The following is a 57,671-nucleotide window of genomic DNA, read 5'->3' on the forward strand; positions in this document are numbered from 1 at the left end:
GTCGATGCAGACATTAATTGACGGTAGAAAGGAGTGGCACGATAAAATCACCACATTGAATAGCTGAATTTGACCTGACAGCCGCATACGTCAAATCGGGCAACTGTCAGGTCAGATCGCGTTTACTACAACTTATGTCAGTAGTATCATGCCAATTCAAATTTTACCCTCTGTTTATCCTAATGTTGGGAGTGCTAACATTTGACCCATGTGGGCCCATAGAAAATAATAAAGCACTGTCTCATGAGAAAATGGATGCGACCAAACTCTATAATGCATTATGGTGCTCGGTGGGGTGATATTGCTGCAGACACTCCCAAAGTGCTCTTTGCAACATGCATTTTTGCTGATCGACGTCCTTAGCCGATGTTCTAAAGATTAATACGAACGATGCTGTTGCAGCTGCTTAGATTGTTTTTTCCATTTTTTCTAAATAGAGTCATCACTTTTTGTTTCTAAGTTATAATTTCTCTTAGTATATTTGTGCACGCCAAATTGTCACCAATATTGGTCGACTTTGTATTCCTCCTCCGACTTAAGCCCCCCGGTAAAGTATCAAATTAATATGCTCGCAGCAAAGCCCACGATTGCCATTCGTTTTAGTAAGCGTCTTGTGTCTATGCGGCGATGGATAAAGACAGCCCTCATGTTGGCGGCGGATTTGGTTGCAATGCCACTCTGCTTTCTAACTGCTATGTTATTGCGGCTGGGCGACCTTGAAGCTGCCATTGGCTACGGCATCGGCGCATATATTGTAGTGGGGATGCTGACGGTAGGCGTATTTACTTTGTCCGGGTTGTACCGTGCAGTTATACGCTTTATCGATCAGACGCTACTACGCGCTACTGGCATCAGTCTGGCGCTGGCTGTGGTGAGTGCCTATGCTGTTACGTTTTTCTGGCGATCACAGACATTGCCGGGCAGCGCGCTGGCCATCTATTGGTTCGTGGCTTTTTCCTATGTGGTTGGATCGCGTCTAGCGATACGAAACTTTTTACGCAAACACATTCCAGGACGCTTGTCGCATCAGAATGTGGTTGCGATTTATGGTGCAGGCAAAACTGGCGCTAAGCTGGCACAGGCTATCCGATTCAGTGATAAATATCGTGCCGTATGTTTTTTCGATGAAAAAAAGTCACTGAATAATCACAATGTAGCCGGACTAAAGGTATTTCACGCCAGCCGTATGCAAGCATTGGTGCAGGAGTTGAATATCGGTCTGATCGTAATAGCGATCCCGAGTGCATCGGCAGAACATCGCCGGCGCATCATGCACGATGCCCGTGAGGCAGGCATCAAGGTCAAGACGTTGCGCAGCGTCGTCGAGCTTGCCGATGAAACCATTTCCTCCCGATCGATTCGCGAAATAAAACTTGAAGATCTTCTCGGTCGTGAGCCGGTACCGCCGCAGGTGGACCTGTTTGCCCGCTGCGTGCACGGCAAGAGCGTGCTGGTCACCGGTGCAGGAGGTTCTATTGGCAGCGAATTGTGTCGCCAGATCATGGCCCAAAAACCAGCGGCGCTTCATCTGCTGGACCATTCCGAATATGCTTTGTATGCCATCGAGCAGGAATTGCGCGCTCGATTTCCCGAGGTGGTAATCCACCCATGGCTGGGGTCAGTCTGTGATGCAAAGCTCGTTGAGCGCGTCATGCAAGGCGGAAAGATCAATACGGTATACCATGCGGCGGCTTACAAGCACGTGCCGCTAGTCGAAGCCAACATGGCTGAAGGCATCCGCAATAATGTTACAGGCGCGCAGGTCGTTGCCGTTGCTGCAGACAAGTTCCGAGTTCAGACTTGCGTGCTGGTTTCTACCGACAAGGCGGTAAGGCCGACCAACATCATGGGTGCCAGCAAGCGTATTGCTGAACTGATATTTCAGGCTGCGTCGCAGAAGCCTGGGACCTCCACCACTTTCTGCATGGTTCGCTTCGGGAATGTGCTAGGCTCCTCCGGCTCCGTGGTGCCACTATTCAGAAAGCAGATCGAGGAAGGTGGCCCGATCACCATTACTCATCCTGAAATCGTGCGTTATTTCATGCTGATCCCAGAAGCCGCACAACTGGTAATCCAAGCTGGGGCGATGGCAAAGGGCGGCGAAGTGTTTGTGCTCGACATGGGTGAGCCAATCAAAATTGTCGATCTGGCACGGACTATGATCGACATGGCAGGGCTGGAAGAGAAAAATGAGGACCACCCGTATGGTGATATTGAGATTCGCTATGTCGGTTTACGTCCGGGTGAGAAGCTGTATGAAGAACTGTTGATTGGTAACGAAGCGGAGAGCAGCGAGCATCCACGAATTATGCGAACAACGGAATACTCGTTTGCACCGGAGATTCTGAGTACGTTGATCGATAATCTGGCTGGCGCATGTGTAATCGGCGACGATGAGGCGATCAAGCTGGCAATGCGGGAGATTGTCTGCGAATACGGGCCACAACTTGGTAATCTGCCCCGCAAATTAAGCGGACATAAAGGTGAAATTTTCTCCAATTTGTCAGTTATTTCTCATTAGCCAGACCTGCTATCGCTACCAAGCAAATCTGTTAGCCGGTAGTGATAGACTTATAAGCATGCGCGTCTAAACATGGCGATCGGCGGCATTGTCCTAATACATAAGTTGGCCTTGGCTGCTTGGCCTCTACCATTAGATCCCATAAAAATGGTGGGTAATCTCCTCCATTTTTCCATGGAGCGGTAGTTCTCCAAACCGAATTAAGTTGATAGCAATGCCACACTCAATTAGAAAAAAAAATATTACAAATGATGACCAAGTACTATCAAGGTTTTCATTCAGATTGATTATCGTAACTTTGACAGTATGGTTAATTGTTGGCTCAGTTGTAATTTATCTGCGAGATATTTCAATTTGGTTGGGAGTATGGGATAGATTTTCAATTAATGAAATAAACTACTCAAAGTATATTGATAATAGAGAATCAGCAGAAATATTTGAGGGCCAGTTAATACGTACTCGCCAAGGGTATCGGAACGGAGCGTTGATTGTTGGGCCGACAACTTTATATAGCCGAGAATTGATTCCTGTAGATAGTTCTTCAGCTTACATGATGAATTTCGATGTTTCTGCCGTAAGTAATGGCGCGAATGGTAAGACTGGATCGTATATTTTTGCAGGGATTGTACCTTTTGACAAAAACAAGAATCAAATATCAAATCCACGAACACATTTGTATGGTGTTGCTTGGAGCGTGCCGGTCAAGATGGCAGATGGTATCCGTAATTTTCGTGGCATTTTTTCTCCAAATGGAGATGGTTTAACGTTGCTCCCTGCTGATACCGCTTACATAAAATTAGCAATCGATGTTAATTACGGCGATCCAACTGCGGCAGTCATCGTTTCCAATATTAAATTTGAACGGTCAATCCGTGGTCCGGTGGGAGAAAAAAAATGACATTGATGAAGGGGGGACTCGCAATCGGGCTATTTTGTTTTTTGATCGGACTTATTTGGCCAACACCCAATAAATCTGATTTTTCGAGCCAAATTGTATTAACAGTAGCCAAGTCATTGTGGCTTAGCTGGTTAGTTGTGGTTATTTCTTATTTGCTAAATATTGGTGACATTTCATTAGCATTAATGGCAGTAGTTGTTTGCACGGTTGTTTGGCGATATAAGAATCGCAAAGACAATATCATGACCTTTGCATGCCCCGGGATTTTGACTGTTCTTATTGTGACCGGCGCATCTGCCTTATTAATTGTTGATTCCCAGGCTGCTAAATCCTTTTTAGAAGGAAACTTGGTTCTTTCTGGGTGGGATATCAACATGTCCTGGAATCGCTGGGCTATGCAATTATATGAAAATCAGTATAGTCCATATAATGCCGCCTATCCTGTTTTTATTCCCGGAATTTGGTCACTTATTTACAAAGCTCAGTCCGATCCCTTGACATGGGTGCTGCCTAAGGTATTTCTTCTTATTTTTCCAATAATCGTCCTTATTCAAAATATTCAGCTAGCCGGAAATCGCAAGCCACTTGCGGCCATCATTATCTTTTTAGTTTTCTCTCAAATTTTCTTAAACAATAAGCTTTTACTAAGCGGTCTTATGGACTCAATAGTAATGATGCTGATTTTAATTAGCGGCATTGCACTTTATTTGACGGCGATATCAAAAGATTCAGACCTCGATACAAATATATATGCTTTTTCTGCCGCTCTATTTGCTGGCATTGGCGCGATTACAAAACAACCGGGCATGCTCGCTGCCGTCATAGTAGGGATAAGTCTTCTTATTATTGGAATTAAAAAAAAGAAAAATTATAAATGGTACGGTCTAATATATGTATTGCTTTTTTTGCCATTATCAACGTTTATGGCAATATACTTAACGACTCCTGAAACGCCGACGCCACTAGGGAATATATCTCACCTTGCTTTCCTTACCAGTAATGCATCTGGAGGAAGTTTTTATGAACATGCTTGGAAACATATTGTAACGATGTTCGGCAGATTTCCTTTGTTAGTGATCCTGACGGGAGCTCTTTTAAACTTTGTTTCGCCTAAACGTACCGTAAGCCAAATTGGATTACTGTACTTGAGCGGATCTACTATCGCATTTTTTGCTTATTCAAATTGCTGTGCCTATGACGAGCGAAATGGCTGGTTTATGATCTCGCTGTTAGGTATTTCTTGTATTTGCGGAGTATCTATCCTTGAGCATGGTCTAAAGCAAGAAATTTCTGCGATAAGAAAAAAAATTACAGCGCCAATTTTTTGGAAACGCATCAAATCGAATTTATTATTACGGCGGGAATTAGCATTCCGTTATTCTCATTTTGAATTGGCGGCAATTGGAGTGATAGTAGTGGTTGCTGTCATTGCGCAAATTTCAGTTGGAGAGTCCCAATTCTTAAAATTCGCAAAGGAGGGGCGTCGTTCAATTGTATGGCCATCGGTTAATCATTTAATCTATTCCCACCTAAATAAATTAGGGAATCAATTTATTATTACCAATTATCCATTTGTGGCGTATTTGCCAGATCTCGAGGGCAGGTATAGGTCGTGCTCAGAATTTCAATGTGTAAGCTCCTTGATTGCTCAGCACCCCGGAAGCGTAGTTTTGCTCGGGCGAGACTCTTTTGACTATCCTGAGCTAAGGAAGTCACTGAAGCCGGACGATATATTGGGGACAGAAGAAAAGCATGGTTTCTCAATTACTCGAGGTCTATCTACGAAAGATTTACAGACATCCGAAAAATAGAGCTAAATGGAAAAGTGGCCTCGCCAATTTTGGGGTATTTGAGTAAATTTGTGCTTCGCTAGCTTATATATTTTATGCTGCAAGTGTTAGTTACTTAAACTGTTACCCCTTGTGCGCCAGCCACGTTCGCCAACATACTTGGTCTAGCACGCAAAAACTAAAAGATAAAATTCTGCCTTATTCCTTCATTAGATTGCCTACCTGCATTTCAACATGATATTGATCCCCGCATTTGAACCTGATCGTACATTGATTAGCTTGATTGATAATATCAAAAAGTTAATGACACAATTAGGTGAAGAATTTTCTATTCTTGTAGTAGATGATGGATCAAAAACCGAGAAGTCAAAACAAGTGTTCCAGGAATTAATTGCACGCGGTGTTGAAGTTCAAGTGCACGACATAAACAAAGGTAAAGGTGCTGCGTTAAAATCGGGATTGGCAGAAGCAAAACGCCGTGGATTAGATTTTGTCGTAACTGCGGATGCAGATGGCCAGCATGCCCCGGAAGACATCATCAGAGTGCTTAAGGCCGGGAATCTAAAAGGTGATACGGTTATCCTTGGAAAACGGGAATTTGACTCTAATACTCCCTTCAGATCTCGGTTTGGCAATATTCTAACGGCATATATTTTCCACCTACTTCATGGGCAATTGATAAAGGATACGCAAACAGGCCTTAGATATATCCCTAAAAGTTGCTTTGACGATCTTCTTAAAATCAATAAAGACCGATATGACTTTGAATTATCGGCGCTGATCTTATTTGCTAAGTCGCAAAAATTGCAGGAATTAGAAATTAAAACAATTTACGAACCCGGAAACCCGTCTTCCCATTTCAGAAAAATCCGCGATTCCGCCAAAATTTATGCTGTCTTGTTCCGTGGGGGAATAGTTTCTTTGACGCTTGCACTGATAGATTTTCTGACATTTCATATAGTAGAGCAATTAACAAGTTCTACAATCACATCAGTAATTACTGCAAGAATTATTGGGACATTCGGTTATTTTTTTATGGCTCGAGGTTTTGTGTACAACGCAACGGAACGATTGTTTATACCCCTATTAAAATATGTGACATTAGTAATAATAAATATTGCGTTACTTGTTCCTTTGATTGATACGGCGAAGGCGTTGCTAAATTGGCCAAAAACAGCAGCCTATATATTATTTACCTTTATTTTGTTTATATTTAATTTTTACATTCAAAAATTACTTGTGTTTAATGAAGGTGGAGTAATGTCGCCTAAGATTAACGGAAATGAAAAATAATATTTTTTCTTTGCGAAGGGGGGATGCTGCTTTAAAGAGAAAACAGGCAGAGAGTGACTTATACTCGCACCTTCAGAATGAGTTAACCATTATCTTGCTCGTGCGTTCTCCGCTACCAGACAATTATTTTTTAATAATTTTGTAGGCAGTTATGACTGCGGCGAATGCTGTAAAAACGGTAAAAATTCACTTAGTATATTTTCAAATAGCCATTGATTTAAATGCAAAATACAGAAACTAAAGAAACATCGTTCATAAACAATGATCGAGGAGAACGGAGTGGCTTATCTGAAATTATTCAATTTGCAAAAGAAGGGAAATACTGGATCATTTCTTCGACAGTTACATGTTTTATACTTGGAGTGGCAATTGCTTTTCTAACTCCTCCGACATATGAAGCAGTAGCAAGTATACAAATGGCCTCCATCACGAGCAAAGACGTTGACACACCGGTCGTGGTTGCCGAAAAACTTAAACTCCCAAGTTATTACTCCGAACAAACTTTTAAAGTTTGTCAAATTGCAGAGCATCCAACTGCAGGGCGTTATTTGTCAAAAGAGCTCCGACCAACAGCAATAAAAAATGCATCAATTATCAACCTTAGGTTCAGGGGACAATCGCCCAGCAAGGCTCAGCGTTGCTTAGAGTCTGTGCTTGCTGATATTAGAAAAGATCAAGCTACTTTAGCAAAGCCCGCATTAGAAATAAAGCAAGCAGAGCTTCGCGCATTAGAGCTAAAACTCGAGGCATCAGAAGCTTTAAAAGCCCAACTACCAGTAAAAAATATTGATTTTGTGTTCGACAACTCTAAGATTTCCGGCTCTGCTTTATTGTTAGCAACATTAATTACAGCGGAAAATGACATAAGGAATTTACGAAGTCAAATATCTGATTTGAAAATTGCTTTATCTGAGCCGCAAACAAAACAGGCTTCTCTCGTGGCGCCTATTTACGCGCCCAATATAGAGGCAGAGCCTCAAAAGCTATTAATCCTTCTAGCTTCAGTATTTGCGGGACTTGTGCTTGGCATATTAATATTTGCAACAAAAAAATCCATTATCGCAAACGGTGCTAGATTAAATCGTACGCACTCAACGGATTAGCCATCACTAAAAATAACCGCAAGTTATTGATGTCTTTAGTCTTGGCCGAACAATTCATATTAATTAGGGATTGATTGATGCAGGAGGCAATACGTTTCAAGATAATTCTCGAAGTGGCCATGTGATTGCCCCATTTTGCGCCTAACAGCTCTAATGGTGCGCTCGATATTTTTATGGGCTCGAAAGCAGTGAAATTGAGCTGCCTACACCACGAGTACTAACTTCGTCGAACCGTGCCAAGTATTAAAATTCGCGCAATTCGCGAAAGGTGCTCTATAGTTTCTATGTTGCGAATGCCAACTGTTCTGTCTCACGACTCCTCTATTTTCAAGCCGGTGGGTATAACTGCGACTGTCGCATTGTACCTATTTGGAATCGTTTTTTTATACTCAGCTCATGTTGCTGGCGTATCGAACCTTTGGTATTTCGTTAGCCTTTACTTTTTGCATTTATTTCTGTTGCCGCCGACACGGACAATTTCCCCTGCGAGCGTGCTATACGGCTATTACGGGCTTTGGTTCATCGTAGCACCAATATTTGCCAAAAGGTATGAGGATTATGTTTTTACTCTTCCAGAATATACCTTGGCAATCGTATTGGCATATTCGGTATTTGGTTCGGGACTAATTGCCCTTTACATAGGTGAATTTGCGGGGGCACGTCAGTATCTGCCTAAGATGCAGAAAGTCGAAATTGACGAAAAACCACAACGTCGGCTACAAATTTCAATTTTAGTTTTATACGCCATTGCCAGCGTTGCGGTCATGATGATCGTCATAAGCTCTGGTGGATTGGCAAAGTGGATTGCTGATCCTGGCGATGCGTTTCTTAACAGAGGTGGCTCCGGTATCTATGTGATCATCAGCCATTTTTCCGCATTTGCGCTCGCAGCAATATCTGGTTACTACACATACGTACGTGGATCAAAACTGCCGATTGTGAGTTATTTGATATGGTTAGCAATAACATCTCCAGTCCATGGAAGTAAGTTGCATATTGCTACACTGGGGATAGTTTTGTTCATGCCGTGGCTCTCAAAGCTTCGGCCATTAAGTTTTAAGTCGATAATTTTTTATTTTTTCTTGGCATTCGTCTTTTTTCTTGGAATGTACTTCCGTGGCTTGACTTGGGAGGACATGGCATTCAGCCTGCCTTATGTGCTGAATTATTTTTCAGCATTGGAAAATTTGGCTTTCTCTATACGTGATTTTGATCCTGGTTTTATTACTACTTTCTTTCTTCCGTTTGTTAAATTCCTCACCCCCTTCGGGCTGGCGGAGCCAAACATGTATTTCGATATGAATCACATGTTAACGGATCATTATTATCCAGAGGCGTGGGAGATACGTGCTACAGAACAGTGGCCCGTAGAAACGGATCTTTACTTAAATTTTTACTTCATTTGCGGGTTGCCTCTCGTAGCTGGATATTTTTACATTGTCGGATTTTTGCATGGTCGAGCGCATTCCGTAAAAACATTAGGCTGGATATTTGTTAGCACTCTTATGTCAGTTTGGATGATTTCTCATCTGCGGGGTAGTTTGTATAACCATACGGATTTTTACCAATATCCATATCTAATTCTAATGTTTTTGTTATTTAAAAATTTTTATCTCGAAGATCCTGCTGGACAATCAAATAGTAAAAAAGATTGAATTCCCAATTGGTATAGGCTGTTTAATCAAAGATTATCCGCCCAACCACGGAACTTGAGAATATATTCAATTTAGTGGCTTCTATTACATCATTCCGCAACTCCCAATTTCTGATCTACGGATTGGCGGCAGGCATCAGCCGCGCAGGGGGATTGCTCGCCATTCCGGTAGCTGCCCATGCATTATCGCTCAATGAAATAGGCATCTATGCTATGGGTATCGCGCTGGTTCAAGTCCTCGCACAATTTTTATCGCTAGGTGGTGGTGCGGCGGTAGCAAGGGAGGGCGCTGCAAATACACTGTTGGCACGGTCGTTGGCCCTACAATTTTCATTAGCAGCCTTAATGCTCGCAGCATTGATTTCCGTAGCTATTATTGTTTTACCTGTTAATAATTATTGGATTCTCTTTATATTTCTGGCTGCACATGAGGCGATACAACAGCTTTTTCAATTGGTTTTACGTGCCGAAAATCGCCCTCTTGTTTTCTTGATTTTTGCGGTCGTTAAAACTTTTTTATGGGTAGGTTTCGCTAGCTTGGTTTTGTACTTTAGACCAAATAGTGCTTGGGATCTTGACACTTGGCTGGTCGTGCAATTGGGTGTGTATTCAATAGTTACTTTGGCCTTCGTATGCCATCGGCCTTTAAAAAAGGTCGGTAAACTTCCTGTCGCGCCAGAAGTGCGCTGGGCTTATCAACATTTACCGTACTGTTTACCACTGATTGTGCATGGTCTAGCACAATGGGCATTGAATAGCTCCGACCGATTTGTTGTTGGCTGGATGACCGGCAATGAGAAACTGGCAATTTATAGCTTGGCTTATACCGTCGCGTCCGTGATGTCAGTGTTATTGAGCGGCCTCGGGCTGTACTTGCCACATGAAATTATGAAGAATATGACTGAATGGTCTTCTGCGCTGACACGCTATAAATTCATTAAAAAATTCGTCTTGAGTTATGTGGTGATTGTCATATTTTTGTATGCTGCTTTTTTGTTGGACTATAAATACATTGGAGCCCTCAAATACTATCACTATTCAATGCCGTTAATTATTGGCATCGTTGTGGCCGCATTATTGTATTTGTCGGTTTATCAAATATATGTGTGTTTCTTGTTTGCGACCAAGGCAACCATGAAGCTCAGCAAGATTACATTGCTCGTTTCACTCTTTTATTTTCTGATTTTGGTCCCGCTTGTTTATTTGCTTGAAAGTGTCGGAGCGGCTCTTGCTACACTATTGGCTTATATTTATTACATGTACGCTGTACGCAATGCAGCTGTTAAGATTTGCAGCCTTGATAGCAAATTGCTGTCTTCCGAAACACGCGCAACGTTCTATGGCGCCGTTTTTTGCATATTGGTGGGATTGGCATTGTCCAGCTTATTGATGACGCGATCTTAAATCTTAAGTGACCATGCTCATGTCCGTCTTGAATCAACCATTACAAAAGCGTTGGATTGTCGACTATCTGCAAGCCACAGATAATGAAATACTTTTCGACGAATATGATTATCGCTCCTTGAACCTGACGCCGGATACATGCGGGTTTCTGCCAAGACCCACTAAATGGATCGGCCGCCTCCATTCTCGATTCTGGTTTTCCAAGCTCGCTTGGCGGATAGGACTTTTAATCTGGAGTTCTGGTGGCGCAGCAGTGTACCATTCAATACAATTTCTTCGTTACTTCATACAAGCTAGTAAGCAGCACGGTGAAATGCCGTTATCATCATGTCGGCATTTCGCGCTGGCTTTTTCATCCCGTGCAGCCGAAGTGATCAATAGCCATAGTGTTCCCGGTTTTTCCGCATGCTGGATAACGTTCCCTTGGGCACCGGTCAACCAGTTGCCAGCGGATGCAAATCATATTGATGTTTTTTCATTATTGTCGGCCCGCGATTTAATTCTGGCGCTCCGGCACGCAATGGTAAGCACGCAGGCAATGTCATATCGAGCAGACACAAAGAAGTGGCTACTGCATAGCTATACGGCATTTCGGTGGTTCGCCTCTAGAGCTGCACTCGAAAAGCTCGAAGGTGATTTCTACATAGCGGAGCATTATGATCGTTGGGCGGTCCTCGCTGACGGTGTAATTCATAACAGGCTACGCCCACGTGGCACAGGGGGCAGTATGTCACATCTGTCATTAATACAGCATGGAAGAGTTGAGGGCTTAAGTGACCCGAACCAGGCACCACAATTCCACATGACATTGAAGAGACGTCTTAAGGCGGTTTCCTTCCTCTATGTATATGATCAAACATCCGAAAATATTTTTAGAGAATCGATTCTGTCGACGCATTGTATTCGGCGCGGTATCCGCGTAAATCACTTCCGGCCGCAAATTGTTCTTCAAGAAGAAAGTTTGCCGACCAACAGTGCCAGTGTACTGTTTGTCGGTCATCCGGCATGTGAATCCTTACATGTGTTTCTATTACAGGAATTGAAGAGAAAATATTCGATCAATGCTTTTTACAAACCTCACCCGCTTATGCCGATGAGCACGGAACTCGTTGGTCAGGACTGGAAAGTTATTACAGAAAAGAGCCATTTTCCGCGGGTGCAATTTCTTGTTTCATATCCTTCGACGTTGGTAGTTGAGTATGCTTCATCGGGGATACCAGCAGTCGTACATCCAATAGATTTGTCCGTGCAGAATTACGACGCATTCAAAGCGGAAATCATTGCTCATATAGAACGTCATGGCTGAAAAATTTTTGATCGTCAGTTTAGGCAGTATTGGTCGCCGCCATTTGGCCAATTTACGACTGCTGCGCCCCAATGCGGAAATCGCCGTCTTGCGTCTACATTCCAACATATCATCTGAGGCCGTTCCGGATGGCGTCAATATTCAGTTTGCCTCAATCGATGAGGCCTTGGCGTTTCAACCTAACGCGGCTGTGCTTGCCGGCCCTGCATCCACTCGCTTGCCACTCATGCGCACATTTGCCGAAGCTGGCATTCCCATGTTTCTGGAAAAGCCGATATCCAACACGCTGACGGGATTGCAAGAGGTGTTGCAGTACTGCTCATTACGTAAGCTGCCGCTTATGACCGGATACAATTTACGCTTCTTACCTTCACTTAAAAAGGTTAAGTGTCTGCTGGACGATGGCTGCATCGGGCGGGTTCTGGCTGCACGTGCGGAAGTCGGGCAGTACTTGCCAGACTGGAGACCGACAAGTCGCTATCAGGATACAGTCTCGGCACGCAAATCGCTCGGGGGCGGAGCCCTTCTTGAGTTAAGCCATGAAATCGATTATCTTTACTGGTTTTTTGGACTTCCGGCTGCAGTCAGCGCCAGCGGCGGGCGTTACAGTTCTCTGGACATAGATGTGGAAGACTTGGTCAGCCTGAACCTCGAGTATGCGGATGAGTCGCGGCGTTTGGTCAGCGTTCACCTCGATTTTCTGCAACGTGCACCGACGCGTACTTGCAAGTTCATCGGCACTGAGGGAACGTTGGTCTGGAACGGCCTAAGCGATACGATCGATTTATATTCAGCTGCAACACGTTCCTGGTCGAGCATCGGCACAGCAGTCGGGCAATCTGACCGCAATCGTATGTATATCGACGAGTTGGCACATTTTCTCGCTTGCTTGGAAGAGAGTGACTCAATCCTGATTGATGGTGCACAAGCGTATGATGTTCTTGCCATTATCGAGGCAGCAAAAAGATCAATTCAAGAACAAACCAGGGTAAAGGTACACGGCTATGCACTCTGCTAACTTCAGGGCGATCGGATTCATTTTTGCCAGAGGTGGCTCAAAGGGGGTGCCCGGTAAAAATGTCAAATCTCTTGCCGGAAAGCCCCTAATTGCCCATTCAATTCAACTTGCAAATGAATGTCCGAGCTTGGAGTCGGTAATAGTCTCCACCGACGATATGCAAATTGCTAACGTCGCCCGCGATTTCGGCGCGAAAGTGCCATTCATGCGCCCGGCGGAACTGGCAACGGATACTGCACCGGAGTGGTATGCCTGGCAGCATGCAGTCAAATGGATGCATCGCGAACATGGCAGATTCGATGCCTTTGTGAGCCTTCCAGCGACATCCCCGTTTCGCGATGTAAGCGATGTCGAAGCGTGCATCGAATTGCTTCGCAATGATCCACACACCGATGCCGTGATTACTGTCAAATCTGCGGAGCGAAGTCCCTACTTCAACATGGTAACGCTGAATGAGCTCGGTTTCGCCGACTTGGTATGCAAACCCCACGGAAGTATCAGCCGCCGGCAGGACGCGCCGGTTGTGTACGACATTACTACAGTTGCCTACGCTGTGCGGCCAGAATTCATTTTGCGCGCTAACCGGCTATTTGATGGCAATATCCGCACCGTCACGGTTCCGGCGGAACGCGCATTAGATATCGACACACCTTACGACTTTCTTCTTGCAGAGGCGATCGCTGAAATCCGGAACAGGAACACCTGAACCATAATCTATTAGAACATACGACATGCGAACGCTTTCTCAACTCATGAGCTTAGAAGGACGACTGGCCGTCATCACTGGTGGTGCTGGTCATCTTGGTCGTGCCATGGCAGATGCTTTAGCCGAACTGGGATGCAGTGTCTGCCTGCTGGATCGAAACCGCAGCGCACTACGGGATGCGCAAGAGCAGTTGCAAGCTCGCTGGCAAACTCCTGTCGCGACACTCGAAATTGACCTTGAAGCAGAAAGCGAACGAGCCGCCGTTGCGGCTTGGATAACCGAAAAATTCGGCCGTGCTGATATTCTGATTAACAATGCCGGCTTTGTTGGCGATAGCCAGTTGCGGGGCTGGGTTGTTCCCTTTGAAGAGCAGGCAATTGATACTTGGCGGCGTGCGCTCGAAGTCAATCTAACGGCGGCATTCCACCTTTCCCAAGTATTGACTCCGCTGTTGAGAACAAGCGGCCATGGCTCAATTATTAATGTCGGTTCCATTTATGGCGTCGTTGGTCCAGATTTGCGCCTGTATGAAGGTACGCCGATGGGAAACCCAGCCGCATACGCCGCTAGCAAGGGCGGTTTGCTGCAGGCGACGAAATGGCTTGCCAGTGTGCTTGGGCCTGACGTACGCGTCAATGCCATCAGTCCAGGAGGGATAGCACGTAATCAGCCAGAGGCTTTTGCGCGTCGCTATGAGCAAAAAACCCCGCTGCGCCGCATGGGATTAGAAGAGGATTTCAAAGGTGCAGTCGCATATTTCGCAAGCGATCTTTCCGCTTGGGTCACAGGAGAAAACTTGATGGTGGATGGCGGATAGACAGTCTGGTAAGCGAAGCACGCATGCGCGACCGATGCTTTATCATCGCAGAAGCAGGGGTCAATCATAATGGCGATGAGAGGCTGGCCTTGGACTTGGTGGAAACTGCCGCCAGCTGCGGCGCAGACGCAGTGAAATTTCAGACCTTTTCCGCTGACAAACTGGTGCGGCCAGGTGCGGAGAAAGCCGAGTATCAAAAACAAGCTACCGGCAATGGGGACCAATATGCAATGCTCAAGGCACTGGAAATGTCGCCCGAATTGCATCAGCGACTGTTTGAACGATGCAAAGAGCTTGATATTGAGTTCATGTCAACCCCATTCGATGAAGATGCTGTGGAGTTTTTGCTGCATCTCGGCATGGAAAGAATCAAGATCCCGTCAGGTGAGATAACTAATGAGCCTTTTCTTACGTTTCTAGCCTCCAAGGGCAAGCCATTAATCCTTTCCAGTGGCATGGCCACCTTAGATGAAATACTGAGGGCGGTCGACGTGATTCAATGTGCTCGCAACGATTTTGGACTGGATACCCCACTTAATCAAGTATTGACCATCTTGCATTGCACTTCGAACTATCCGGCAAAGTGTAAAGATGTTAATTTGCGTGCTTTGCAGACGATCGCCGAAGCAACAGGTTTGCCGGTTGGCTATTCTGATCATACCCTAGGTATAGCGGTGTCCACAGCGGCTGTAGCTATGGGCGCCCGCATCATCGAAAAACACTTCACCATTGATCGCAAATTACCGGGGCCCGACCATCAGGCCTCCTTGGACCCTAAAGAACTGGCTCAGCTAGTCAGACAAATTCGTGATGTGGAGCAGGCACTGGGTTCTGCTATTAAACAGCCGACCGAATCTGAGTTGCCTGTTCGTGACTTAGTGCGTCGCAGCGTGACGTTAGTGCGCCCCCTAGTTGCAGGTGGCGTCGTATCCCGTGAGGATATGGCGTTGTTGCGACCAGGCACCGGCATCCCTCCAGCGGAGCTAGATGCCACTATTGGCAAAACCGTGACCAGAGATATTCCAGCCGGTACAACGCTACAGTGGAGCGATTTGGCATGACCCGCAAGATATGTTACATCAGCGGCACGCGAGCAGACTTTGGGCTTATGCAGTCAACGTTAGAGGCCATTCACCGAGCAGAGGGATTGGCGCTATCGGTCATCGTGACAGGTATGCATTTGGCTGCCGAGTATGGGAATACAGTGCAAGATATCGAAGCTGCAGGATTGCCGATTAAGGCGCGCATTCCTGTCGAAATCGGCACACCCAGCGGCGCAGGTATGGCACGCAATATCGCGGTCAGTCTAACCGGATTCGTTGAAGCGTTGCAGGATATCCAGCCCGATATAGTATTACTGCTGGGTGACAGAGGCGAAATGCTTGCGGGTGCATTGGCAGCAGTGCATTTGAATATCCCTGTCGCCCATATTCACGGCGGAGAACGCTCGGGTACCATAGATGAACCGATACGTCATGCCATTTCCAAACTGGCTCATTTTCATTTCACGGCGACGCGAGATGCTCACGACCGCCTAATACGGATGGGCGAAATGTCTGAGCGTATCTGGGTCACCGGCGCACCTGGCTTGGATGGCCTGAAAGATCTTGTATGTGCCAGTCGCACAGAATTATTGCAAGAAGTCGGTTTAGATCCCGAAAAATCTTTGGCGCTGCTCGTTTACCATCCCGTTGTTCAAGAGGCAGAATTTGCTGGTGCGAGCATGCTGGGTATTTTACAAGCTTTACAAAGCAAAAATGTCCAAATTATGGCGTTGCTACCGAATTCAGATGCAGGTAGCCAAAGTATCCGTGCAATCTTGGAGCAGTATGCCAAAACGCCTGGTATCCGGGTAGTTACACACTTTCCAAGAAGTCGATTTGTTTCCTGGATGGCTGCAGCAGATATTATGGTTGGCAATTCTAGCGCTGGTATCATTGAAGCTGCAACTTTTGGTACTCCAGTAATCAATATTGGCTCTAGACAGAACTTGCGTGAAAGAAATAAAAATGTTGTTGATGTCGCAGCTTTACCCAACGCCATAGAATTAGCTATTGAACAAACATTGGCACGAGAGCGAGATGGTTCTGGCAATATTTATGGCGATGGCAAAGCTGCGCAACGCATTGTTCAACTTTTGCAAACTATCTCTTTGAATTCGCAAATACTTGCAAAATGTAATGCGTATTAGATCGATTTTTTTAGTGGGAGCTGGCGGGCATGGCAAAGTCGTATTAGACGCATTAATACGAAGCGATGTGGCCATTGATAAAATTTGTATTTTAGACAGTAATACTGCTCTTCTCGGAAAAGAACTGTGCGGGCTAAAAATCAATATTCCAATAATACAAAACGGCTTAGAGCAGGGGGAATTTCATATTGCAATCGGGAATGGGAAGATCAGGCAGAATTTGTATTTGCAGCTTTTGGGGATTGGCAGCATGCCATTATCCGTAATTCATCCCGATGCGGTTGTATCTCGATTTTCCACCATTGGCTTAGGTAGCTTTATCGCTGCACGCGCAATCATTGCGCCAGCGGCGGAGATTGGCGAAGGGAGCATTATCAATCATGGTGCTGTTGTGGATCATGATTGTACAGTTGGATCGTTTTCACATGTCGCCCCAAATGTCACACTTGGCGGAGCGGTCAAGGTTGGTGCCAGGGTGTTAATTGGCGCCGGGGCCAATATACTGCCAAACATCAAAATTGGTGATGATGCGGTGATTGGGGCTGGTGCCGTTGTATTAAATGATATCGCTGCGGGCGAAACATATGTCGGCGTTCCCGCCACATCAATTAGCAGGAGTAATTGTGATTAATGTCTCAAAAATTTCGGTAAAGCGCAGTACGTCATTGCGGGACGCATTGGAAACTCTGAACCGCGCAGGTACCGGAATTCTCCTGTTGAACACTGATGATGGTCGATTTGAAAGAACAGTTACCGATGGGGATTTGCGTCGTCTGATTCTGGAAGGATGCCAGCTTGATGAATCTATTGCATTGCTCAAAGCTATAGATTCGGTAGTGATTCAGACGCCGTACACGCGCCGGGAAGCATTGGCGTTGATGAACAAGCATTCGATCAACCATTTGCCCGTACTGGATGACCGCTTACACGTAAGTCAAGTTCTGGAACGCCGTGAAATCGATGGACAAATTTTGTTATCGACGCCTCATATGGGCGACGCGGAACGGGAATTTGTAGAAGAGGCTTTCCGTACAAATTGGATTGCACCGCTAGGCCCCAATGTTGATGCCTTTGAACGCGAACTGGCGGAAAAGGTTGGTTGTAAATATGCCGCAGCACTGAGCTCCGGTACGGCTGCAATCCATCTTGCCTTACGAATGTTGGATGTGGGGCCGGGCGATCTAGTATTTTGTTCTACACTGACCTTTGCTGCGAGCGCCAATCCGATTATGTATCAAGGTGCGCAACCAGTTTTCATTGATTCCAACGCTGATAGCTGGAATATGTCTCCAGCAGCGTTGAAACATGCTTTGCAATGGGCCAAGAAAGAAGGTCGCTTACCTAAGGCTGTGATAGTAGTAAGTTTGTACGGACAGAGCGCGGACATGGATCCATTGTTAGCGCTGTGCGACGAATATGGCGTGCCACTGATCGAAGACGCCGCTGAATCATTAGGCGCAAAGTACAAAGGACGCGCCAGTGGCACGTTCGGAAGCATGGGTATCTATTCATTCAATGGCAACAAGATAATTACCACGTCTGGTGGCGGCATGCTGGTTTCGGACGATGCGAGTTTTATCGAAAAGGCACGTTTCTTGGCAACGCAGGCACGCGATCCTGCACCACACTACCAGCACAGCCAAATTGGCTATAACTATCGGATGAGTAATATCTTAGCTGGAGTGGGACGTGGCCAGCTGCAGGTGCTTGAAGAACGCGTGCATGCAAGGCGCACCGTATTTTCACGTTATCGCGAATTGCTCTCCGATATTGCAGCACTGGAGTGGATGCCTGAACCGGAATGGAGTTATGCAACCCATTGGTTAACCGCCTGCACTATTAATCCGCAATTTACGAAAACTACCAGCGAGGAACTGATCCAGCGGCTATCGGCTGAAATGATCGAAGCTCGCCCGTTGTGGAAACCGATGCACCTACAACCGGTATTCGCTTCAGCCCCCTATTTTTCAGATGGAGAAATGTCGGTATCAGATGATTTGTTCAATCGCGGCGTATGTCTACCCTCCGGATCGAACATGACCGACGAAAGCCTGGAAAGAGTAGTTGCCACAATCCGGAAGATTTTATAGGGATACTATAAAAATATACAAGTCGGCCAACCCGGAATTAAACAATATAAATTGCCACATAGATAAATAATGAGTCATTCAGACTACCGAATTTGTACCAACTGCATCATGGACACTTCCGATCCGAACATTACGTTCGATGATCGCGGTTGGTGTGACTACTGCAACAACTTCCATAGTACGATCCGGCCGAACTGGCATACCGACGAACGCGGTGAACGCGAACTAATGCAGATCGCCGAGCAGATTAAGAAGGCCGGCGAAGGAAGGGATTTCGATTGCATCATCGGCTTGAGCGGTGGGTTGGACAGTTCCTATCTAACTTACGTCGCCAAGGAAAAGATGGGCTTGCGCCCCCTGCTATTCCATGTGGACGCCGGCTGGAACACCGATCAGGCGGTGGGGAATATCGAAAAGTTGGTGGACGGCCTTGGCCTGCATTTGTACACAGAGGTGATCAACTGGGAAGAAATGAAGGACCTGCAGGTCGCCTTCCTAAAATCCCAGATTCCGGACCAGGATCTGCCGCAGGACGGCGCTTTCTTTTCGACGCTGTATAAATTCGCCCGCCAGCACAAGCTCAAATACATTCTTACCGGTAGCAACTTCTCGACCGAATGTTGCCGCGAACCGGAAGAATGGGGTGGCTATCCTGGCATCGACACCACCCTATTCCGTGACATTCACGCCAAGTTCGGTAAGCGGACACTGGAGACATTCCCGCTGGTCGATATCATGGTGTACAAGATTTACTACCGCTACTTCCATGGCATGGAAGTCGTCAAGCCGCTCAATCTCGTGCCATACAATAAAAAGGCTGCGGAAGGTCTGCTGTATGAAAAATTTGGTTGGGAAAAATTCCAGCACAAACATCATGAGTCGCGCTTTACTCGGTTTTACGAAGACTACTGGATGCCACGTAAATTCGGCTATGAAAAGCGCCGGGCGCATTTCTCCAGCCTGATTATGACTGGTCAAATGACGCGTGACGCTGCTCTGGAGCGTATCTCTAAGCCAGAACTAGACGAGCATTTTCTGGAGCAGGAATTCGAGTATGTCGCCAACAAACTGGATTTGTCGGTCGACGAGCTGCGCCAGATCTTCAAAGGCGAAAACAAGACATACCATGCTTACAAAAATAAGCGTTATCTGATCGGGCTTGGCTCGAACGTCATGCGTACCTTGGGGCTGGAAAAAAGACTGTTCAGATGATCGCGATTATTGATTATGGGCTGGGTAATATCCTAGCCTTTGCGAACGTTTACAAACGCCTTAACATCCCGGTTACAGTCGCGAAAAGCGCGGCAGACCTGAATGGGGCAAGCAAACTGATCCTGCCGGGCGTCGGCGCTTTCGACCATGCGATGAAGCTGCTGCAGGAGGCTGGTATGCGTGAGCCGCTTGACGAGATGGTGCTGCAGCAAAAGGTGCCGGTACTGGGCATTTGCGTCGGCATGCAAATTCTTACTCAGGGAAGTGATGAAGGTATCCTGCCGGGGCTTGGCTGGATCCCCGGACGGGTGCGCGCCTTTCGCAACACGCTGGGCGCTGAGGAAATGCCGTTGCCGCACATGGGCTGGAATGAGGTGCAGCCAGCGAACGGGCATCCGCTATTCAAAGGCATGGAAAACGACGCGCGTTTTTATTTCCTGCACTCCTTTTACTTCGAATGCGCCCAGCCGCAACATGCCGTCGCACGCGCTTTCTACGGCGTCGACTTCAGTTGCGCAGTCCAGTCGGAAAATGTCTTTGGCGTCCAGTTCCATCCAGAGAAAAGCCACCATTTCGGCGTCAACTTGCTGAAGAATTTTGCGGAACTGTGAGATGTTAAGACCTCGAATCACTCCCTGCCTGCTGGTCCACAATAACGGCCTGGTGAAGACTGTCGGCTTCAAGTCGCCCAAATACGTAGGCGACCCGCTCAACGCGGTCAAAATCTTCAACGAGAAAGAAGCCGATGAATTAATCGTGCTCGACATCGATGCTGCGGTCAACAAGTCCGAACCGAATTACAAGTTAATCGCCAATCTGGCAATGGAATGCCGCATGCCGCTGTGCTATGGGGGCGGCATCAGCACGCCGCAACAGGCGCGAAAGATTATCGGCCTGGGCGTCGAAAAAGTTGCCATTAGTAGCGCCGCCATCGAGAACCCGGACATCATCCCCGGCATCGCGGATGAAATCGGCCGCCAGAGCGTGGTTGTTGTACTTGACTACAAGAAGCGCATGCTGGCGCGCGAGCCGGAAGTCTGGATCCACAACGGCACCAAAAACACTAAACGCAGCGTAACCGAAGTGGCAACCCAGGTTGAAGCGTTAGGCGCCGGCGAAATCGTCATCAACTCGATCGAGCATGATGGCCAGATGAAGGGCTACGATCTGGCCATGGCACAGCGCCTGCGCCAGGCAGTGAAACTGCCCATTACCATCCTTGGCGGCGCTGGATCTCTGGAAGACATTGGCAAATTGATCGGCGCCTGCGGCGTCGTCGGTGCCGCAGCAGGCAGCCTGTTCGTCTTCAAGGGGCCGTACAAGGCCGTGTTGATTAATTATCCGAGTCTGGAACAAAGGGACGGCATCATCCGCGCGGCACTGCCATCCAGACAGGCGACTAACGACCGGCATCCATACAGGGAGTCTTAATGTTTTCCAACCAAATTCTGCTCATTACCGGCGGCACCGGCTCGTTCGGCAATGCCGTGCTCAACCGTTTTCTGCAGTCGGACCTGAAAGAAATCCGCATATTCAGCCGCGATGAAAAAAAGCAGGATGACATGCGCAAGCGCTATGCCAGCGATAAGCTGAAGTTCTATATCGGCGATGTGCGCGACTACAATGCAGTGCTGAATGCCACGCGCGGCGTGGACTATATTTACCATGCCGCCGCGCTTAAACAGGTTCCTTCCTGCGAATTCCACCCGATGGAAGCGGTCAAGACCAATGTGATCGGCACGGAAAATCTCCTGGAAGCCGCCATCACCAATGGCGTCAAGCGCGTGGTGTGCCTGAGCACCGACAAGGCTGTCTATCCAATCAATGCTATGGGCATTTCCAAGGCAATGATGGAAAAAGTAATGGTGGCCAAGTCTCGCAATGCCGGATCGGATACCGTCATTTGCGGCACCCGCTACGGCAATGTAATGGCGTCGCGTGGCTCGGTGATCCCGCTGTTCGTGGACCAAATCCAGACTGGTAAGGCGATCACTATCACCGATCCGGCCATGACACGCTTTATGATGACGCTGGAAGATGCTGTTGAACTGGTATTGTACGCATTCAAACATGGTGAAAACGGCGACATCTTCGTGCAAAAAGCACCGGCGGCCACCATTGAAGTTCTAGTCAAAGCCTTGCTCGGCTTGCTAGACAAAACGCACCATGAGATCAACGTCATCGGAACACGCCATGGTGAAAAGCTGTTTGAAGCTCTCCTGAGCCGGGAAGAAATGGCATGTGCCGAGGATCGCGGCGGCTATTATCGCGTGCCTCCCGATTTGCGCGACCTGAACTACGGCAAGTTTGTAGAGCAGGGTGAGCGTTCGATTTCCATCAGCGAGGATTACAATTCGCACAATACCGAGCGTCTCGACGTCGAGGGCATGCAGCGACTCTTACTCAAACTTGACTTCATTCGTGACCTGATTGCGGGCAAGCCCGCGCATGCAATTGACTGAGCGGCTCTACCATGAAGATACTGATTACCGGTGCCAATGGCTTTGTCGGCAAAAACCTGGTGGCCCGCCTGAGCGAACGCAAGGGCGTAGAAGTGCTGGCCTTTACCCGCGAGTCCGCTCAGGAACAATTGCGCCAGCAAGTTGGTGAAGCGGATTTCATCTTTCACTTGGCAGGAATTAATCGCCCCTCCGACCCAGCTGAATTCATTACTGGTAATGCCGGACTGACGCAGGCATTGTGCGACCTGGTGGCGCAGACTGGACGCCAGATTCCTATTGTGTATGCCTCGTCGATTCAGGCTGAGCGCGACAATCCCTACGGCACCAGCAAGCGTGCTGCTGAGGAAGCGCTGTCGGCGCTGGCGCAGTCTCGGGGGGGCCGCATCTACATTTTCCGCCTGCCCAATGTGTTCGGTAAATGGTGCCGCCCGAATTACAACTCGGCAGTGGCGACTTTTTGCTACAATGTCTGCCGCGATTTGCCAATCCAGATCAACGACCCGGCAGCGCCGCTTACGCTGGTGTACATCGATGATGTAATCGACCATTTTTTCCACTTGTTGGATGGTGAGGGCACAGATCAGTTGTTCCCTCTAGTCGAGCCTGAGTACACCACGACCGTGGGTGAAGTGGCGGAACTGATTCAGTCTTTCAAAGACAGCCGGCAAACGCTAATTACCGAGCGCGTTGGCACCGGACTGGTGCGTGCGCTGTACGCAACCTATGTCAGCTATCTGCCACCGGCAACGTTTTCCTACACCGTGCCGCAGTATGGCGACCCGCGCGGCGTATTCGTGGAAATGATTAAGACGCCCGACTGCGGGCAATTTTCCTACTTTACCGCGCATCCCGGCATTACCCGTGGTGGCCATTATCACCATACCAAGACCGAAAAATTCCTGGTGATCAAAGGCGAAGCGCGCTTTGGCTTTCGCCACATCGTTACCGATGAGTACTATGCCATCGAAACTTCCGGCAATAAGCCGGAAATCGTCGAAACCGTCCCCGGATGGACCCACGATATCACCAACATCGGTCAGGAAGAAATGATCGTGATGCTGTGGGCTAACGAGATTTTTGACCGCGAACATCCAGATACTTACGCACGTCCAGTACAGCATGAAAAAACTTAAAGTCATGACCGTGGTCGGTACCCGGCCAGAAATTATTCGCCTGTCGCGCGTGATGGCTGCGCTGGACCAGCATTGCGACCATGTATTGGCCCATACCGGCCAGAATTACGACTACGAACTCAACGAAATTTTTTTCCAGGATCTGGAAGTGCGCAAGCCCGACCATTTCCTCAATGCCGCCGGCACCAATGCCGCCGAAACCATCGGCAATGTCATTATTGCAGTTGATCGCGTCCTGGCGGAAGTGCAGCCAGATGCCTTGCTGGTGCTGGGAGATACCAATAGCTGCCTGGCGGCGATCCCGGCAAAGCGTCGCAAAATTCCGATCTTCCACATGGAAGCCGGCAATCGCTGCTTCGACCAGCGCGTGCCCGAAGAAACCAACCGAAAAATTGTCGATCACACCGCCGACATCAACCTGACCTACAGCGACATCGCCCGCGAATACCTGCTGCGCGAAGGCTTGCTGCCGGACCGCGTGATCAAGACGGGTAGCCCGATGTTCGAGGTACTGACGCATTATCGCCCCAGCATTGAAGCTTCCGATGTGCTAGAACGGCTAGAGCTGGAACAAGGGAAGTACTTTGTTGTCAGCGCGCACCGCGAGGAAAACGTCGATTCCGATCGACTGCTGATGGCGCTGGAAGAGACGCTGAACCGCGTTGCCGCCATCTTCGACTGCCCGGTGATCATGTCCACGCACCCGCGCACGCAAAAGCGCTTCGACGCCAAGGGCATCCAGTTTCATCCCAATGTGCGCTTGTTGAAGCCGATGGGATTCAGGGATTACGTGAAACTGCAGATGTGCTCGCGTGCCGTGCTATCGGATAGCGGCACCATCAGCGAGGAATCGTCGATGTTGAATTTCCGCGCCGTAAACATTCGTGAAGCGCATGAGCGTCCAGAGGCGATGGAGGAAGCTTCGGTGATGATGACCGGACTGAATCCGGATCGTGTGATGCAGGCATTGGTCATTCTTGAACAGCAGCCGATTGGTGCAGAACGTTTGCTGCGCCAAGTCGGTGATTACAGCATGCCGAACGTGGCGGAAAAGGTCGTGCGCATCATCCTAAGCTATACGGATTACGTCAATCGGGTGGTTTGGCAGCGTTATCAGTAAGGCTAATGAATTGAAGCTGCTCGTCGTTAGCCAATACTTTTGGCCGGAAAACTTTCGCATCAACGATCTGGTCGCTGAACTGGTTCAGCGCGGTCACGAAGTGACGATTCTCACCGGTTATCCGAACTACCCGGATGGCGTGGTGTTCGAGGATTTCAGGAGAAATCCCGGCAAGTATGCACAATACGCCGGTGCCGATATCATACGCGTACCGCTAGCGCCACGGGGAAAGGGGGCGATTCGCCTCGCCTTGAATTATTTAAGCTTTGTGGTTTCAGCTTCGCTGCTCGGCTTGGCTAAGCTACGTGGCCGCAAGTTTGACCACATTTTCGTCTATGAGCCATCGCCCATCACGGTAGGGTTGCCAGCGATTGTCATGAAATGGGTGAAAAAGGCGCCGATCACGTTCTGGGTGCTCGATCTCTGGCCGGAAACTCTGCGTGCGGTCGGCATGGTTAAATCCGAACGCGTCCTGCGCTTAATCGGCCACATGGTGTCGTTCATTTACCGGCGCTGCGACGTCATTCTGGCACAGTCGCAGTCGTTTATCGGCAATATTCGCCAATATTGCCATCCCCATCAACGCGTAGAATATTTTCCGAGTTGGGCAGAAGACATGTTTGGCAAGGAAGTAGTAGAGCCTGCGCCAGAATTGGCGCCATATGCTGATTGCTTCAAAATCGTTTTTGCCGGCAATATCGGTGAAGCCCAAGATTTTCCAGCGATCTTAGATGCAGCTGAGCATCTAAAGGCACGTCAAGATATTCAATGGATTCTAGTGGGAGACGGTCGGATGGGGGCGTGGGTCGCAGATGAAATCAAGCGGCGCGGCTTGACTCAGACAGTCAGCATGTTGGGACGTTTTCCTTTGGAGCGCATGCCTTCATTTTACGCAAGCGCAGATGCATTGCTGGTGACATTGAAAAAGAATGAAATCTTTTCGATGACCATTCCGGGCAAAGTGCAATCTTATCTGGCTGCTGGCAAGCCCATACTTGGGATGCTGGATGGCGAAGGCGCCGCTGCGATTTTCGAGGCAAAGGCAGGCAAGGTCTGCCCCGCAGGCAATGGTGCAGAGCTTGCCAAAATTGTACAGGAAATGGCAGACTCGGCACCTTCCACGTTGCGCAGCATGGGCGAGGCAGGTAACGTCTATTATCGTGAGCAATTTGAACGAAATACCTTGATGACCCGTATTGAGCAGATCTTACTGACTTCCAATACTGGAACCAGTACATGAGCAAATTTTCGATATTGATCACTGGAGCGAATGGTTTTGTCGGTCAAGCACTTGTGCACCGCCTCCAGCAAGAACCTGCAATCCGGATACGTAAGGCGCTACGTTCCACGCCAGCCAGTACCGACGATACCGTCGGCATTGGCGACATCGGTCCTAACACCGACTGGACCAAGGCGTTGGTCGGCATCGACGCAGTAATCCATTGTGCCGCGCGCGTACATGTTATGCACGATGCAGGCTCGGCAGAATCGCTTGAGCGCTTTCGGCAAGTGAATGTAGAGGGTACACGTCGGCTCGCGCTACAAGCGGCCGCCGCCGGAGTGCGACGGCTAGTACTAGTTAGTTCAGTGAAGGTCAATGGTGAAAGCACAAGCGGCCGCCTGCCGTACCGGCATGATGAGCCGCCGGCGCCACAGGATGCTTATGGCATTTCGAAGCACGAAGCAGAACAGGCATTATGGGAAGTTGCACGCACGACTGGCATCGAAGCGGTTGTGGTGCGTCCGCCGCTGGTTTATGGGCCAGGTGTCAAGGCCAATTTCCAAAGCCTGATGCAGGCCGTGGCATGCGGTGTGCCATTGCCGTTCGGCCTGAGTAACAACTGTCGCAGCATGGTGTACCTAGGTAACTTGGTTGACCTATTGCAGCGTTGTGCGACCGACCCGCGTGCGCCCGGTAATATTTTTCTTGCAGGTGATGGCAGCGATATGAGTACAGGAGAACTAGTGCGGCAACTGGCACACGCCGTGCAGCGACGGCCGCGACTGCTGCCGGTGCCGCCTTCGCTGATGCGAATAGTTGCGCGCATCCTGGGTAAAAGTGCTGTTGCTGAGCGAGTACTGGGGTCTCTGCAAGTTGACATTCGGCACACTTGTACCACGCTGGATTGGCAGCCGCCTTTCAGTGTGGCGCAGGGGCTGCAAGAGACTGTGGCGCCTTTGTTGGGATCTCCACGCGTCTAAAATAATGTGTATTTATAATCCTCTGCACGATTTGGTCTTCTATGAAGCGATTTTTTGATATTGCCCTTGCCGTATTTGCCTCGCTCATTTTGTTGTTACCTATTGTAGTTGTCGCGCTTCTGGTTAAAATTACCTCGCGTGGTCCGGCAATTTATTGGTCCGATCGAGTAGGCCGCAACAACCGGATTTTCAAGATGCCGAAATTCCGCACTATGCGTATCGATACGCCGGCAGTAGCCACGCATTTGCTGCAAAATCCTGAGCGTTTTTTAACGCCCGTTGGTTCCTTTCTACGCAAATCTAGCTTGGACGAGCTACCACAACTCTGGAGTATCTTGGCTGGCGACATGAGCTTTGTCGGGCCGCGGCCAGCGTTGTTTAACCAGGACGACTTAATCCGCCTGCGTACTGAACAGGGCGTGCACACGCTACCTCCCGGCCTGACAGGCTGGGCGCAGGTCAATGGGCGAGATGAACTGCCTATCCCTGACAAGGTGAAACTGGACGCTGAATATCTGAAGCAACGGTCATTCTGGCTCGACGTTAAAATCATACTCATGACTTTTTTAAAGGTATTACGCAGAGATGGCATCGTGCATTGACACGCTTCGTGACGTTTGCACATTGCACTTAGCATACCCAGACTAAACTCCCATAACTCGGACAAAAATGATAACTATACTGAATCGAATGAGGAGTGCTTTGCCCTACCTGTTGATCACGATCGTTGTCCTGTTGGCCCACGGATTGTTAGTGTTTAACAATGGCGTCTTCTGGGATGATTGGTTGGTAAAAGGTTTTCTAGATGATGGAAACTGGTATCTTCTAAGGGACATGACGAGCGAAATGGGCTTGCCTATACTTGCCTATTTTTTCGGGGGATTGAAGCTGTTTGGGCTATCTGACCATTTCAAAACGGTTGCACTGCTCTTAATAATTTTTTCAGCATTTTGCATATATCAGGCAGGATCTCAAACAAGTTGGCTAAGTCGTCCGGAAGCGCTGCTTATTGCCATTGTCAGTGCAGTCTATCCTGCGTTCCAAACTACTGTGCTGTTGTCCACGCTGCAGTATTTGTTTTTTTACTTCTTATTTCTTTTTGCAATACTGCTGTCATTCATCGCAGAGAAAAATTCCACTTATAAGTCTCACAAAGTTCTTCTAGCACTAACTGCTTCTTTACTCTTCTTCCTCAGTTTTAATTTAAATTCGCTGCTGGTTTATTATTTTCCATTCCTAGCTCTGTTGTCCCTGTACATCAAGGAACAGCGCCAGTTTTCTTGGACGAAGATTATTACCTTCATCTCCGTTCGACGCGCGCATCTAGTCGTACTGCCATTCGCCTACTGGGTAATCAAAAAACTATTTTTTCCCACACATGGGCTTTACGAAAAATATAATGCTCTAGATTTAAACGCGTATTCAGCGATAATCCGTATCCGCCAGACAATTACCACAGCAGCTCACAAACAAACTTCAAATTCGCTTTACCAATTGTTGGAGCTTCCCTTTTTGTGGGGGGCGCTTTTGGTGTCAACCTATGTACTTTATTCAAGATTCAAATCAACACATAATGGGTTTATCGATTTCGGCGTACAGATTGCACCTCACAAGCGTGAATCGAAATGGCTGTTCGTATTTGGACTACTATTACTGGTAAGTGGAATTTTTCCATACGCTATGGCAGGCATAGTTCCGAGCACAAGTGGATGGAATACTAGGCATAGCTTATTAATCGGCTTACCGATGGCGGTGCTGATTGCCGCCGCTTTGAGATACTTGTGTAATCGCGAGTTCAAATCTTTTCATAACAAATCTGGGGTAATCGTCCCCGAATTAATCTCGGCCTTGGTAGCAAGCTCCCTAATTTTTGCCTTCGTAATATCCAGCATTAGCTTCTACGTAGATTGGCAAGCAAGAGCTATTAAGGACCAATCGGTCAGGGAGCAATTGAGCCAGCAAATCCACCTCAAGCCATTCTCTATATATTGGATTAAGGACGATTTTCTTGTTGGAGGGGATACCTATTACAATTTCTATGAATGGTCCTCCATGTTTAAGAAAATATGGGGAGGACAATCCCGTATTGCAATGCAGCTAGAATACTTAGGCCGGCCAATCTCACATAAGCTACCGCCTCCTAAAGTATTTTCAAATCGATACAATCTTGCAGAATTTAACCCGAAGGGGAGACAGATTTGCCTGAATATCAGGCCTGGCTTTCCAGAACTGTCTAAAAAAGACCTAGTTCTTCAATATTTTTATCTCCGTGCTCGGGCATTTTTTTATGCGGGGTCACAAACTGCTCCACTCAACGAATTTTTAAACCGAGCAGCGCGTATCGATACTAAAGTAATTTCTACTGACGAGGCAGCGCTTGATCCCGCAGAAGTTTGTTCCCGCAGTTAGTCGAGAATCTAACATAAGAGGCCGGGCGTGACGCCTAGTGGAACCAAAATCGCTGGTTCCCACCCAGTAAGGCTAAAATACTTATTATCGTCCTATCAGGAAATTAATAATGAAAGCAGTAATTCTCGCCGGGGGGCTTGGTACGCGTCTTAGCGAAGAGACCACCATCAAGCCTAAGCCGATGGTGGAAATTGGTGGCAAGCCAATTCTTTGGCACATCATGAAAATTTATTCCCAATATGGAATCAACGATTTCGTAATCTGCTGCGGCTACAAGGGCTACGTGATCAAGGAGTATTTTGCCAACTACTTCCTGCACATGTCTGATGTTACTTTTGACATGTCAAAAAATCGCATGGAAGTCCATCAGCGCTATGCCGAACCTTGGAGGGTGACACTGGTCGACACTGGCGATGACACATTGACTGGGGGGCGATTAAAACGCGTGGCCGAATATCTGAATGACGATGAGCCTTTTTGCTTCACCTATGGTGATGGCGTCAGCGATGTGAACATTACCAAATTGATAGAATTTCACCAGGCTCATGGCTTGCTCGCTACATTAACCGCAACCTATCCGCCGGGGCGATTTGGCGCGCTGGATATCCATCGCGACCACAAGGTGACCTCGTTCAAGGAAAAGCCGAAGGGCGACGGTGGCATGATCAATGGCGGCTTTTTCGTCTTGTCCCCGAAAGTTATAAATCTCATCGAAGGCGATCAAACAATCTGGGAACGGGGACCGCTGGAACACCTTGCAGAGATCGGGCAACTGGCGGCTTTTCAACACCACGGTTTTTGGCAGCCAATGGATACCCTCCGCGATAAGGCCTATCTCGAAGAACATTGGGCAAGCGGCAACGCGCCCTGGAAGGTTTGGGAATGACGCCGGATTTTTGGCGCGGCAAGCGCGTTTTCTTGACAGGCCACACTGGCTTCAAGGGAAGCTGGATGTCCCTCTGGCTGCAATGCCTAGGTGCGGAACTGACCGGCTTTGCGCTCAAGCCGCCCACCCTGCCCAGCCTGTTCGAGCAAGCACGAGTGGCAGAGGGCATGCATTCAATTATCGGAGATATCCGCGATCCAGCCTCGCTCAGCGAGGCAATGCAGGCAGCCCGGCCTGAAATCGTATTTCATATGGCAGCCCAGCCGTTGGTGCGCTATTCGTACCAGAATCCGGTCGAGACTTACGCCACCAACGTCATGGGTACGGTCAATTTGCTCGAGGCTGTGCGCAGCACTCCCGGAGTCATTTCGGTCGTCAACATTACGACAGACAAATGCTACGAAAACCGTGAATGGGATTGGGGATACCGTGAAAACGAGCCGATGGGTGGCTTCGACCCTTACAGTAACAGTAAGGGATGTGCAGAACTGGTGAGTGCTGCATATCGCTCTTCTTTTTTCAATGCTGCCACTTATGCGCAACATGGCGTGTCGCTGGCGACTGTACGGGCCGGCAATGTAATTGGAGGCGGCGATTGGGCACAAGACCGTTTGATTCCCGATATCGTTGGCGCTTTCGAGCAAGGCAAGGTCGTCAATATCCGCAATCCCCATGCAATCCGTCCCTGGCAACATGTGCTGGAACCGTTGCGCGGCTATCTGACTCTGGCCGAACGCCTAGAAAAATGTGGCCCCGAGTACAGCACGGCCTGGAATTTTGGACCGGTGGATGAAGATGCCAGATCTGTTGGCTGGATTGTCGAAAAAATGGCCGGGCTTTGGGGAACCGGTGCGCGATGGGAAGTCGACAGTGGCATGCATCCGCACGAAGCCACCTACCTCAAGCTCGATATTTCCAAAGCACGCAACCGCCTCGGCTGGCACCCTTTGCTGCGCCTCGATGACGGGTTGCAGCTCATCGTAGACTGGTCTAGGCAGCGCCTGGCCGGCGCCGATGTGCGCCAGTTGACTCTTAAACAGATCCACGACTACCAAACGTTGACCCAAAAATAATCATCATGCAAAACGCCAAAACTCAAGCCCTTCGCGAGCAAATCGCGGCGCTGGTCGACGAATACGCTGCCATTGCGCTCAAGCCACAACCGTTCATGCCCGGCGCATCACTGGTCCCGCCGTCCGGCAAAGTCTTGGATGGCGTCGAGCTCAAGCTGATGGTGGAGGCCTCCCTGGATGGATGGCTGACCACGGGCCGCTTCAATGACGAATTCGAAAAACGCCTGGCTGCGTTTATCGGCGTCGATTACCTCATCACCGTCAATTCGGGCTCCTCGGCCAACCTAGTTGCGTTTTCCACGCTGACATCGCCGAAATTGGGCGAGCGCGCGATCAAGCCGGGTGATGAAGTTATCGGCGTCGCCGCCGGCTTTCCCACGACCGTCAATCCGATCCTGCAGTTTGGCGCGATTCCGGTCTTCGTCGATGTGGAGCTCGGCACTTACAACATCGACGCGAGCAAGATCGAAGCCGCCATCGGTCCCCGCACCAAGGCTATCATGCTGGCGCACACGCTGGGCAACCCGTACAACTTGGACGTGATCACGGCGCTGTGCAAGAAATACAATCTCTGGCTGGTCGAGGATTGCTGCGATGCGCTGGGCTCTACCTATAATGGCAAACTGGTCGGCACCTTTGGCGACATCGGCACACTGAGCTTCTATCCGGCGCACCACATCACCATGGGCGAGGGCGGCGCAGTCTTCACCAACAATGGCGAGCTGAAACAGATCGCCGAGAGTTTTCGCGACTGGGGTCGTGACTGCTATTGTCCCCCCGGCAAGGACAATACCTGCGGCAAGCGCTTTTGCTGGAAACTCGGCAATCTGCCTGAAGGCTACGATCACAAATATACCTACAGCCATCTTGGCTACAACCTCAAGATCACCGACATGCAGGCAGCCTGCGGCCTGGCCCAGCTGGACAAGGCGCCGGCCTTTATCGAGCAGCGCAAGGCAAATTTTGCCTTCCTCAAGGAGCGCTTAGTCAGTTGCGAGGAATTCCTGGTCCTTCCAGAGGCCACCGCCAACAGTGTTCCTTCGTGGTTCGGCTTTCCGCTGACCCTGAAAGAGAGTGCGCCGGTCAGCCGGCTGGATTTGCTGACGTACCTGGATCAGGAAAAAGTCGGCACCCGCCTGCTATTCGCCGGCAACCTGACGCGCCAGCCTTACATGATCGGGCGTAACTATCGCGTGAGCGGCGAATTAACTAATACCGACATAGTGATGAACAATACGTTCTGGATTGGCGTGCAGCCTGCCCTGACCCAGGAAATGCTGGACTACGCAGCGGGCAAGATCGAATCGTATCTCGGGGTAAATTTTTGAGTGTACAGGCGATGACCGTCCCTACCCCGAATTTTGATGCGAAGGTGCTACGCAAGACCGTGCTTGAAATGGCCTACTCCGGCGCCACTGTGCATATCGGCTGCGCCTTCTCGATCATTGAAATCCTGGCCGTGCTGTACCGCAATCATTTGCGCTATCCGACCAATGACCCGCGCGCTGCCGGGCGCGATTACCTCGTTCTCAGCAAAGGACACGGCGTCATGGCGCAGTATGCCTGCATGCGTGAACTAGGGTGGCTCGATGACGAGGCTTTCACAAAATATTTCGCCAATGGCAGCGACCTCAAGGGGCTTTCCGACTCGCGCATACCGGGGCTTGAAGTGACCTCTGGCTCGCTCGGCCACGGCTTTTCGGTCGGCGTGGGCATGGCAATGGGAGCGAAATTGCACGGCACCGACCAAAAAACCTACGCGATCGTCGGTGATGGCGAGATAAACGAAGGTCCGATCTGGGAAGGGGCACTCTTCGCCGCCCATCATGGATTGAAAAATTTCATGGTGATTGTCGATGAAAACGGCTTTCAGGCCATGGGCAGCACCGAGGACGTGCTCAAGCTCGGCTCGATACAAGCCAAGTTCGAAAGCTTTGGCTTCGAAGCCGTGACCATCGATGGACATGATGAAACAGCCATCGACAGCGCCATTGCCCGCTTGTGGAAAAGCGATACCGGATTGCCCAAGGCGCTGATTGCCAGGACGGTCAAGGGTAAGGGCGTGCCTTTCATGGAAAACAACAATATCTGGCATTACACGCGGTTGAATCCTGACACGTACAGGCAAGCCTTGTCCGCAGTTGCCGGGGAGTCGACATGAGAAACGCTTTTTCAGAAGCGCTGGTGCGCCTGGCGAAGGCCGATCCCAACGTGCTACTGCTGACTGGCGACCATGGGTATGCCTTGTTCGATGAATTTCGCAAAGCGTGTCCGGCACAATATATCAACGCCGGCATCGCCGAGCAAAACATGGTCGGCATGGCTGCGGGCCTTGCGCGCACGGGCTTTCGGCCGATCGTGTATGGTCTCAGCGCCTTCATTCCGGTGCGTGTCGTCGAACAGATCAAGCTGGACGTGGCGCATGACAAATTGCCCGTGATTTTCATCGGCGATGGCGCCGGATTCGTCTACAGCCATCTGGGCACCAGCCATCAGTCGACCGAGGACATCGCCTGCACGAGGGCGATACCGGATTTATCCGTGTATTCGCCGGCTGATCGATTCGAAGTGACCGCCTGCATGGATGCGGCATACCAATCGAAATCTTCCGTGTATCTACGCATGGGCAAATCGGACCGGGGCGATGTCCATGCTGCAATACCTAAACAAAAAATCGGGGCATTACTGCAAGCCAGGCCAGCAAACGCGGCTGACATCGCCTTCATCGCCACGGGATCAATGGTCCGCACGGCGCTCGATATTGCGACAGCGTCCTATCCGGACGCAGGCGTCTGGAGCGCGCCTTTCATCAAGCCGATCGACAGCGCACAAGTGGCTGCGGTCTGCCGCCGTGCCCGCACAGTCGTGGTGCTGGAAGAACATTCGGTGCTCGGCGGACTCGGTTCTGTCATCGCCGAAATTTCTGCGGAATTCGCTCCTGTGCGCATATTGAGAATCGGCGTGCGCGACCGCTTCTCGCACCACTGCGGCACCTATGAATATTTGCTCAATGAGCACGCGCTGGATCGCGCCGCCATCGAGCAAAGAATTCGTGATTTTCTTGCCGCGACCTGAGTCATGCGCATTGCCATTCTGGGAGCCACCAGCCAGATCGCCAAGGACCTGATCCTGTCATTCGCCGCGCAAAAAAGCAGCGATGAACTCGTGCTTTTTGCGCGCCGCCCGGACGCTGTGGCTGCATGGCTGGCGCGCACTGGATTGTCCGGACGATATGCCATTGCCGACTTCGGCACTTTCGGCATGGAGACGTCTTTCGACGCTCTGCTCAATTTTGTCGGCGTCGGAAACCCCGCGCAGGCAGCCGCTATGGGAACGGCGATTTTTGATATAACGCTGCAGTATGACGAGATGGCACTGCATTACCAGCGGCGGTATCCGGACTGCCGTTACATCTTCCTGAGCAGCGGTGCGGCCTATGGCGGCAATTTCGAACAGCCGGCGGATGAAAATACGCGGGCGAACATTCCCATCAACGACCTGCAGCCACAAGACTGGTATGCGGCAGCCAAGCTTCACGCAGAATGCCGGCATCGCTCGCTCGCGCAGTTTCCCATCGTCGATCTCCGGGTATTCAATTATTTCAGCCGTACGCAGGATCTCTCGGCACGATTCTTCATCACCGACCTGATACGATCGATCTGCAGCGGCGAAAAAATGATCACCTCGCCGGACAACATCATGCGGGATTACCTCGGTCCGGATGATTTTTCCCAGCTGGTATCGCGCGTCCTCGCCGCGCCGCCGGCGAATGCGGCGCTGGATTGCTATACCCTGGCGCCAACCGACAAAATGTCGCTATTGCGCGCCATGCAGGCGCAATTCGGATTGGCATTCGAAGTCAGGGACGGACCGGCCGGCGTGAATGCGACCGGCATGAAAATGCATTATTTCTCGACGAACCGCAAAGCAGCTGCCTTCGGCTATCAGCCGTCCCGGAGTTCTCTGGACAGTGTCATGGATGAAGCGCGCATTGTACTGAATCGATCAAGCGCCTTGTGACGAACTTTCGCTCCATCAATCTCGGCAATCTGGCCAAACATCAGTTCCTGAGATTCCTGTTTGTCGGGATGATCAATTCCCTCTTTGGTTACGGGTGCTTTGCATTGTTTTTGTACCTTGGACTGCACTATACCTTGGCCTTGCTGCTGGCAACGGCGCTTGGCGTGCTATTCAACTTCAAGACGACGGGAACCCTGGTGTTCGGCTCGCGTGACAACCGGCTGGTCTTTCGATTTTCCTGTTCGTATATTTTTATTTACTTCATTAACGTTATTGGCATCAAGGCTCTTTCACTCATCGGGATTGAGGCATACATTGCTGGCGCGATTCTGCTGCTTCCCATGGCGGTGCTGGCTTTCATCGTAAACAAATGGTTCGTTTTCAATTATGGCTAAACTGATAAGTATCGTTACTCCGTGCTACAACGAAGAAGGCAATGTAGATGAGCTCTACCGACGCGTTGCCGATGTGATGGCGCAGCAGCCATATGACTACGAACATATTTATATCGACAACTGCTCCACGGATGGCACCATCGAAAAGCTCAGAGCGCTGGCAGCGAAGGATAAACGCGTCAAGCTGATCATCAATGCCAGAAACTTCGGGCATATCAGGTCGCCTTATTATGGCTTGCTGCAGTCCCGTGGCGACGCGGCCATCCTGATTGCATCAGATTTGCAGGACCCGCCTGAAATGATCGCGGAATTCATCAAGAAATGGGAAGTGGGTTTTAAAACCGTTCTTGCGGTGAAGCCGGAAAGTCAGGAGTCTCCGCTGATGTTTTTTATTAGAAAAACGTACTATCGCTTTATTTCGCGAATCTCAGAAGTTCAGCTGATCAAAAACGCTACTGGGGCAGGCCTTTTCGACCGCATAGTTATTGAAATCCTGAGAAAAATAGAAGACCCATATCCCTATTTTCGGGGGCTGTTATGCGAGATAGGGTTTCCGATCGCCACCGTACCTTTTAAGCAGCCACGGCGGCAACGCGGAGTAACAAAAAATAATTTCTATACGCTTTACGACATCGCGATGCTGGGTATTACGAACCATTCCAAGGTTCCCATGCGAATAATGGCGATGTGCGGATTTTTGCTGTCTATTCTCAGCTTAACGACCGCTTTCGGGTTTTTGATTGCCAAACTTGTTTTTTGGGATCAGTTTCAAATGGGCACCGCGCCGATGTTGATTGGATTGTTCTTTTTCGGTGGCGTTCAGATATCTTTTATTGGATTACTGGGAGAGTATATCGGGTCAATTCATACTCAAGTCAGAAATATGCCCTTAGTTGTAGAGCTGGAAAGAATCAATTTTGATCAGACTTAAAATTTATGCATAGTGAAGAATGACCTGATCAGCAGCATGGCAAAAGGCAGTATTGTGACCGATGATGGTGCCCATAGGCTTGGCGTTATTGGTGCTGGCGAAGTAAATAGAGTTTACTAAACAAGCACGTTCTACTCCGCGGTGTAAATTAAGGAGTTGTGGAAGTCCTTACCAAGAATTGGAAAGAGTCTGCAAGAAAAGCCTTTGGTGGCGGTTATACATAAATGAAGCAGAGGCAACTTATTGACAGCGGAAGGAATTTAAGCCGAACAGCTATTTCTTTGCTAGCTCAACTAATCCCGATTCGATATGTCTTAATTTAATAGAAGCTGTCAAGAGGCAGAGTTTTAACTGGTATATATCGAATGCTTGCAAACTAATAGCATTCGCAATGCGCTTTCACAAGAAAATTCTGCACGAGCTTTGTAAATTTGGGGGCAGATTTGGCCTTAAAATCTACTAGGCCGTAGAAGCAAAATTATAGGACGAACTAATTGATGCGAGAGAATAAAAGAACCATAAAATCACTGCATCGAAATACGTGAATTTTTTCAAGAAGAGTAACATGAACCTCGAAAAAGTCATCTTCGCCTTCTTCATCGTCCTAGCCGCCACCCTCAACTTTGGCTTTTTCATCGGCGACATCGAGCGTCCTGAACTCCATAATATCTACGAACTGTTCGCCGCCATCGTCATTAACATGATCGCTACTGTGCTCAAGTTCGGCGATCGCACGCAAATCGGCGCCGTGCACCTTTCCACCAGCCTGGTGGCCGACCTGCAGCTGATCGCCGCTGCGGTGACCTGGGCCACGGCCGTGCATATCAGCGGCACAGGCATGACGCCGGCAGTGACGGCGAGCGTCGTCTCCCTGTCCGGCGGTGCGCTGCTTGCCAATATCATCTCGCTCACCATACTCGTCGTGGAAACGGTGATGATGCGGCGCTAGCATGAACAGCGTCTTTTTCCTGGTCTTGCGGCGCATGCGGGCGCCGTTGATTGCTCTGATCGTGGTCTATGCGGTCTCGGTGTTGGGATTGACGCTGGTGCCAGGCATGAATGCCGATGGCACGAAGGCCGCGCCGCTGAGCTTTTTTCATGCCTTTTATTTCATCAGCTTTACCGCCACCACCATCGGCTTTGGCGAAATTCCGACGACATTCTCCAATGCGCAGCGCCTGTGGGTAACGGCCTGCATCTACATGACAGTGGTGGCCTGGTCGTATGCCATTCTGACCTTGCTGGCGCTGGTGCAGGACAAGGCATTCCAGCATACCTTGGTGGCGTCCCGTTTCGCGCGGCGTGTGAAGCGCATGCACGCGCCGTTTTATCTGGTATGCGGATGCGGCGAGACAGGCAGCCTGATTTGCCGCGCATTGGATGTTCTAGGCTTTGATTTCGTCATTCTCGAAAAAGACGAGCAACGGGTAGAAGAGCTCGATCTCGAAGACTTCAAGACGAACGATCCCGCACTGGCTGCTGACGCCAGTGCCAGCGTGAATCTGCAAATGGCCGGGCTGCGTCATCGTTATTGCAAGGGCGTGCTGGCTGTCACGAATGATGAAGAATGCAATCTCGCTATCGCCGTCAATGCCCGGCTGCTGAATCCGAGCATTCCCGTTCTGGCACGTGTGCGCAGCCCCGTCGTTGCCGGCAGCATGGCGTCGTTCGGTACGCACCATATCGTCAACGCTTATGAGCGTTTTGCCGAATATTTGGCGCTGGCCGTGTCGTCGCCGGAATGCTTCCGGCTCATCGAAATTCTGACCGGTTTGCCTGGCACCACTTTGCCGCAGGCGCATCGACCGCCGCACGGGCGATGGATTGTTTGCGGCTACGGCTTGTTTGGCCAATCGATTGCGCGTTACCTGTCGCTGCCCGGAATTGAGCTGACGGTAATCGATCCGGAAGGGGAAGGGCCTGCTGACGTCAAGTCGGTGCGCGGCATCGGCACTGAAGCCAGCGTGCTGGAAGCCGCCGGCATCATGGGTGCGCATGGGATAGTCGCCGGAAGTCCAAACGATATCAACAATCTGTCGATCGCGATGATGGCGAGGAAGCTTAACCCGGACATCTTTGTGGTGGCGCGCCAAAATCATGCGGCCCATGATTTGCTGTTCGATACCTTTCGCGCCGATTTCAGCATGGTGCATACACGCATCGTCGCGCAGGAATGCATTTCCGTAATCACTACGCCGCTGCTGTCGCGCTTTCTTGCTGCGGTCCGACATCGCGATGAAGAATGGAGCAAGGCGCTCGTCTCGCGCCTGGAGTCGCTATGCAAGGGGCATGTGCCGCAAGTCTGGGATGTCCGACTCAATGCGCTGGATGCCGTCGCAGTCCATAAAGCTTTGCTTGGCGGGCAGCCAATCGATATCGGCTTGCTCACGCGTGACAATGCCGACCGTGACAGCGCCTTGCCGGTGATCGTCTTGATGGTGGAGCGCGACGGTGAAACGGTGCTGTTGCCTGACGATGATTTCCAGCTCCGGGCGGAGGATGCCATTCTGCTTGCGGGAATCCATTCCGCTCGCTCGATGCTGAAGCTCACCCTGAGCAATGCCAATGTGCTGCACTATATTCTTACTGGCGAAAGTCGTGAGCGTGGCTGGGTATGGCGTGCGCTGTTTTCCCGGCGTGACGATTAAGCGTTTCGGTAACCTGCCCGCTGCAGTCGCTTGTTCTCCACCTTCCGGATCGCGCGTCGTATCGTCGCCAGCGTCGCTTCATGCTGCAGCACTTCGAAATGATTCGATTCCACTTCGACCAGCCTGATATCGTCACGTTGGCGCATTGACGCCAGGGTCACGACGCCATCATTGGCCGCAGCCATGAGCGGGGAATGGCCTGTCGTGCTGACGATATTCGTCCAGGGGCAGGAAAGCGCGAACTGCTTGCTGCGGATGATCGGTGTGCTGCGCGGGTGGATATCCCGATACACCTTATTGAACGGCATCATATATAACAGCAGTTCGGCCGCTTCGCTGCCGCCATAGGGCGTGCTGATCGTGACGGCGCCGATGACGCGCGATTGCAATTCTTCCGCAAGGTGCAGCGCGTGAAGGCCGCCCAGGGAATGGGCAATAAAGAAAATATCGCCGATGCCGTCGAGTTGCTGCAGCATGTCGCGATGATTGGCGTCGAAACCATTCTCGCTGTCGTATTCGATAAAGCTTTGCTGGTAATCCTGAAGCTTGGATGACAGGAAGGTGAAGCTTTTGGCGGTAGCACGATGGCCATGTATGAATACGATATGCATCTTGCCCTCTTTTTTGTTGCTGCCGTCGGGCCGCTGTAACAGCCCGACGACGTTAACGTGGAATACTCGATAAGTATCGCTCTACGTTATGCTGCATCGCAGTGCGATGCCAATCACGCTTCGTTATATCGGATATGCGCCTGACGCATGACTCGCCGGGCATGCCGTATTCATTCCTCCCGTTGACAACCAGAATGTGGTCGAACATCGGTGGTGCGCGTCTGCACCATGCTTGGCCGCATTATGGTGCAAGCCCGCTCCCATTCGATGCATGGCTCCGCCAAGATGCGCCCTGTTCAAGGCGAAATGCACAAAAACCGTATAAAGAACAGGAAGTTATGCCGCCACGAATCAGGCAGGCCCGCTTTTTGCTCAACCCTAGTGCGATCCGCTTTAGGGCGGTGCATCCGTCAATCCGACTACAGCACATTTGTTATCAAGCCGCCGATCGCGGCTAAAGGGGGAAGTTATGGCTTATCTAATGCCTTCAGAATTCGTCACCAAAATGGTGGACGCCGGCGAATCCAAAATTTATATGGCAACCAGGGATGCCTTGATTCGCGCATATATGGCCGGGGCAATCCTGGCGCTGGCGGCGGTCTTTGCCGTGACCGTCAATGTCCAGACTGGCCAGCCGCTGCTTGGCGCCATCTTATTCCCGGTCGGCTTTTGCATACTTTATCTGCTCGGTTTCGATTTGCTGACGGGCGTATTCGTCCTGACGCCGCTGGCTTGGCTGGACCGGCGTCCGGGCGTCACCATCCCCGCGATATTGAAGCATTGGGGTGTCGTCTTCCTCGGCAATTTTGGCGGCGCGTTCACGGTCGCGGTCCTGATGGCGATTATTTTCACGAATGGCTTTTCGACCGAGCCCAACAAGGTGGGCCATGCCATTGGCATCATCGGCGAAAGCCGCACCCTGGGCTATGCGCAATTCGGCGCGGCGGGCATGCTGACCCTGTTCGTGCGCGGCATGCTGTGCAACTGGATGGTGTCGACCGGCGTGGTGGGCGCGATGATTTCCACGACAGTGACGGGTAAGGTGCTCGCGATGTGGATGCCGATCATGGTGTTCTTCTACATGACCTTCGAACATTCCGTGGTCAACATGTTCCTGTTCCCGTCCGGCCTGCTCCTGGGTGGCCACTTCTCGCTGATGGATTACCTGATCTGGAACGAGATCCCGACGGTGCTGGGTAATCTGGTTGGCGGCCTGACCTTCACCGGCCTGACCTTGTACACCACGCATGTGAAGACCGCGCCCAAGCGTTCCTTCAACTAATCCACGCAACAATTGACGCGCCCCGGTCCCGACTGGTGCCGGGGCGCGTTTGCATCAGTCTAAGATGGCCCATCAACTCACGATTTCCATCGGCCAGTATTCCGACAAGGGACGCAAGGACACCAACCAGGATTTTCATGGCGCGTATCTGCCAAGGGAGCCGCACCTGAGCACGAAAGGCATTGCCATTGCGCTGGCCGACGGCATCAGCAGCAGTGATGTCAGCCACATTGCCAGCCAGTCTGCGGTGAAGTCCTTCCTGGATGATTACTATTGCACCTCGGATGCCTGGTCGGTCAAGACCTCTGTCGAGCGCGTGCTGGCAGCAACCAATTCCTGGCTGTATTCGCAAACCCAGCAGAGCCAGGGACGCTATGACAAGGACCGCGGCTATGTCTGCACCTTGAGCGCCATGGTGATCAAGTCCACCACTGCTCATCTCTTCCATGTCGGCGACGCGCGGATTTACCGGGTCCATCCCCAGTCTCTCGAACAATTGACCAGCGACCATCGGGTCTGGGTATCGCCGGAGCGCAGTTACCTGAGCCGCGCGCTCGGCATCGATAGCCGGCTCGATATCGATTACCGCAACTTCGCGATTGAACGGGGCGATATCTTTTTGCTTGCCACCGACGGCGTCTATGAATTCATTGAAGCCGATGGCATCGACGGCATCATCCGGGCATGCGCAGACGACCTGGACCTGGCTGCCAAACGGATCGTCGAGCAAGCGCTCGCGCATGGCAGCGGCGACAATCTCACCGTACAGATCGTCAGGATCGATGCGCTGCCTCGCCCGCAAGTCAATGAAATATGCCGGCAGATGTCCGAGCTGCCTTTTCCGCCCGTGCTGCAGGCGCGCATGGAATTCGATGGTTACCGGATTGTCAGGGAAGTGCGCTCCAGCAGCCGCAGTCATATTTACCTGGCGACGGATGGCGACACGCGCGAAAGCGTCATCCTCAAAGTCCCGGCCATCGATGCCCAGAATGATCCGGCGCATATCGAACGCTTCCTGATGGAAGAGTGGGTGGCCCGCCGCATCGATAGCGCCCATGTATTGAAGCCATGCGCATCGGTCAGGGCGCGCAACTTCATCTACCTGGCGACTGAATTTGTCGATGGCCAGACCCTGGGGCAGTGGATGATCGACCATCCGCGGCCAAGCCTCGAAGCGGTGCGCGGCATGGTCGATCAGGTGGCCAAGGGCTTGCGCGCATTTCACCGGCTCGAAATGCTGCATCAGGATATCCGGCCAGACAATGTCATGATCGACGGTACCGGCACGATGAAGATCATCGACTTCGGCTCGGTCCATGTCGCCGGCATCGCCGAAGCGGCCAGGTCGGCAGCGCCGAATTACCCGCTGGGCGCGGCGCATTACGCCGCCCCGGAATATTTCCTAGGCGAAGAAGGCTCGGTCCATTCGGATATCTATTCACTCGGCGTACTGACTTATCAAATGCTGACGGGCCGGCTGCCGTATGGAAGCGAAGTGCCGAAGATCCGTTCGGCGGCGGCGCAAAAAAAGCTGGCCTATCATCCGGCGCGCTTGTACGAGCGCAGCATTCCCGCCTGGGTGGATGAAGCTATCAGGAAAGCCGTGCATCCGCTTCCCCACAAGCGCTACGAGGATGTGGCGGAGTTCGTCTTCGACCTGCACCATCCGAACAAGGCTTTTCTTGCCAAAGCGCGTCCGCCGCTGATCGAGCGCGACCCGGTGGTTTTCTGGAAAAGTGTTTCCGCCATGCTGCTCATGGTCATTCTATTGTTAGGCATGCAGCTGGCCGCCAGATGATGCAAATCGTCAGCGGTATTCGTGCGCGATCCTATAAACAGCGGTGTGCCGGCTTTCGGGCTCCAAGCACGACGGCAGCCACCTTGACGGTAGCCCATCGATGGCCCCCTTTATTGCGCGTTAAATAATTTTGCGGCAACATGCCAAAAGCGCGGTAATGGCTGACACTGCCTTGCAGCCGGCAACGCCACAACAATATGATCAGGGGAATGCGGCATGGATTTCAGCAATCGACGTACATATCAACGGCGGCCCATCACGGCGCAGGGCTGGATTGCGGCAAGCGGCAGCGACGATTGGCACCCGATCAGCACGGTCGATGTCTCCAAGGGCGGCTTTGGTTTTCTCAGCCGCGAAAAGCTTGAAGTAGAGTCGATTCGCCAGTTTCGATTGCAATTGCCGAACGAAGATGGCGTCATGCATGTGATCGGCCGGATCGCGCATTGCATCGAGCTCGAAGGAATCGGCACCTACCGCGTCGGCGTGCAAGCCACCAGCGTGAATATCATCGATGTCGAAACCTTGCTGGCACGCCCGGCCTCGCCCGAGCCTGATCCCAGGCTCGACCTCACCTTCACGCGCACCATCGATGTGCCCCGCGAGCATGTATGGGCCGCCTGGACCCGGCCGGAATACATCAAGCAATGGTTCACGCCCGCGCCCTGGCGTACCGTGGATTGCGAAATCGACCTGCGCCCGGGTGGCGCCTTCCGCACCGTGATGGAGTCGCCGGACGGCCAGCAATTTCCCAATGTCGGCGTCTACCTGGAAATCGTCGACAATGAAAAGCTGGTTTGGACCAATGCCATGACGCCGGGCTGGCGTCCTGCCAACATCGACGGCGACAATGATTTTGCATTTACCGCCATGATCGAGCTGGAGTCTAAGGGCGAGGAAACGGTCTATACCGCGACCGTCATCCATCGCGACGAGGAAGGCCGCAAGCGGCACGAGGCAATGGGATTTTACGAAGGTTGGGGCGCGGCGCTGGATCAGTTGGTGGCGCTCGCCAGGACCATGTAAAGAATTGGCAGCGGGAGCATGAATGGAAACGCCGGAGAGTATTCATGAATTCTGGTTCGGCACCGAGACTGACGATGCCGCGGTAGCAGCGGCAAAGACGAAGCTCTGGTGGGCCAAGGATGCGGCGACCGATGCGCTGATGCTGCAGCACTTCGGCGACACGCTGGCGCAGGCGGCAAGCGGGGCTCTCGACGACTGGGCTGCCACGCCGCGCGGGCGGCTGGCGCTGATTCTGCTCACCGACCAGTTTGCGCGCAATATGTACCGCAATACCGCGCAATCCTTTGCCTACGATGCGCTGGCGCGAACTTGGTGCAAGGAAGGCCTGGCCATGGAGGTCGACCGCCAGTTGCGGCCAATCGAGCGCGTGTTTCTTTACATGCCGCTGGAGCATTCCGAGGACCTGGAGGACCAGAACCGCGCGGTGGCGCTGTTTGAGCGCCTGGTGCAGGAAGTGCCGCCCGAGCAGCGTACGACATTTGCGGGCTTTCATGATTTCGCCGTGCGCCATCGCGTCATCATCGAACGCTTCCACCGTTTCCCGCACCGTAACGCCATCCTCGGCCGGCCTTCTACCGACGAAGAATCTTCCTTCCTACAAGAGAAGGGTTCATCCTTTTAATGCCGGCGGCCTTTGTTTTACTGGCGCTGGCCGTTTGCGCGACCTGGGCCAGGCCGATGGCTGTTGGACGGTGGCGGCTGGCTCCCTGGCTGCTGTTGTTTATCGCCGCGATTGTCGCGGGCATGCTGACCGGCGTGCTCGAATGGCCTGGGCTCATCGCGCTGGCCGCCCTGGCTTACTGCGCCTATCGCACCGGTCGTAACGACGCGAGCCGGGCGCAACAATGGGTGTTTGGCATCGCGACTGCCTTGCTGACCCTGGCGCTGGCCTTGCATCGGCTCCCGGGCTTCCATAACCCGGTCTTGCTCGCCAATGCCATCCTGGCGCCGGATGCCGCGCCGTTCACGCAGTATGCCAATTTCGACAAGGGCGCAGCGGGCGCCATCCTGCTGGCTTGCCTGTGCCGCCAAGCCGGATCGGCAAAAGCATGGCGCAAGTCCAGCAGCCTTGCCTTAGTGATTGTCCTAGCCACGATTGCCATCGTGCTCGTGACAGCATTGATGCTGGGCCATGTACGCTTTGCTCCCAAGCTGATTGCCTATGCGCCGGTATTTTTGCTGGTGAATTTGTTCTTTACCTGCGTGGCGGAAGAAGCATTCTTTCGTGGCTTTATGCAGGAAAGAATGGCGCGCGCCTTGGCATGCCGGCGAGGCGGCGCGTATCTCGCTATAGCGGTTTCCGCCTTGCTGTTCGGCCTGGCGCATGCGGGCGGCGGTGCCGTCATGGTCATGCTCGCGACGCTGGCCGGGCTGGGCTATGCCATCGCCTATGCCAAAGCAGGCACGATCGAGGCCCCGATTCTGGTGCACTTTGCCTTGAACGCCGTGCACTTCATCGGGTTTAGCTATCCCTATCTTCGCTGAACCGAATCTAGCGTAATCCTGGACCGCGCGGCGGACGCTGGCTGTCGCGAGCGTTCCGTGGAACATGGCCTTGCGTATCCAGCGTGACGGGAGCCAACGCCGCTACTGCCGGGCCGTGCAAGACTTCGCCATCCGTGGCAAAGCGCGAGCCATGGCAGGGGCAATCCCAGGATTGCTCGGCCGAGTTCCAGTGCACGATACAGCCGAGATGCGTGCACTTGGCCGAGACGGCATGCAGCCCGCCCTGCGCATCCCGGTGCACTGCGATCTTGCTTAAGCCTTCGCGCAAGATCGCACCTTCGCCCGCGGCGATTTCCTCGACCGACTCGACTTCGCCGCCTTTCATCCATTCGCCATACTGTGACAAGGTATTGGCTTGCTCGGCAACGAAGTCGGCAAGGCCGTGCATGACCTTGCGCGACGGATCATAGAGCTCCTGCCAACGGTTATCGCGCCCCATGATGAGGTCGTTGACGATCATGGCACCGATCGTGCAATGGGTCATGCCATTGCCGGAGTCACCGGTAATCAGGTAAACGCCATGCGGGCCGGATGGATTGCGGCCGAGATAAGCCGGGCCATCCGAGGGTTCCATCACTTCGCCGGACCAGCGGTAGGCCACGTCCATCGCCATCGGAAAGCGTTCGCGCACCCAGCGCTCGATTTCCGCATAGCGGTGTTCAGGATGGGAATCCTGCCCAACCTTGTGATCGGCGCCGCCGACGATCAGGATGTCGTGCTCCGCATCGTCCGGGGGCGACTCCAGCCGGATGTAGTAGTAAGGGTCGCCCGTATCCCAGAGCAGGATGCGCGGAACGGCGCCGCGCGGCACGCGCATGCCGATCACATACGTGCGGTAGCCGGCCTGCTTGGTATGCATGGTCACGCGGTCATTGAAGGGCGTGTTGGTGGCGACCACGACGGCGGAAGCGCGGATCGTCCCATGGCTGGTGTGAACCAGGCAGACATTCCTGTCCAGGCCGATGTCATCGGCCAGTGTGCCGCAATGGATGGTGCCGCCGCGCTGCACGAAAGCCTGCGCCAGGCCGCCCAGGTATTTCAGCGGATGAAATTGCGCCTGATTCGCATAATGCACGCAGGGGCCGGTGTCGAAGCTTAATCCCGGCACATGATCCAGGCGCTCTACCGGCACGCCGGCGCGGCTGGCGGCTTCAAACTCGTGATCCATGTTCTTGAAGCCATTGCCGGCCAGGGCATACAGGTAGCCATCCAGGCGCTCGAATTCGCAATCGATGCCTTCCTGATTGATGATCGATTCCACCATGTCGATGGAGGCGGCAAAGCTTTCCGCCACCAGCCTGGACTTTTTCTTGCCGAAGTGTTTTTCCACGCCGGTGTACCACTCATCGGGCGGGAAGAAATGCGCCGTGGTGCGCCCGGTTTCGCCGGCGCCGATGCCGAGGGCATCGATCAGCACTACCCGTTTGCCTTCGCGGCTTAATAGATAAGCGGTGGTCATCCCGGCGATGCCCGCGCCGATGACGCAGACGTCGGTTTCGCAATCGCTAGGCAAGGGAGAAAATTGAGGAAGCGCCGAGGTGGCCAGCCACACCGAACATGACGTGCCATTGGTTACCGGTTGCATGGTTCATCCTTTCGTGCAGTCACTTTGTCGCTGCGGCTGTTACGCCTGTTCCCTGTTCCAGCCTCATTCTGTCCATAGACCGTTGCCATCAATGAAAGTTTAGAACTCGTCAAGCGTCGCTATGCTTATTGCAATAAAAATTGAACAACAAGAACGTTCTAGGCTCTAACCGAATTATTGAGGGGAAAAACACCCTGCCAAATCAGGTGTATTCCCTAAAAATTATTGTGAAAAGTAACTATCGTGGAGGAATGCCATGTCGAATTTGCCCCGAAGCTCTCAGGAAGACGAAAAGCAGCAACCCAAGGAAAAGTCATCGCACGGCGACGCATCGTTGTCGGTGACGCCAAAAGATGTTTCGCCCCAGGATGCCACTTCGCGCGATGTGGTGGCGCGTAATGTCGATTCCGACGATCCGGAAGAAAAGGAAGAAGCCCAGCTGGATGATGCGGTGGAACTGACCTTTCCCGCCAGCGACCCGGTTGCCGTCACGGGCGGGGTAACGCGCATTGATGTGCCGAAGCAGCCGTAAGCTGGCGCACTGCGCGCGTTTGGCGCCGCAAAAAGAAAAAGGCCCTTTGCAGGGCCTTTTTTAAAACTTGGCGTCTCCACGGGGATTCGAACCCCGGTACTCACCGTGAAAGGGTGATGTCCTAGGCCTCTAGACGATGGAGACATGTCTGGCGGAGCGGACGGGGCTCGAACCCGCGACCCCCGGCGTGACAGGCCGGTATTCTAACCAACTGAACTACCGCTCCGCTGAGGTATTGCTATATCAGCAGGGCACGGATTCTACAGCAAATTTTCCAAATGCCCAAATTTTTCTTGCAGGGCGCATTAAGCCGGGATTTCGAGGTCCGCCAGCCGGGAAGACGATGGCGCTAACACCGCGGCCGGTGGACGTTGCACCTTGCCATCTGCAAGCCAGATAAGCGATTCCTTCCAGAGGCTGGCGCTGAAACGGTCGTGAAAGAAAGCGAAGTGCCCGATGGCGGGCAAGCGCAAGTCTGCTGGGCTCACTTCGACATACGTCCGGTGGCTTCCGGTGAAATAGCGCAGCAGGCGATGAATCGCGGCGGGGGTGCCGAACGGGTCGTCGCTAACGCCGTACGCCAGGATCGGCGCGCGCAATCCTGCAAAGTGGCGCGTGACCTCGCTGCTTTGCGCCAGTCGCCACTTCCGGCGTATCCACGCAGGGCTTGCGCGCTCGAGCGATGAGGAACGCAATGCCCATTCCAGCGCCACGCCGGCGGGCAAATCTTCCAGCCAGCCAAGGCGCTTGCCGGGAAAGTAACCCGCTGCCATGGTCAGCAATGGCATGGCGATATGCCATTGCCAAAACATGTGCCTGCGTTGGTCTGCCTTATAGTCGCGCCAGTAGGCGAATTGCGCGCCGACTGTCAGCATGCGATGGATGCCATGGTTGGACGGCGCAAATCCCGGCACCACGCCGCCGATGCTGTGGCCGACCACGGCGATGCGATTCTGTTCAAAACGTGGCATCGCCCAGCGCAGCACGCCTTCGAAATCGAGATGGCCCCAGTCGTACTTGGAAGCGCGGAATCCCTTCAGCGAATGTGGGCGCGATGCGCCGATGCCGCGGTAATCGTACGTCAGCGCGGTGAAGCCATGCGTCGCCAGAAAACGTGCATAGCGGGCGTAATAGGCAGCTTTCACGCCGGTCGCGCAATTGATGATGGCTAGCGATGAAGATGCCGATTGCCCGGCCGGCTGAAACAGGGTGCCATGCAAGGTGTAACCATCCGCCGCTGCAATCCGGATCGGCGACTCGCCAGGCATCGGTGTAGAAAAAGGCAAACTAGTCTCCTTTCCCGGCACATTAAGCAAACATTGCCGGAATTTGTTGGAGGCCATTAAACACGTTCATGAACGTGGATGCAATCGAGATTTTTACATGCTTGTCATGATGTGCAGGAATGCCAGGCATACCAAATTCAATGACTGAAAAATTTTTCCTCAGCGTTGCTGATCTCGTTCATGGACGTTATCGCAATTGACGATTTGCACACGTCACTTTATTGAATTGCCACGTTATGGGCATCGATTCTGCGAAGTCCTTACCTCTTAATTAACTTCCCACTTACAAACACGGTGAAAGCGCTGTAACGCACGCAGCAAGCCGATTTCTACGTGGTAAGATTTACGCTAATCAATCGCTGTGATCAGCGTCTCTTTTCTTTTTCTCTTCTGTAGCAAACACGGCAAGCCCACACGGGCGCGCAGTCATCATTCAATTATGTTTCTCAAGTTTTTCGCGTCAGCAGGCGGCAATCCCGCCAGTGAACGCAATCGTGGCGAAAGCGGCAAACCCAAGCCGTCCCAGCTCGGTGGCCTGTATTTCAACATGTGGCGCTACGCCAGCGGCGCACGCATCAAATTAGGTTTGACATGGCTGATGCTGGTCGGCGCGGCCTTGACGGAATTGATGTCGCCCTGGCTGGGAGCCAAAGCCTTGAATGCCTTGCAAAAGGATGGCGCACAGGCGCTGACGACGGCGGCGTATTACGGCATCGCGATTCTCGCCGCGGCAGTCGTCGCTTGGTCGCTGCATGGTCCGGCGCGCGTGAGCGAGCGGCGGATTGCGCTGCTGGTGCGCAGGAATTACACCAATGCGCTGTATGCCAAATTGATGCGCCTGCCGCTGGCATGGCATGACCGTCATCATTCCGGTGAAGTGCAGCAGCGCCTGTCGCAATCGTCGCTGGCGCTGCATGGCTTCACGCAAAACCAGTTCAACTATATCAAGGCGGCAGTGCACTTCTTTGGCGCGGCAGTCGCGATCATGCTGTATTCGCCGATGCTGGGATTGCTGGCGCTGGTGGGGTACAGCGTGGCCGGCATGATCATGGTGCGCTTCGATTTCATGCTCATGCGCCTGGCCAAAGAAGAAAACGCCGCTGAGCGCAAGTACCAATCCAAGCTGCTGGATTTTCTTGGCAATGTCGCCACCATCCTGTCATTCCGCATGCAAGACAGCTCGCGCCACCAGGTGGTGGATAAGCTTGGCGACGTATTCGCGCCTGCCAAAAAAAGCATCACCCTGGTGGAAGTGAAGTGGTGTATTGCCGATCTGTTCAGCGTGGCGCTCACCTGGGGCCTGGTCGGTGCTGCGGTCTGGATGGGCCAGCGCGATGGCGCCATTCTTATCGGCGGCGTCTTCCTGGTTCATCAATATGCCCAGCAAGCCCGGACTGTCGTGCTTGCCTTGGCGGACCGTTTTCAAAATGTCGCGCGCATGCGCACCGACTTGGCTAGCGCCGAATCGATCTGGTTCGCAGCGGAGCAGACTGACGGCGGCGCCCCTGTGCCGGCAAACTGGCAGCGCATCGACATGCGCAACTTGTCATACGACCATGCGGCCAATGACGACGAGGGCAAGAGCGGTTCAGGCTTGAAAAAGATCAGCCTCTCGCTGCAACGTGGAGACCGCGTCGCCCTGGTCGGTCCCAGCGGCGCCGGCAAGAGTACGCTCATGCGCGTGCTGGCCGGACAATATTTATCGACAGGCCAGCGCATCGATGTCGATGGCGCGCATGCCGCCGAAACGCGCCATCTTGGCAGCATCGCCACTTTCATCGCCCAGGAAGCCGACGTCTTTGAAGCTTCCATCCGTGACAATATCTCGCTCTCGGGTGAGCATGCCGATCATGAAATCGCCGAGGTGATCCGTGCCAGCGCCTTCGATGCCGTCATGAGCGAATTGTCACTGGGATTGGATACGCCCTTGTCGGAACGCGGCTGCAATCTCTCGGGCGGACAACGCCAGCGCTTGTGCCTGGCGCGCGGACTGCTGGCGGCGCGCGACAGTTCGCTCGTCTTGCTGGATGAACCCACCAGCGCGCTCGACCCCATCACCGAGCAAACCGTCCTCGGACGCATCACGGCAGCCCTGCCCGATGCCTGCATCGTCGCCTCGATCCATCGCATGGATTTGCTTCGTCATTTCAACAAGGTGGTCTTGCTGGCAAACGGCGAAGTGCAAGACATCGGCACGGTAGAAGACTTGTTGAGTCGGCAGCCGGCCTTCCGCGAAATGCTCAGGCACGGCGCCGACCAGATGGCCGCTGCCGCCTTGCCAACAGCCGTACAAAAGGCCATTTCGCCATAAAAAATTTTAAGCGAATCTGCCTAAAAAGTAGGCAGATTCGCAAGGAATTTACTATCTAAATTTTTTCCTCAAATAATCTCTTCCGCACAGAAACTTTTCCGGACGGCATACATCAGAGCGGTATTCCATACAGAAATATTGCTCAGGATCTTTACATGCAAGCCGTTCCAGTCGTTCTCACTTCTCGTACCGCTTCGATTTCCCGCTCGCTGCCGCAGGTGGCCTTGCCTGCCATTTTTGCAGCGATTGGCCTGATTTTCGGCAGCTGGGCCAGCCGCATTCCTGCCCTGCAGGCTGGCTTACAAATTTCGCATTCTTCCCTGTCATTCGTGCTGCTGTGCGGCGGCCTGGGCGGTTTGCTTTCTTATCCCGTTGCGACCCGCGCCATGGCACGCTTCGGCGGTCGCAATACCATGTTGATCGGTGCGCTGGCCTTGACGGCCGTGCTGCCCGCCATTGGCCTGGCGCCCACCATGTCGGCCCTGATGCTGGCCGTGCTGATGCTGGGCGTGACGGCTGGCGTGTATGGCGTCGGTGTCAATTCGGTCGCTTCCAGGTTTGAAAAGTCCACTGGCAAGTCACAGATGTCGATGCTGCATGCCTGGGGTTGCTCTGGTTCCCTGGCTGGCGCCTTGCTGGGCGGCGCCATGGGCGGCATGAACATCGCGCCTTCGCTGCACTTCATGGGCGTAGCCATGCCGATGGCCGTGCTGTTCTGGATTTGCTATCAATTCCTGGATGCGGATGAGGCTGGTGAAAAGATCGAGAAGAAAAAATTCTCGCTGCCCAGCGGCCCGCTCCTGATGCTTGGCGTGCTCGGCTTTTGCATGGCCATGTCGGAAAACAGCATTGCCGACTGGAGCGGCGTGTTCCTGAAGAGTCACTTCGGCGTGAGCGAAGGTTTTGCCCCGATGGCGTTGTCGGCCTTCACCGTGATGATGCTGATCTCACGCATCTTCGGCGACAAGCTGAAGGAAAAGTATGGCGCCAGCCGCCTGATCGCCTGCGGCGCGGGCTTGTCGAGCGCCGGCCTGTTCCTGGCAGTCTCTGCCCCCAACGCTTACATCGCCTTGTTTGGCTTTGCCTGCTCGGGCCTCGGTCTGGCCCTCGTCATTCCCTTCGTCTTCAGCGCGGCAGGCAAGGAAGGTCCGCTGGCGGTGGCAGCTGTGGCCACCATGTGCAATATCGGCAGCTTGATGGGCCCGCCGTTGATCGGCACCCTGGCTGACACCATGGGCATGCAAGCGGCGATGGGCTTCATCGGTTTGCTCAGCATCGTGATCACCTTCGTTGGCGCGCGCAGCTCGCTGCTGAAATAAACAGCAAGCTTTACGGTAAATCGTTCAACGGTTTGACAATAAAAAAGCCCCGTTACGGGGCTTTTTCGTTTGTAGCGTAACCTTAATGCTCGGAGTTCCGACCCGTGTCGGTCATTTCCGTCACGAGATTGGCGTGCGGGAATTGCGCCATTGCCGATTGAACACACAATGAAGCGGAGAGCGTGCAAACTGAAAAATTTCAAGAGATTTCAAAAACCACTAATAAGAGACATGTAAGCCAATTGCCCTTGCTTATATAGTGAAATGACGTCGCTAGACGGAATCAGTCTTTTACACATGCAAATACAGCAATGAACTTTTGATATGGGAGCTTTCTAATCCGTGACTCGGTTGTTCAACCGAAGGAAATAGTATTTGGAAATTTTTCTCGTACAGATTGGAGATTTTGCATGAATAAACTATTAGTAGCATTACTCGTATCTGCATTAGGCTCTGGTTATGCCATGGCTCAGGGCTCGTCAATGAGCGGTAGTACTACCGGCTCATCCGGCACCGGCGCCACAAGCGCGACCGATACCTCCAACACTGGCACAACAAGCGGCACGTCGTCGACGAAAAAGCGCCGCTCGCATCAAAGCGGCACCCATAGCAGCGGCAGCGCCGATTCCACGGGCTCGGCTGCCTCGTCGGGTAGCGATTCCACTGGCACCAGTTCCTCCGGCACCGGCACCTCGGGCACCGGTTCGTCAGGCTCGGACACTTCCGGCACTACTTCCTCGGGAAGCGGTTCATCGGGAACAGGATCGTCGGGCGCCGGCACCTCGGGCACCGGCTCCTCGGGTAGCGATTCCACAGGTTCCGGCTCGTCGAGCTCGGGCACCACTGGCTCCGGTTCCTCCGGCACCGGCTCTTCCTACGGCTCGGGTAGCAGCGGTGATACCTCCAGCGGCACCGGCTCTTCCGGCAGCTCCGGCGTCGGGAGCTCTGGTTCGGGCGGCATGGGCAGTTCGACCGGTGGCAGCACCTCGGGCGGCACGACTTCAGGCGGCAGCTCGACCGGCTCGTTTGGCACCGGATCGAGCCAGGGTGACCCGGGCGGCCGCACCGGCGGCAGCGGCGGACTCGGCGGCCGCTAAGCCACTTCTGTAAAGAGCCGCTCCTTACCAGCGGTAGTCAGCCTTCGGTGAGCCAGGTGCTCGCCGGGGGCTTCTTTTGTCCACTCTTTCAGGTGAAGAATGCAAACCATTACATGCAATGTCGGAATGTGGAGGGCGAAAGCCAGTGTGGAAGAGGTAGGAGAGAGCAAGTGCATGGCAGTCATTTCAGCCATTGCCGGAGAAGATGACTATTCCATCGAATCCCGGCATACCATCGTATTTCAACATGCAGCAGGCGCCGATAAAGAAGAAGAAATCAAGGCGATCATTAAAAGCGTCCTCAACCACAGTCATTGAGTGCGGCACACCGCATGCCACGCCGGCGAGCGCGATACTTCCACCGCGCTCGCCCGGTTCTCTGCCTTGTCAGGGCAGTGAGCGAATAAATATAAAGTCAGGAATTACGCGCGTCCGAGCTGCGTCAGCAAGCTGGCCTGCACGATCTCGATCCAGTACCCATCCGGGTCCTTGATAAAGGCGACATCCTTCATCTTGCCCTGTTCCGGGCGCTTCACGTACTGCACATTGTTAGCGTCGAACCAGCGGATCGCCTCTGCCAGGTCGGGAACGGAAAAGCAGATATGCCCGAAGCCTTTCGGATCCGCATTGCCGTCATGGTATTTGAAGGAAGGGTCGTCTTCCGTGCCCCAGTTGTGCGTGAGTTCAAGAATGCCGCGCTGGCTGAAGGTCCACTGGGTACGTGCGCCAATTTCTTCCGGCACGTTTTCGCTCTTATCGACCTTGGCCAGGAAATACAGCGAGAATTTCATTTCGGGGAAATCCAGCTTGCGCAACACGCGCATGCCCAACACCTTCGAATAAAACGCCAGCGATACCTCCGGGTCGATTATCCGGAGCATGGTATGGTTCAGCGTGAAGCCAAGCGTCTCCTCCGGCACCACGGTATTCACGCCGGGATAAACTTCAGTAGTAAAGGGCATCAGGGACTCCGATCAAGACTCTTTAGTCTGCGCAAACATATGCTCAAGCTTGGCCGCCTTGGTGGCAAGGTATTGCTCATTGGCGGCATTACGCCCGGCCTCATGCGGCACACGCTCGGTCACCGGCACACCGGCTTCCTGCATGGCGCGCAGCTTGCGCGGGTTGTTAGTCATGAGACGCAGAGAAGTCACTCCAAGTTGCACGAGCATCGGCTTGACCAGGCGATAATCTCGCTCGTCGTCGCCAAAGCCGAGCGCATGATTGGCCTGCACCGTATCCATGCCGCCATCTTGCAAGCGATACGCGCGCAGCTTGTTCACCAGGCCGATGCCGCGTCCTTCCTGGCGCAGGTACAGGATCACGCCGCGTCCTTCCTTGGCGATCCGTTGCATGGCGGCTTCCAGTTGTGCGCCGCAATCGCAGCGCTGACTGAATAAGGCATCGCCTGTCAGACATTCGGAATGAATGCGCGCCAGCACCGGCACCTCGCCGGTGATGTCACCGAGCGTGATCGCTAGGTGTTCCTTGCCATCGGCCTGATCGATGAAACCGTGCAGCGCAAACTTTGCCCAAGGCGTGGGCAAGTCGCAGGGTGGAATGTATTCCAGATTCGGGGCTGTGGAAGCTTCGGTTTCAGGCAGCAGGTTCAAGGGCACGTCCAGCGCGTTCATTACAGACCTCGGAAAAGCGGGTGCAAAGACTCCATTATGCCAATTCCAGAAAATCGGCGTGTCCGGCATGAGAAATAGCATTTATTCCTTGTACGAATACATAAGAGAAGGTTCGTCAGGCTGAATGGAGTTCTGTATATACGTTATAAAAATAATAACTTTACGCCAAGTGCAGAGAGGAGCTCAGCCTCTAACGTGGTAGCGATACCACGTCATTCGCAGTGAGCGCTTACAGCAATGACAATTTTCCAAGGATCGCTTAATGCTAACTTTATACTGTCGTTCGAAACAGGAATAAGCGACAAGCGAGCCTGAAGTCCATCTGCAGCGGATTCGAATTAGCCTGCCGATGGCGTGCCATCGTGCTGGCACAAATGTCTGGCTAGCACCGAGGAATGGCCAAATGCAAAGTAAATGAAACAGGCCTCAATCCTCAACTAGGCAACCGGCAAATCAGCGGCCGTGATCATCACTGCGTGTGGTCAGCCAATCGCAATAATAAAAACTCAACATGGAAATCATGATGACGTCATTTCGAAAGAACCCGCTCATTTTTCTCGCTTGCGCATTGTTCGCGGTGGCAGGCCCAGGCGTGGCGCAAAACGCACTAACTTATCAAACAAGCCCCGAGGTACGTCAGCAGCTGGAACAGCTGCGCACCACGGACAAGGATGAGGTGCAGCGGCGCTGGGGTGACTTGGCCAGCTTGGCAGACAAGGCATGGATACATAAGCGCACCAGCGACAACTACGGCATGGATATGAAATGGCTTGTACCGGGCGCGGCCATGCATATCGCCTTCGCCTGGTGTAATAGGCCATCCAACTGCAAGATGGAATGGACCGTGCAATACAACGCGGAAAAAAAGCAGCTCGACTTTTATTCCGCAACCAATGAGTTGGTCAAGACCGGAACCGTGCAGCCTGACGGCTCGGTGGATACGGCTGCCACCGGCCTGCTCGGCAGCAGCGAAAAATGGAAATACGATGCCGCAGCCAATACGCTTAATCTGGAAGGCGGCTTTTTCTCGACGTATGTATATGCCGAAGTCAGCCGCCAGCAATTGCTGGAGACGGTCACGTCGCTAAAGGATGGGCAAACGCTGGCGGGCAATGGCAAATCGGCGGAAACGCCAGCCGCTGCAGTGACGTCCAAACCAAACGACTCGAAGCCGATCGCGGTGGCTAAGGCGTCGGCCCAGGAAGAGGCCGTCGCCAAAGTTCAACGGGATGTGCCGCAAGCCTGGGGAAAAATCACCTGTTCCGAGGCCGGTTATGGCGGACGCCCGGCTTCGAGATGTGCGACAGGGATTAGCTCAGAAAAGGATGCGAATGGCGGGTCGATTGCTACCCTCCTTGTATCTGCATGGGTCAATCCTGAAATAAATTCACGTGCAGGAATCTATGTCGTGGACAAGCCTCGATATGGGGCCAACAAATTGCCCGCTGACCCTATCGTGCTCAAAGTGGATGGGCGAGTCGTCCGCCAGTTCAAAGCCGAGGAATTTATAGATTATAGCGGCAGCCCTGATGCGGTCTACTTCAACGGAGATCTTCCGTTTGATGAGACATTGATTCAAGAGCTTGCCTCGGGATCGGAATTAACGATTGAATTTACTGGCGCGGATAATCGAATCAAGAGTGTTCGCTTTCCCGTGGCTGCAGCCTCGCGTTCCATTCTCAGCCAGCTTCCAGCGCATACGCGTACGACGTATCGTGCTTACTATAACAATGGCAAGGCAAAGCCAGTTGCTCGGCGTGACAGCAAGCCATCGCCAACGACGCGGAATGCAGACGCATGGGGCGTACTCGGTGAAGCCGCTGACCGGTCGCCGGCCTGGATTTCGAAATTGGGAAAAGGATTGCAATACTTACTCGAACTTAAATGGGTCGAGCCGGGCAAAGCGATGCACATGCATTTTGTCCAATGCGATTTGGTCAGATGCGATGAGCAAAATTGGACAATTCGCGTCAACCCGAACGCGATCGTTTACGATAAGCCGGTTACCGCCTTGGTGTTCTATAACGAGGCGAATAAGCCCGTGATTCATACTCAAGGATCGGATAAAGATGGAAATACCTATGCTCATGACTTCGATCCAGTGCTGTATCTGGACATGAAGCGTTCGCTTGGAATGAGTAGTTTGCCCTACCTTTGGAAGAAAGCGTCGAATCCCTGCTGCATTGTTTTTAATTCCAAGGATTTTTCCCCTGCCAGTCCTCAGCAGGTTCAACAGCTCTTTGCCGATCGGGAGGAAGAAAAGCGTCGCCGTGTTGCGCAAGCCGAAGCCGATGAGCGGGCCAGGCAGAGCAGAGCGGCCCAGGCACAGGCCGATCGTTATCCGCCGCAGCGTGCCGACCGCGGGCCACAGGTCTATGGTCGTGGCGCGCCTGAACCGCAACGAT

At 52.1% G+C, this 57,671-nt stretch carries 51 protein-coding genes and 2 tRNA genes (1 of these 53 running past the window's edge); 46 read left to right on the forward strand and 7 right to left on the reverse strand.

Annotation, left to right across the window (positions count from 1 at the left end; all coding sequences use genetic code 11):
- The first annotated feature begins 565 nt into the window (after window positions 1–565).
- The 35 genes from EDC30_RS15030 to EDC30_RS15200 all read left to right on the forward strand — a co-directional run bounded on the left by EDC30_RS15030 (window position 566) and on the right by EDC30_RS15200 (window position 39,282).
- A complete protein-coding gene (locus EDC30_RS15030; protein ID WP_243656806.1) occupies window positions 566–2,521 on the forward strand; it encodes a polysaccharide biosynthesis protein in 1,956 nt (651 codons plus the stop codon).
- 214 nt (window positions 2,522–2,735) lie between these two features.
- Window positions 2,736–3,419, forward strand: a complete 684-nt coding sequence (locus EDC30_RS15035; protein WP_132259677.1) for a hypothetical protein — start codon at window positions 2,736–2,738, stop codon at window positions 3,417–3,419.
- Window positions 3,416–5,230 carry a hypothetical protein gene (locus EDC30_RS15040; protein ID WP_132259678.1) on the forward strand — a complete coding sequence of 605 codons (1,815 nt, stop codon included), beginning with the start codon at window positions 3,416–3,418 and terminating at the stop codon, window positions 5,228–5,230. Before EDC30_RS15035 ends, EDC30_RS15040 begins: the two co-directional genes overlap by 4 nt.
- A 213-nt stretch (window positions 5,231–5,443) precedes the next feature.
- Window positions 5,444–6,502, forward strand: coding sequence for a glycosyltransferase (locus EDC30_RS15045; protein ID WP_132259679.1), 1,059 nt, complete (start codon window positions 5,444–5,446; stop codon window positions 6,500–6,502).
- 221 nt (window positions 6,503–6,723) lie between these two features.
- Window positions 6,724–7,605, forward strand: coding sequence for a Wzz/FepE/Etk N-terminal domain-containing protein (locus EDC30_RS15050; protein ID WP_132259680.1), 882 nt, complete (start codon window positions 6,724–6,726; stop codon window positions 7,603–7,605).
- Between the two features lie 584 nt (window positions 7,606–8,189).
- On the forward strand, window positions 8,190–9,260 hold the full coding sequence (locus EDC30_RS15055; RefSeq protein WP_165973837.1) for a polymerase: 1,071 nt from the start codon (window positions 8,190–8,192) through the stop codon (window positions 9,258–9,260).
- 74 nt (window positions 9,261–9,334) lie between these two features.
- The gene (locus tag EDC30_RS15060; protein WP_165973838.1) at window positions 9,335–10,663 is read left to right on the forward strand and encodes an oligosaccharide flippase family protein; all 1,329 of its coding nucleotides are present in this window, start codon (window positions 9,335–9,337) and stop codon (window positions 10,661–10,663) included.
- A 19-nt stretch (window positions 10,664–10,682) separates the two neighbouring features.
- Window positions 10,683–11,969, forward strand: a complete 1,287-nt coding sequence (locus EDC30_RS15065) for a hypothetical protein (RefSeq protein ID WP_132259683.1) — start codon at window positions 10,683–10,685, stop codon at window positions 11,967–11,969.
- Window positions 11,962–12,987, forward strand: a complete 1,026-nt coding sequence (locus EDC30_RS15070; protein WP_132259684.1) for a Gfo/Idh/MocA family protein — start codon at window positions 11,962–11,964, stop codon at window positions 12,985–12,987. Before EDC30_RS15065 ends, EDC30_RS15070 begins: the two co-directional genes overlap by 8 nt.
- Window positions 12,974–13,693, forward strand: coding sequence for an acylneuraminate cytidylyltransferase family protein (locus EDC30_RS15075; RefSeq protein WP_132259685.1), 720 nt, complete (start codon window positions 12,974–12,976; stop codon window positions 13,691–13,693). Before EDC30_RS15070 ends, EDC30_RS15075 begins: the two co-directional genes overlap by 14 nt.
- A 46-nt stretch (window positions 13,694–13,739) precedes the next feature.
- Complete coding sequence (locus tag EDC30_RS15080) at window positions 13,740–14,510, forward strand: SDR family oxidoreductase (protein ID WP_243656807.1); 771 nt, start codon at window positions 13,740–13,742, stop codon at window positions 14,508–14,510.
- Window positions 14,511–14,533: 23 nt separating this feature from the next.
- Window positions 14,534–15,571 (forward strand): N-acetylneuraminate synthase, encoded by a 1,038-nt coding sequence (gene neuB, locus EDC30_RS15085; protein WP_132259687.1) that lies wholly within the window; start codon window positions 14,534–14,536, stop codon window positions 15,569–15,571.
- The gene (neuC, locus tag EDC30_RS15090) at window positions 15,568–16,701 is read left to right on the forward strand and encodes a UDP-N-acetylglucosamine 2-epimerase (RefSeq protein ID WP_132259688.1); all 1,134 of its coding nucleotides are present in this window, start codon (window positions 15,568–15,570) and stop codon (window positions 16,699–16,701) included. Before neuB ends, neuC begins: the two co-directional genes overlap by 4 nt.
- Window positions 16,691–17,332, forward strand: coding sequence for a NeuD/PglB/VioB family sugar acetyltransferase (locus tag EDC30_RS15095; protein WP_132259689.1), 642 nt, complete (start codon window positions 16,691–16,693; stop codon window positions 17,330–17,332). The genes neuC and EDC30_RS15095 overlap by 11 nt, the downstream gene beginning before the upstream one ends.
- Window positions 17,286–18,791, forward strand: coding sequence for an aminotransferase class I/II-fold pyridoxal phosphate-dependent enzyme (locus EDC30_RS15100; protein ID WP_132259690.1), 1,506 nt, complete (start codon window positions 17,286–17,288; stop codon window positions 18,789–18,791). Before EDC30_RS15095 ends, EDC30_RS15100 begins: the two co-directional genes overlap by 47 nt.
- Window positions 18,792–18,860: 69 nt before the next feature.
- Window positions 18,861–20,003 carry an N-acetyl sugar amidotransferase gene (locus EDC30_RS15105; RefSeq protein WP_132259691.1) on the forward strand — a complete coding sequence of 381 codons (1,143 nt, stop codon included), beginning with the start codon at window positions 18,861–18,863 and terminating at the stop codon, window positions 20,001–20,003.
- Window positions 20,000–20,614 carry an imidazole glycerol phosphate synthase subunit HisH gene (gene hisH, locus EDC30_RS15110; RefSeq protein WP_132259692.1) on the forward strand — a complete coding sequence of 205 codons (615 nt, stop codon included), beginning with the start codon at window positions 20,000–20,002 and terminating at the stop codon, window positions 20,612–20,614. Before EDC30_RS15105 ends, hisH begins: the two co-directional genes overlap by 4 nt.
- Window position 20,615: 1 nt before the next feature.
- The gene (locus EDC30_RS15115; RefSeq protein WP_132259693.1) at window positions 20,616–21,434 is read left to right on the forward strand and encodes an AglZ/HisF2 family acetamidino modification protein; all 819 of its coding nucleotides are present in this window, start codon (window positions 20,616–20,618) and stop codon (window positions 21,432–21,434) included.
- On the forward strand, window positions 21,434–22,465 hold the full coding sequence (locus EDC30_RS15120) for a polysaccharide biosynthesis protein (protein WP_132259694.1): 1,032 nt from the start codon (window positions 21,434–21,436) through the stop codon (window positions 22,463–22,465). Before EDC30_RS15115 ends, EDC30_RS15120 begins: the two co-directional genes overlap by 1 nt.
- A gap of 11 nt (window positions 22,466–22,476) precedes the next feature.
- Window positions 22,477–23,598 carry a UDP-2-acetamido-2,6-beta-L-arabino-hexul-4-ose reductase gene (gene wbjC / locus EDC30_RS15125; protein WP_132259695.1) on the forward strand — a complete coding sequence of 374 codons (1,122 nt, stop codon included), beginning with the start codon at window positions 22,477–22,479 and terminating at the stop codon, window positions 23,596–23,598.
- A complete protein-coding gene (gene wecB, locus EDC30_RS15130; protein ID WP_132259696.1) occupies window positions 23,585–24,718 on the forward strand; it encodes a non-hydrolyzing UDP-N-acetylglucosamine 2-epimerase in 1,134 nt (377 codons plus the stop codon). Before wbjC ends, wecB begins: the two co-directional genes overlap by 14 nt.
- A 10-nt stretch (window positions 24,719–24,728) precedes the next feature.
- On the forward strand, window positions 24,729–25,958 hold the full coding sequence (locus EDC30_RS15135; protein ID WP_132259697.1) for a glycosyltransferase family 4 protein: 1,230 nt from the start codon (window positions 24,729–24,731) through the stop codon (window positions 25,956–25,958).
- A complete protein-coding gene (locus tag EDC30_RS15140) occupies window positions 25,955–26,920 on the forward strand; it encodes a UDP-glucose 4-epimerase family protein (RefSeq protein ID WP_132259698.1) in 966 nt (321 codons plus the stop codon). Before EDC30_RS15135 ends, EDC30_RS15140 begins: the two co-directional genes overlap by 4 nt.
- Before the next feature lie 41 nt (window positions 26,921–26,961).
- Window positions 26,962–27,522, forward strand: a complete 561-nt coding sequence (locus EDC30_RS15145) for a sugar transferase (protein WP_132259699.1) — start codon at window positions 26,962–26,964, stop codon at window positions 27,520–27,522.
- Window positions 27,523–27,622: 100 nt separating this feature from the next.
- Entirely contained in the window at window positions 27,623–29,329 is a 1,707-nt protein-coding gene (locus EDC30_RS15150; protein WP_132259700.1) for a hypothetical protein, read from the forward strand.
- A gap of 109 nt (window positions 29,330–29,438) precedes the next feature.
- Window positions 29,439–30,215 (forward strand): glucose-1-phosphate cytidylyltransferase, encoded by a 777-nt coding sequence (rfbF, locus tag EDC30_RS15155; protein WP_132259701.1) that lies wholly within the window; start codon window positions 29,439–29,441, stop codon window positions 30,213–30,215.
- Window positions 30,212–31,288 carry a CDP-glucose 4,6-dehydratase gene (gene rfbG / locus EDC30_RS15160; protein ID WP_132259702.1) on the forward strand — a complete coding sequence of 359 codons (1,077 nt, stop codon included), beginning with the start codon at window positions 30,212–30,214 and terminating at the stop codon, window positions 31,286–31,288. Before rfbF ends, rfbG begins: the two co-directional genes overlap by 4 nt.
- A 5-nt stretch (window positions 31,289–31,293) precedes the next feature.
- Window positions 31,294–32,616: a lipopolysaccharide biosynthesis protein RfbH gene (gene rfbH, locus EDC30_RS15165; RefSeq protein WP_132259703.1), complete on the forward strand. Its 1,323-nt coding sequence runs from the start codon at window positions 31,294–31,296 to the stop codon at window positions 32,614–32,616.
- A gap of 11 nt (window positions 32,617–32,627) precedes the next feature.
- Entirely contained in the window at window positions 32,628–33,449 is an 822-nt protein-coding gene (locus EDC30_RS15170) for a transketolase (protein ID WP_132259704.1), read from the forward strand.
- Window positions 33,446–34,363, forward strand: coding sequence for a transketolase family protein (locus EDC30_RS15175; RefSeq protein WP_132259705.1), 918 nt, complete (start codon window positions 33,446–33,448; stop codon window positions 34,361–34,363). The genes EDC30_RS15170 and EDC30_RS15175 overlap by 4 nt, the downstream gene beginning before the upstream one ends.
- A gap of 3 nt (window positions 34,364–34,366) precedes the next feature.
- Window positions 34,367–35,308 (forward strand): NAD-dependent epimerase/dehydratase family protein, encoded by a 942-nt coding sequence (locus EDC30_RS15180; protein ID WP_132259706.1) that lies wholly within the window; start codon window positions 34,367–34,369, stop codon window positions 35,306–35,308.
- Window positions 35,305–35,703 (forward strand): GtrA family protein, encoded by a 399-nt coding sequence (locus tag EDC30_RS15185; RefSeq protein ID WP_207907296.1) that lies wholly within the window; start codon window positions 35,305–35,307, stop codon window positions 35,701–35,703. Before EDC30_RS15180 ends, EDC30_RS15185 begins: the two co-directional genes overlap by 4 nt.
- Window positions 35,696–36,634, forward strand: a complete 939-nt coding sequence (locus tag EDC30_RS15190; RefSeq protein ID WP_132259707.1) for a glycosyltransferase family 2 protein — start codon at window positions 35,696–35,698, stop codon at window positions 36,632–36,634. The genes EDC30_RS15185 and EDC30_RS15190 overlap by 8 nt, the downstream gene beginning before the upstream one ends.
- A gap of 565 nt (window positions 36,635–37,199) precedes the next feature.
- Window positions 37,200–37,583 (forward strand): DUF6394 family protein, encoded by a 384-nt coding sequence (locus EDC30_RS15195; protein ID WP_132259708.1) that lies wholly within the window; start codon window positions 37,200–37,202, stop codon window positions 37,581–37,583.
- Window position 37,584: 1 nt separating this feature from the next.
- The gene (locus tag EDC30_RS15200; protein WP_132259709.1) at window positions 37,585–39,282 is read left to right on the forward strand and encodes a potassium channel family protein; all 1,698 of its coding nucleotides are present in this window, start codon (window positions 37,585–37,587) and stop codon (window positions 39,280–39,282) included.
- On the opposite strand, the gene EDC30_RS15205 is transcribed toward EDC30_RS15200, so the two are convergent.
- Window positions 39,279–39,893, reverse strand: coding sequence for an alpha/beta fold hydrolase (locus tag EDC30_RS15205; RefSeq protein WP_132259710.1), 615 nt, complete (start codon window positions 39,891–39,893; stop codon window positions 39,279–39,281). The genes EDC30_RS15200 and EDC30_RS15205 overlap by 4 nt on opposite strands.
- 469 nt (window positions 39,894–40,362) lie before the next feature.
- Here EDC30_RS15205 and EDC30_RS15210 point away from each other — a divergent pair, with 469 nt between their 5' ends.
- The 5 genes from EDC30_RS15210 to EDC30_RS15230 all read left to right on the forward strand — a co-directional run bounded on the left by EDC30_RS15210 (window position 40,363) and on the right by EDC30_RS15230 (window position 45,481).
- The gene (locus EDC30_RS15210) at window positions 40,363–41,175 is read left to right on the forward strand and encodes a formate/nitrite transporter family protein (protein WP_132259711.1); all 813 of its coding nucleotides are present in this window, start codon (window positions 40,363–40,365) and stop codon (window positions 41,173–41,175) included.
- Between the two features lie 64 nt (window positions 41,176–41,239).
- Entirely contained in the window at window positions 41,240–42,973 is a 1,734-nt protein-coding gene (locus EDC30_RS15215; protein WP_132259712.1) for a bifunctional protein-serine/threonine kinase/phosphatase, read from the forward strand.
- A gap of 216 nt (window positions 42,974–43,189) precedes the next feature.
- The gene (locus tag EDC30_RS15220) at window positions 43,190–43,996 is read left to right on the forward strand and encodes an SRPBCC family protein (protein ID WP_132259713.1); all 807 of its coding nucleotides are present in this window, start codon (window positions 43,190–43,192) and stop codon (window positions 43,994–43,996) included.
- A gap of 22 nt (window positions 43,997–44,018) precedes the next feature.
- Window positions 44,019–44,618, forward strand: coding sequence for a DUF924 family protein (locus tag EDC30_RS15225; RefSeq protein ID WP_132259714.1), 600 nt, complete (start codon window positions 44,019–44,021; stop codon window positions 44,616–44,618).
- A complete protein-coding gene (locus tag EDC30_RS15230) occupies window positions 44,618–45,481 on the forward strand; it encodes a CPBP family intramembrane glutamic endopeptidase (RefSeq protein ID WP_132259715.1) in 864 nt (287 codons plus the stop codon). The genes EDC30_RS15225 and EDC30_RS15230 overlap by 1 nt, the downstream gene beginning before the upstream one ends.
- A gap of 7 nt (window positions 45,482–45,488) precedes the next feature.
- Here EDC30_RS15230 and EDC30_RS15235 read toward each other — a convergent pair whose 3' ends face one another.
- Complete coding sequence (locus tag EDC30_RS15235; protein WP_132259716.1) at window positions 45,489–47,087, reverse strand: FAD-dependent oxidoreductase; 1,599 nt, start codon at window positions 47,085–47,087, stop codon at window positions 45,489–45,491.
- A gap of 256 nt (window positions 47,088–47,343) precedes the next feature.
- On the opposite strand from EDC30_RS15235, the gene EDC30_RS15240 reads away from it, so the two are divergent.
- Complete coding sequence (locus tag EDC30_RS15240) at window positions 47,344–47,619, forward strand: hypothetical protein (protein WP_132259717.1); 276 nt, start codon at window positions 47,344–47,346, stop codon at window positions 47,617–47,619.
- A 68-nt stretch (window positions 47,620–47,687) separates the two neighbouring features.
- On the opposite strand, the gene EDC30_RS15245 is transcribed toward EDC30_RS15240, so the two are convergent.
- From EDC30_RS15245 to EDC30_RS15255, 3 genes are all read right to left on the reverse strand, one after another.
- Window positions 47,688–47,763 (reverse strand) — tRNA-Glu (locus tag EDC30_RS15245).
- Between the two features lie 5 nt (window positions 47,764–47,768).
- Window positions 47,769–47,845 (reverse strand) — tRNA-Asp (locus tag EDC30_RS15250).
- A gap of 79 nt (window positions 47,846–47,924) precedes the next feature.
- The gene (locus EDC30_RS15255) at window positions 47,925–48,905 is read right to left on the reverse strand and encodes an alpha/beta hydrolase family protein (protein ID WP_243656809.1); all 981 of its coding nucleotides are present in this window, start codon (window positions 48,903–48,905) and stop codon (window positions 47,925–47,927) included.
- Window positions 48,906–49,344: 439 nt separating this feature from the next.
- Here EDC30_RS15255 and EDC30_RS15260 point away from each other — a divergent pair, with 439 nt between their 5' ends.
- The 4 genes from EDC30_RS15260 (at window position 49,345) to EDC30_RS19520 (ending at window position 53,950) form a co-directional block, all read left to right on the forward strand.
- Window positions 49,345–51,216: an ABC transporter ATP-binding protein gene (locus tag EDC30_RS15260; RefSeq protein WP_132259718.1), complete on the forward strand. Its 1,872-nt coding sequence runs from the start codon at window positions 49,345–49,347 to the stop codon at window positions 51,214–51,216.
- A 155-nt stretch (window positions 51,217–51,371) separates the two neighbouring features.
- Window positions 51,372–52,535: an MFS transporter gene (locus EDC30_RS15265; protein WP_243656810.1), complete on the forward strand. Its 1,164-nt coding sequence runs from the start codon at window positions 51,372–51,374 to the stop codon at window positions 52,533–52,535.
- A 482-nt stretch (window positions 52,536–53,017) separates the two neighbouring features.
- On the forward strand, window positions 53,018–53,632 hold the full coding sequence (locus tag EDC30_RS15270) for a hypothetical protein (protein WP_132259719.1): 615 nt from the start codon (window positions 53,018–53,020) through the stop codon (window positions 53,630–53,632).
- A 174-nt stretch (window positions 53,633–53,806) separates the two neighbouring features.
- On the forward strand, window positions 53,807–53,950 hold the full coding sequence (locus EDC30_RS19520; protein ID WP_165973839.1) for a hypothetical protein: 144 nt from the start codon (window positions 53,807–53,809) through the stop codon (window positions 53,948–53,950).
- Window positions 53,951–54,054: 104 nt separating this feature from the next.
- Here the strand turns inward: EDC30_RS19520 and gloA are convergent, their stop codons facing one another.
- Entirely contained in the window at window positions 54,055–54,594 is a 540-nt protein-coding gene (gene gloA, locus EDC30_RS15275; protein ID WP_132259720.1) for a lactoylglutathione lyase, read from the reverse strand.
- 12 nt (window positions 54,595–54,606) lie between these two features.
- Window positions 54,607–55,266, reverse strand: coding sequence for a GTP cyclohydrolase II (gene ribA, locus EDC30_RS15280; RefSeq protein WP_165973840.1), 660 nt, complete (start codon window positions 55,264–55,266; stop codon window positions 54,607–54,609).
- Window positions 55,267–55,777: 511 nt separating this feature from the next.
- On the opposite strand from ribA, the gene EDC30_RS15285 reads away from it, so the two are divergent.
- A protein-coding gene (locus tag EDC30_RS15285; RefSeq protein ID WP_132259721.1) for a hypothetical protein crosses the window boundary here: on the forward strand, window positions 55,778–57,671 show its 5' portion. Its footprint extends 701 nt past the window's final position; 1,894 of the gene's 2,595 nt are visible here — the first part of the coding sequence; its start codon is at window positions 55,778–55,780; its stop codon lies off the right edge, out of view.

Origin of the sequence: Paucimonas lemoignei (assembly GCF_004342585.1) — a bacterium.
GTDB lineage: Bacteria > Pseudomonadota > Gammaproteobacteria > Burkholderiales > Burkholderiaceae_D > Paucimonas > Paucimonas lemoignei.

Excerpts from the sequence above, each read along its gene's own strand:
- ribA (WP_165973840.1), bottom strand. The coding sequence starts at position 55,266 with ATGAACGCGCTGGACGTGCCCTTGAACCTGCTGCCTGAAACCGAAGCT.
- EDC30_RS15140 (WP_132259698.1), top strand. The coding sequence starts at position 25,955 with ATGAGCAAATTTTCGATATTGATCACTGGAGCGAATGGTTTTGTCGGT.
- EDC30_RS15080 (WP_243656807.1), top strand. The coding sequence starts at position 13,740 with ATGAGCTTAGAAGGACGACTGGCCGTCATCACTGGTGGTGCTGGTCAT.
- neuB (WP_132259687.1), top strand. The coding sequence starts at position 14,534 with ATGCGCGACCGATGCTTTATCATCGCAGAAGCAGGGGTCAATCATAAT.
- hisH (WP_132259692.1), top strand. The coding sequence starts at position 20,000 with ATGATCGCGATTATTGATTATGGGCTGGGTAATATCCTAGCCTTTGCG.
- EDC30_RS15220 (WP_132259713.1), top strand. The coding sequence starts at position 43,190 with ATGGATTTCAGCAATCGACGTACATATCAACGGCGGCCCATCACGGCG.
- EDC30_RS15030 (WP_243656806.1), top strand. The coding sequence starts at position 566 with ATGCTCGCAGCAAAGCCCACGATTGCCATTCGTTTTAGTAAGCGTCTT.
- EDC30_RS15065 (WP_132259683.1), top strand. The coding sequence starts at position 10,683 with ATGTCCGTCTTGAATCAACCATTACAAAAGCGTTGGATTGTCGACTAT.
- EDC30_RS15230 (WP_132259715.1), top strand. The coding sequence starts at position 44,618 with ATGCCGGCGGCCTTTGTTTTACTGGCGCTGGCCGTTTGCGCGACCTGG.
- EDC30_RS15210 (WP_132259711.1), top strand. The coding sequence starts at position 40,363 with ATGGCTTATCTAATGCCTTCAGAATTCGTCACCAAAATGGTGGACGCC.
- EDC30_RS15040 (WP_132259678.1), top strand. The coding sequence starts at position 3,416 with ATGACATTGATGAAGGGGGGACTCGCAATCGGGCTATTTTGTTTTTTG.
- EDC30_RS15265 (WP_243656810.1), top strand. The coding sequence starts at position 51,372 with ATGCAAGCCGTTCCAGTCGTTCTCACTTCTCGTACCGCTTCGATTTCC.
- rfbF (WP_132259701.1), top strand. The coding sequence starts at position 29,439 with ATGAAAGCAGTAATTCTCGCCGGGGGGCTTGGTACGCGTCTTAGCGAA.
- EDC30_RS15175 (WP_132259705.1), top strand. The coding sequence starts at position 33,446 with ATGAGAAACGCTTTTTCAGAAGCGCTGGTGCGCCTGGCGAAGGCCGAT.
- EDC30_RS19520 (WP_165973839.1), top strand. The coding sequence starts at position 53,807 with ATGGCAGTCATTTCAGCCATTGCCGGAGAAGATGACTATTCCATCGAA.
- gloA (WP_132259720.1), bottom strand. The coding sequence starts at position 54,594 with ATGCCCTTTACTACTGAAGTTTATCCCGGCGTGAATACCGTGGTGCCG.
- EDC30_RS15145 (WP_132259699.1), top strand. The coding sequence starts at position 26,962 with ATGAAGCGATTTTTTGATATTGCCCTTGCCGTATTTGCCTCGCTCATT.
- rfbH (WP_132259703.1), top strand. The coding sequence starts at position 31,294 with ATGCAAAACGCCAAAACTCAAGCCCTTCGCGAGCAAATCGCGGCGCTG.
- EDC30_RS15100 (WP_132259690.1), top strand. The coding sequence starts at position 17,286 with ATGTCGGCGTTCCCGCCACATCAATTAGCAGGAGTAATTGTGATTAAT.
- EDC30_RS15270 (WP_132259719.1), top strand. The coding sequence starts at position 53,018 with ATGAGCGGTAGTACTACCGGCTCATCCGGCACCGGCGCCACAAGCGCG.
- EDC30_RS15120 (WP_132259694.1), top strand. The coding sequence starts at position 21,434 with ATGTTTTCCAACCAAATTCTGCTCATTACCGGCGGCACCGGCTCGTTC.
- EDC30_RS15035 (WP_132259677.1), top strand. The coding sequence starts at position 2,736 with ATGCCACACTCAATTAGAAAAAAAAATATTACAAATGATGACCAAGTA.
- neuC (WP_132259688.1), top strand. The coding sequence starts at position 15,568 with ATGACCCGCAAGATATGTTACATCAGCGGCACGCGAGCAGACTTTGGG.
- EDC30_RS15075 (WP_132259685.1), top strand. The coding sequence starts at position 12,974 with ATGCACTCTGCTAACTTCAGGGCGATCGGATTCATTTTTGCCAGAGGT.
- EDC30_RS15045 (WP_132259679.1), top strand. The coding sequence starts at position 5,444 with ATGATATTGATCCCCGCATTTGAACCTGATCGTACATTGATTAGCTTG.
- EDC30_RS15215 (WP_132259712.1), top strand. The coding sequence starts at position 41,240 with ATGGCCCATCAACTCACGATTTCCATCGGCCAGTATTCCGACAAGGGA.
- EDC30_RS15190 (WP_132259707.1), top strand. The coding sequence starts at position 35,696 with ATGGCTAAACTGATAAGTATCGTTACTCCGTGCTACAACGAAGAAGGC.
- EDC30_RS15195 (WP_132259708.1), top strand. The coding sequence starts at position 37,200 with ATGAACCTCGAAAAAGTCATCTTCGCCTTCTTCATCGTCCTAGCCGCC.
- EDC30_RS15235 (WP_132259716.1), bottom strand. The coding sequence starts at position 47,087 with ATGCAACCGGTAACCAATGGCACGTCATGTTCGGTGTGGCTGGCCACC.
- wecB (WP_132259696.1), top strand. The coding sequence starts at position 23,585 with ATGAAAAAACTTAAAGTCATGACCGTGGTCGGTACCCGGCCAGAAATT.
- EDC30_RS15205 (WP_132259710.1), bottom strand. The coding sequence starts at position 39,893 with ATGCATATCGTATTCATACATGGCCATCGTGCTACCGCCAAAAGCTTC.
- EDC30_RS15260 (WP_132259718.1), top strand. The coding sequence starts at position 49,345 with ATGTTTCTCAAGTTTTTCGCGTCAGCAGGCGGCAATCCCGCCAGTGAA.
- EDC30_RS15070 (WP_132259684.1), top strand. The coding sequence starts at position 11,962 with ATGGCTGAAAAATTTTTGATCGTCAGTTTAGGCAGTATTGGTCGCCGC.
- EDC30_RS15095 (WP_132259689.1), top strand. The coding sequence starts at position 16,691 with ATGCGTATTAGATCGATTTTTTTAGTGGGAGCTGGCGGGCATGGCAAA.
- wbjC (WP_132259695.1), top strand. The coding sequence starts at position 22,477 with ATGAAGATACTGATTACCGGTGCCAATGGCTTTGTCGGCAAAAACCTG.
- EDC30_RS15105 (WP_132259691.1), top strand. The coding sequence starts at position 18,861 with ATGAGTCATTCAGACTACCGAATTTGTACCAACTGCATCATGGACACT.
- EDC30_RS15180 (WP_132259706.1), top strand. The coding sequence starts at position 34,367 with ATGCGCATTGCCATTCTGGGAGCCACCAGCCAGATCGCCAAGGACCTG.
- EDC30_RS15050 (WP_132259680.1), top strand. The coding sequence starts at position 6,724 with ATGCAAAATACAGAAACTAAAGAAACATCGTTCATAAACAATGATCGA.
- EDC30_RS15200 (WP_132259709.1), top strand. The coding sequence starts at position 37,585 with ATGAACAGCGTCTTTTTCCTGGTCTTGCGGCGCATGCGGGCGCCGTTG.
- EDC30_RS15240 (WP_132259717.1), top strand. The coding sequence starts at position 47,344 with ATGTCGAATTTGCCCCGAAGCTCTCAGGAAGACGAAAAGCAGCAACCC.
- EDC30_RS15170 (WP_132259704.1), top strand. The coding sequence starts at position 32,628 with ATGACCGTCCCTACCCCGAATTTTGATGCGAAGGTGCTACGCAAGACC.
- rfbG (WP_132259702.1), top strand. The coding sequence starts at position 30,212 with ATGACGCCGGATTTTTGGCGCGGCAAGCGCGTTTTCTTGACAGGCCAC.
- EDC30_RS15115 (WP_132259693.1), top strand. The coding sequence starts at position 20,616 with ATGTTAAGACCTCGAATCACTCCCTGCCTGCTGGTCCACAATAACGGC.
- EDC30_RS15225 (WP_132259714.1), top strand. The coding sequence starts at position 44,019 with ATGGAAACGCCGGAGAGTATTCATGAATTCTGGTTCGGCACCGAGACT.